The following is a 57671-nucleotide window of genomic DNA, read 5'->3' as shown; positions in this document are numbered from 1 at the left end:
CGTTCAAATATCCTAAAGCAGGAGAGAAAAACTCAGTAGTTTCATTACATATATATGATGCTGCCGGAAATAGCACTAAAAAAGTAGCATTAGATAATTATAATGACTTTTATATTGCAAGGTTGCAATGGACAAATGATAACAACGTATTATCGGCTCAGGTTTTAAACCGCCACCAGGATAATCTTGATTTGTTGTTTGTTGACGGAACTACAGCTACTGCAAAAGTGGTGCTGAATGAAAAAGACAAAGCGTATGTAGATGTTACAGATAATTTGACTTTCTTAAAAGATAATAGCTTCATCTGGACAAGCGAAAAAGACGGTTTTAATCATATCTATTTGTATGATAAAACGGGAAAACTTAAAAATCAGGTTACAAAAGGAAACTGGGAAGTAGTATCTTACTATGGTTTCGACGAAAAAAACAAAACTATTTTCTACCAATCTACAGAAAATGGTTCTATTAACAGAGATATCTACAGAATTGGTTTAGACGGAAAAAGTAAAGTACGTTTAACTTCTAAAGTCGGAACAAGTGTAGCCACTTTTAGTCCTAACTTCCAATTTTTTATCAATACTTTCTCAAGTGCATCTCAACCTACGACTTATACTTTAAATGAGTCTAAAACAGGAAAAGAGATTCAGGTTATCGAAAACAATGAGGCGCTTGCGGCTAAATTGAAAAGCTATAATTTACCAACAAAAGAATTTTTTGTTTTAAAAACGGCTAAAGGAAACGAATTGAATGCCTGGATTTTGAAACCAAAAGATTTTGATCCTTCAAAAAAATATCCTGTTTTCATGTACCAGTATTCTGGTCCGGGATCTCAGCAGGTAAATAACGATTGGAATAATTCTGATGATTATTGGTTTGCCTCTCTGACACAGCAAGGTTATATCGTAGCTTGTATTGACGGAAGAGGAACTGGTTTTAAAGGTGCTGATTTCAAAAAAGTTACTCAAAAAGAATTAGGGAAATACGAAGTTCAGGATCAGATTGATGCTGCAAAAGTAATTGGAGCTTATCCTTATGTTGATGCTTCAAGAATTGGAATTTTCGGATGGAGTTATGGTGGATTTATGGCTTCGAACTGTATTTTTCAGGGCAATGACGTGTTTAAAATGGCGATTGCAGTTGCTCCGGTAACCAACTGGCGTTTTTATGATTCTGTTTACACAGAAAGATACATGCAGACTCCACAGGAAAATGCTAGCGGATACGATCAGAACTCTCCAATAAACCACGTTAGTAAATTAAAAGGTAAGTTTTTATTGATTCACGGATCAGGTGATGACAACGTTCATGTGCAGAACTCTATGCAGATGATGGAAGCATTGATTCAAGCTAATAAACAATTTGATTCTCAGATATATCCGGATAAAAACCACGGTATTTATGGCGGTGCAACGAGAATTCAGCTTTATAATAAAATGACTAACTTTATCAAAGAAAATTTATAATCTAAAACTTTAAACCTTAATCAAATAATAAATAATATGGGAGAAACTCAAGTAAAAACTGCGCATCCAAAAGGACTTTGGGTATTGTTTGGAACGGAGATGTGGGAGCGATTCAACTTTTATGGAATGCGGGCTTTATTAACTTTATTTCTTGTGAATTCATTATTGATGAAGGAAGAAGAAGCATCTTTGATTTATGGAGGTTTCCTTGGACTTTGTTATTTAACGCCAATGTTGGGAGGTTTTGTAGCCGATCGTTTTTTAGGTAACAGAAACTGTATTTTATTAGGCGGATTGTTAATGGCAATTGGACAAATGTTATTGTTTACCAGTGGTAGTGTTTTCGAATCTAATTTAGATTTGGCAAAAATTATCATGTATTCTGCATTAGGAGTTATTGTTTTTGGTAACGGATTTTTCAAACCAAACATTTCAAGTATGGTGGGAAGTTTGTATCCTAAACAGGAAAAAACAAAATTAGATAGTGCTTTTACTATTTTCTATATGGGGATCAACATCGGAGCTTTTTTAGGTCAGTCTATTTGTCCTTTATTAGGAGATGTAAAAGATGCTGGCGGAATTAGAGATATCCATGCTTTTAGATGGGGATTCATGGCGGCTTCTGTAGCAATGTTATTAGGTACATTACTTTTTTACTTTTTGAAAAATAAATATGTGGTTTCTCCTGAAGGAAAACCATTAGGAGGTTTGCCTTCTAAAAATGATGCTTCTGATTTTGAAGAAGGAGAAGCGCAAAAAGCTAATTTTTCTAACAAAGCTTTGGCTATTGCCGGAATTGCATTTGTAGCTTTAGGATTCTTTTTTCATTATGGAGTAGGTCAGAACTTAATCTATACATTAATCTACTCAAGTGGTTTATCATTGGCCGGATTAATTATCTCTGATACTTCTTTAACTAAAATCGAAAGAGACAGAATTATTGTAATTTATATCGTTTCGTTCTTTATTATTTTCTTTTGGGCGGCTTTTGAACAAGCAGGTTCATCATTAACTTTTATTGCAGATAACCAAACTGATAGAAATTTCTTTGGATGGCAAATGCCTCCTTCGATGGTTCAGATTTTCAACGGACTATTCGTGGTGATTTTAGCAGTACCTTTCAGTATACTTTGGGATACTTTAAGAGCTAAAGACAGAGAGCCAATCTCTCCGGTAAAATTAGCCGTAGGTTTAGTGGTAATTTCTATTAGTTTCTTCATGATTGCTACTCAGGTTTCTTATATCGGAACTTCAGGGTTGTTATTAGTAAAATGGCTTATCTTATTGTATTTCTTAAATACATGTGCTGAGTTATGTTTATCTCCAATTGGTTTATCATTGGTAGGTAAATTATCTCCAAAACGTTTTTCTTCTTTATTATACGGTGTATTCTTCTTGTCAAATGCTTCAGGTTATGCTTTAGGAGGAACTTTAGGTTCTATCTTGCCTGCAACAGGAGATAAATTTGCAAAAGCAAAAGAATTAGGAATCGATCTTCAGGCAGTTTTAGACAATAAAATCACGCCAACTCCAGAGCAGATAGCTTTATTAGATCAGCATCAGATTAGTGCTCACAATCACTTTTTTGCAGGATTCGAAATCCACAATTTATATGAATTTTTTATGGTATTTGTTGTTTTAACCGGTATCGCGGCAATTATATTATTTGCTTTGACTCCATTCTTGAAAAAGATGATGCACGGTGTTCGATAAATAATACTAATAATATATCAAAATTACCTACAGGTTTAGGCTTGTAGGTAATTTTAATTTTAAAGAGATTACAGTTATGTGGAAAAAACACCCAAAAGCACTTCCTTATTTATTTTTATCTGAAATGTGGGAGCGTTTTGGTTATTATTTAATGATCGGGATTTTTACTTTATATCTAAAAGATGTAAAGGATGGTTTTGCAATGACAGAGAAAGAAGCTTCTGATTTATACGGAACTTTTATCGCCTTAGTTTTTTTAACCCCTTTTATTGGAGGTCTTGTTGCTGACAGGTATTTAGGCTACAAAAAATCTATTGTTTTTGGTGGAATTTTAATGGGTATTGGTTACTTCTTAATGGGAGTGCACAATATAACAGTGCTTTACATTGCCATGACATTGGTGATTATAGGTAATGGTTTCTTTAAGCCTAATATTTCTACATTATTAGGAAGTTTTTATTCTGAAGAAAAATATAAAGATAAAAAAGATGAAGGCTACAATATTTTCTATATGGGAATCAATGTAGGGGCTTTTATTTGTAATTTCTTTGGTGCTGCATTGCAGATTCTTTTAGGATGGCATTGGGCTTTTATGGCTGCCGGTGTTGGAATGTTTGTAGGTGTTATTGTGTTTTTATTAGGCACAAAACATTATGTAGGATATGACCAGAAAAAAGGAGTTCAGGAAGGCGATATGCCATTTTATAAAATTATCCTGTTTATTCTGTTACCTTCTTTTGTTTTTGGAGCTATTGGCTGGTTGATAAAAGGCGTTGCATCAGATACTAATTTAGACAGTTATATCTTTGGCTCAGATAGTACAGATGCTTTTATTTTTGCCTGTATTCCTATAGTTTTCTTTTACGGATCACTTTATTTTAAAGCTAAAAAAGAAGATAAAAGATCAATTGGAGCTCTTTTAGCTATTTTTGGGGTCGTAATTTTATTTTGGGGCGTATTTAAGCTTAATGGTTCGGCGCTTAATACCTGGGCAGATCGCTATACAGATAGAGAAGTAACCGGAACTGCTGGTCAGTTTGTTGGTAAAATAAAATTAGCCAAAGAAGTAGAGTATAAAAAATCAACTACTGAGGTTTACGATCATCAGTTTCGTTTGCAAAAAACAAACGGAGTTGTGGAGACAGAAGTAAACTACCCTTTATATTTTAGGAATGTTGCTCCTGAAAAATTACCTTCAGAAGGAGCCAAAGTACATCTTTGGGCTACCAATTTAAGTCAGTCTATTAATCCTGCCTGGGTAATTATACTGACACCTTTAATTGTTGCATTTTTCTCTTTTTTACGATCCAGAAAGAAAGAACCTTCGACACCTACAAAAATTGCTTTTGGTTTATTAATTTCGGCGCTGTCTGTTTTGGTTATGGTAGCTGCGGTACAAATTGGTAATGATGGAGCAGAGAAAGTCAGTGCGTGGTGGCTGGTGGCAAATTACGGAATCATAACAATTGGGGAATTGTTTTTAAGCCCGATGGGATTATCGGTAGTATCTAAATTAAGTCCCGTTAATATTACTTCCTTAATGATGGGAGGCTGGTTTTTATCCACGTCTATAGGAAATAAGCTGAGCGGAGTTTTGGCAAGTATGTGGGATACGTACGACAATAAAGCTAACTTTTTTTGGGTTAATTTTGCATTGTTAATGTTTGCAACTGTACTGATGTTTGTTTTGGTAAAGCAGCTCAACAAGGTGATGAAAGAACGAGGAATCAATTAAATTATTTATAAATAAATGGAGCAGAAGATCACTTTAGAGGAAATTCAAAATTTTAAAGGCAATTACCCAAAGCAATTATGGTATTTGTTTTTTGTTGAAATGTGGGAGCGTTTTTGTTTTTACGGAATGCGTGGTGTTTTGGTTATTTTTATGGTAGATCAGCTTTTTTTGAAAGAAGATCATGCCAGCGAGCAATATGGAGCTATTCAGGCTTTTGTATACGCCTTTACTTTTATTGGAGGTATTTTTGCAGATAAGGTTTTAGGATTCAAGAAATCATTGTTTTTTGGAGGAATCGTTATGATTCTGGGTAATCTTTTGATTGCCGTCGCGCCTCATGATTTCTTTTATTACGGAATTGCTTTTTCGATTATTGGAACCGGTTTTTTTAAGCCCAATGTTTCTTCAATGGTAGGGGAATTGTATCATGAAAGCGATGGACGTAGGGATGCCGGTTACGGAATGTTCTATGCCGGAATAAATGTCGGAGGACTTTTTGGAGGCGCTTTGTGTGTTTATTTAGGGAAATTTTATTCGTGGCAATTGTGTTTTTTGTCAGCCGCAATTGTGATGTTTTTAGGTTTAATTACCTTTTTGTTCACTAAAAAACATTTAGGACCAATTGGGGATTCTCCATTATTGCACTTAGATGCCAATAAAAGAAGAATTCGTGAAATAGCGGTATATGCTTTGTCTATTTTGAGTTTGCCTTTTATTTTTATAATGGTTAAGAATACTAAATATACAGATTATTTCATGTATACGATTGGTACAGTTGCCGTTTTGTATTTCGTTTATGAATTGTTTAAGTTAGGAGACGCTAAATTGCAAAAGAAGCTTTTTGCAGCTTTTCTGTTTGTGTTTTTCTATTTCTTGTTTAATTCTATTTACGAACAAAGTGGAGGATCATTATCGCTTTTTGCAAAGGATAATCTAAATGACAAATTATTGTTTTTTACAATAGATCCCAACGTTGTTAATAATAGCTCGAATACTTTTTTTGTAGTGGTTTTAAGTCCGCTTATTGGTTTGTTATGGATATGGTTAGGAAAGCGAAAAATTGAACCAAATACCTTGATTAAATTCGGAATTGGATTTTTGTTCCTTGCAGCTTCTTTCTATATCTTCTATCTAACTAAATTCTTTGCAGACTCTAAAGGAATCACTTCATTGAACGTATTTACTTTTGCTTATTTAATAACTACTATTGGTGAGCTTTGTTTAGGGCCAATCGGAATGTCTATTATTACAAAATTGTCTCCAAAAAGACTGTTTGGGATGATGATGGGATTATGGTTCCTGGCAAGTGCTTTTGGGCAATTGGCTGCAGGTAAGCTGGGAGCAGAAATTTCCAGATCAAATACCGGTGATACTTTAGTTTCTAAGCTGCAATCTTATACAGAGGGATACTATCAACTGGCCATTTATTCGCTTGTTGCAGGATTGATTTTATTGGCAATTTCGCCAATTATCAGGAAATTAATGCAAGAAGTAAAGTAGACGTGTATACGGATTCTTTTTTTGTTTAAATTTGTGAAAAATTAAAAAGACCATGAAAAAAATATTTTTAATAACCTTGTTTTTAGTTGGGGGATTTGCAATGCAGGCGCAAGAACTAAAATGGTATACTGATGTAAGAGAGGCGATTACGGTAAGTAATAAAGAACAAAAACCAATGTTGATGTTTTTTACCGGAAGTGATTGGTGTGGTTGGTGTATTCGTTTACAAAATGAAGTTTTAAAAACACCTGAATTTACGAAATGGGCTAAAGATAATGTCATTTTAGTGGAGTTGGATTATCCTAGAAGAACGCCTCAGACTCCTGAAATCAAAAATCAGAATAATGAGTTGCAGCAAGCTTTCGGGATCCAGGGATTTCCTACCATTTATTTTACTAGTGCTGAAGCAAAAGATGGTAAAGTAAATTTTAAAGGGCTGGGACAAACCGGATATGTTGCCGGAGGCCCATCTGCCTGGCTAACAGTTGCTGAAGGAATTGTGCATCCGAAAAAATCTTAAAAAAGAAGATATACTCTAATAGATATAGAAACTCCTTACGTTTGCGTAAGGAGTTTTTTTTGTTTAGTAAGAAAAGTTATTCATTTGTTTTTGTGTTTTTGATACTTTGATATTTTATTGTGTTTAAAAAAACATATAATGTATTTTTTGTATTAATAAAAATTGGAAAATTAAAATAATATGTTAATTTCGTCATGCTATACTAACCAAAACCAATTAGATTATGACTAAAAAATTACTTATCCTACTATTTTTTTTAGGTTCATTTTTTCTGCAAGCACAAAATTTAGTTTGGAGAACAAACATGACTGATGCGATTGCCATAAGTAATGAACTAAGAAGACCAATGCTGATTTTATTCACTGCCTCAGGTGTACCGGAAAATCTTCAGAACGAAATTTTTAAAACCCCGGATTTTGCAGTCTGGTCACGTGACAATGTCGTTCTTGTAAAACTTGATCTTTCAGACTCTACTATTGAGCAAAGCGATAAAGAGCAGAATATCAAATTAAAAAATGCATTTGGTGTACAGGAATTGCCGGAAGTATGTTTCGCAAGCGCCTCAATCCGAAAAAATAAAACAACCTTTAGTGCTTTAGGAAAAATTGCCTATAAACCGGGTGGTGCAAAAGCATGGATAGCAGAATCAAATGCTATTTTACATCCTAGTGAATAAATTAAATTTAAATTAAGTTTCTTAGTTTAATTTGTAGATTCCCTTTTCGTTTTTTAAACGAAAAGGGATATTTTTTTTATAAACTATTTGTACTGCTAATCAATAGTTTATTTAATTAAGCCTCCATTTTTTGTTAAACCATCAAAAAAATAATGATTTATTGGTGATTGCTTATTTTTGATACTTTTAAAGTAATTAAATTCCGTGTTGGTGTGTTTTCTATATCATTTATGTTAAATTAGTAAAATAAATGTAATTTAAACTTGAGTTTGATATGAGACAAAAACTACTTATTTTTTTATGTATTATGGGTTGCTCTTTTTTGCATTCACAAAATTTAGTTTGGAAAACAAACATGGTTGATGCTCTTAAAATGTGTGATGAACAAAGAAAGCCGCTTTTGATTTTCTTTACATCATCAGGAATTTCGCAGAGTATTCAGAATGAAGTTTTTGCAACACGTGACTTTTTAGATTGGTCAGCTAAAAATATTATTTTATTAAAGCTTGATTTGTCTGATGCTTCTTTATCTGCCGAAGAAAGAGAACAAAATGTTAAGCTAAAAGAAGCATTAGGTATAGAGGAATTACCTAAAGTTTGCCTGGCTACTGCCTCTATTAGACGAAATAAGCCTATGATTAACAAGCTTGGTTTACTTGATTATAAGGTTGGCGGAGCAAAAAGATGGATCTCAGATGCTAAGACGATATTAAATGGAGATTAAATGAGATTAATTTTATTCTAAGTTTAATTTATAAAATCCATTTTCGTTTGTGGCATGAAAAGGGATATTGTTTTTGAGGCAAGTAGTTTTCCAAATTTTCTGAATGGCATAAGAATTTGATGCATCGGCAATTATGATTCACGGATGTAATTCTCGTAATATGCGATTCATGTTTATTTTAGGAGACTGCGTAAGGATCAAAATATCGGGCTGGTTTTTGGTTGGATAAATTCCGGAAGTATTGATTCCAAAAAAAAGTAGTGAATCGTTTATTTCTTTTGATAAGAAAAAACGAGATCTTAAACACAATTATGCCAACAATAAATGCCGAAATAATGATATCTAATGATGGTTGGCAATAATAACAAAACAAAATACCAAAAAGAAACCAAATTGTAATTTTGGTTAACGGTAAATCTAATACTTTCACGGTTTAAAAGTATTAAATATTTTGTAAGAAAAAGATATATTTTGTTTAATTGAAGTTACTCAAGAACTCTGTTGATTTGTACAAATGAATTTTGATAATAAGCCTCTTTGGTAGAAGAAATTATAACGCCTTTTGATGTTGAAGAGTGAACAAATTTAATTTCATTTGAATTCACTTCAGTAATAAGGCCAACATGATTAATTTGTTTGCTTCTATTGGTTTTAAAAAAGATTAAATCGCCTTTTTGAGCGTCGCTGACTTTAATTATTTTTCCAATTTTTGCCTGTTCATAAGAAGGTCTTGGCAATTTAATATTCTCAGACTCAAAAGTAGTGTATACCAATCCTGAACAGTCGAAGCCGCTTTTGGTAGTGCCTCCGGCTTTGTATTTTACACCAATATTATCTGTCGCTTTTTTGATTAAATTATTAACTACATACCTGTTTTCTGTCTTCGATTCCTTTTTACTCACAGCAGTTGATGTCGATTTACAAGAAGTAAACAAGACTGCTAGAAGAAGTATGAGAAGTATTTTTTTCAAAACAAAAATCTTTGATTATTTTAAATCAGCTACAATAAGTTTTGCTGTTTTTTTACTTGCACCAATTCCGCCCAATTTTTGCTCCAGAATATCATAATTCTGAAGTAATTTTTTGCGATAAGTCGGTTCTAATAATTTTTGTAATTCTTCTTTAATACGTTTTGTATTGCATTTACTCTGAATCAATTCGGTTACAACTTCCTGGTCCATAATTAAATTAACCAGCGAAATGTATTTTAAAGTAATAATGCGTTTCGCAATTTGATAAGATATTGCGCTTCCTTTATAGCAAACTACTTCCGGAACTTTAAAAAGAGCTGTTTCCAGAGTTGCTGTTCCTGAAGTTACTAATGCCGCAGTTGATGAGCGAAGTAAATCATAGGTTCTGTTCGAAACAAATGCAATGTTTTTGTTTTTTATAAACTGCTGATAAAATTCATAATCCTGACTTGGAGCACCGGCAATTACAAATTCATAATCCTGAAAATCATCCACCACGCTTAGCATAACACTCAGCATTTTGGTGATTTCCTGTTTACGGCTTCCGGGCAAAACGGCAATAATAGGTTTTTCGCCTAATTGATGTTGTTCTCTAAAAGTTGCCTCATCAAACGCAGGTTGATTCTGGATAGCATCAATTAAAGGATGCCCTACAAAATCTACAGGAAAATGATGTTTGTCTTCGTAAAAGCTTTTTTCGAAAGGTAAAATCACAAACATCTTATCGACATCTTCTTTGATCGCTTTGATACGGTTTTCTTTCCAGGCCCAAATTTGAGGAGAAATATAATAATGAGTTTTATAATTTAATGCTTTTGCCCATTTTGCAATTCGCATATTAAACCCTGGATAATCAATGAAAATTAAAACATCAGGCTGGAATTCTAAGATGTCTTTTTTGCAAATTTTAATATTGTTTAAAATCGTTTTTAGATTAAAAATCACTTCAACAAAACCCATAAAAGCCAATTCACGATAGTGTTTTACTAAAGTTCCGCCTGCTTTTTGCATTAAGTCGCCTCCCCAAAATCTAATGTCGGCCTGAGGATCTTCCTCGTACAAAGCTTTCATTAAATTTGAACCGTGTAGATCTCCGGAGGCTTCACCTGCGATTATATAGTATTTCATAGGAATGGTATTGAAAGTGTGTTTCGATTTTTAAACACAACATTTTTTTGCAAAGCAAAGATAAGATTTAAATAAATAAAGTAGAAATAGCCAAAACAATAACGGCCAGAACAACGCCTCTTGCTTTAAGTTCTTCATTTCTTTTTAATAGAATCCAAAAAACGGCAAGATCTAAAACCGTACCTATAGTAATTACTTTTCCCAGATAACCTTCTTTTTTTATGGTTTGAAGTCCTGTTGCAAAATCAAATTTGGTAAAGAAAGTAATAAATAAATAACTTCCCAACAATGCCGTAAAGATTCCGACTATAAAACCAATAAATAAGTCTTTTTTATTCATTTAAATTCCAGGTATTAAGTTGTTGCATAGAATGGTGAGCCGTTAAATCAAACTGAACAGGAACTACAGATATGTAACCGTTTTCTAAAGCCCATTCATCTGTATCTTCTCCCTGATCTTCATTGGTAAATTTTCCGGTAAGCCAGTAATAATCTTTTCCAAAAGGAGTTTGTCGTTTGTCAAATTTCTGTGCATAATACGCTTTTGCCTGACGACAAATTTTTATTCCCTTAATCTCGTTCTCTTTTAATTTTGGAAAATTAACGTTTAAAACAACACCCGGAGGCAATTTATTTTTGAGCGTCTCTAAAGTTATTTTTTTAACGAATGATTTTATTTGTTCAAAATCAGCATTCCAGTCAAAATCTAATAAGGAGAATCCAATGGACTGAATTCCTTCTATACCAGCCTCTACAGCGGCGCTCATGGTACCGGAATAAATTACATTTATAGAAGAGTTTGAACCGTGATTAATTCCCGAAACGCATAAATCAGGTTTTCTTTTTAAAATTTCGTTTACTGCCAGTTTTACGCAGTCAACTGGAGTTCCCGAGCAGCTATATTCTGTTATAGGATCTTCTTCTTTCGAAATTTTGTCGAGAAATAAAGTGTTGTTTATTGTAATGGCATGGCCCATTGCGCTTTGAGGTTTATCTGGTGCTACTACAATAACTTCTCCAATGGTTTCCATAACGCTGATTAAAGCCCTGATTCCCGGCGCAAGAATTCCGTCATCATTGGTGACTAATATTAAAGGTTTTTCATTTTCCATGCTGTGGTTTTTATCTCGATTTATCAAAATTAAAGCTTGTAAAAGCAAATGTAGTAACTGATTTTGGTAGAATACTAACAAATGAGCAAAAATTATAAACTTAATTCAAGAAGACTTTTAAGGTTCAAACATTTTTATATCTTTAACAAAAAATTATAGCGAACTTGGCATGTTGGCACAATTTTTACCGTTAACTTAGATTAAAAAATTTGATGAATGCTATTATTAAGTTTATGAAAAGAAATTATAAAATACTTATAGCCGTATTATGCTTGTCTTTAACCTTATTTGCTTTTAAAATTAATGCAGATAAGTCAGTAGATCCGGACCCGAACAGAGATAAAACACTTTTAGAATTACTGGCATTTGTTATCGAAAAAGGACATTATAGTCCGGCGGAAATAAACGATGAATTTTCTAAAGGAATTTTTAAAGATTATGTTGATGCATTAGATCCTTCAAAAAGATTCTTTTTGCAATCTGATATTGATGAATTCAAACAATATGAGCTGCAATTAGATGATCAGTTTTTGAATAAGGATTTAACGTTTTTCAATCTTACTTACACAAGATTGATGAAACGTATGGAGGAAAGCAAAAAACGTTATAAGACTATTTTAGCTCAGCCTTTCAACTACGAGGTTGATGAGACTTTCAATGCCGATTATGATAAGTTGCCTTATGCAAAAAATGCAACTGAAATCAATGAAAGATGGAGAAAACAAATCAAATTATCGACGCTTTCTTCGCTGGTAACAAAGCAGAAGTTAGAAGAGGATAAAAAGAAAGCAGATGCTAACTATAAAGTAAAATCTTTTGAAACTTTAGAAAAAGAAACACGTGATAGTTCTTTAAAATCATTAGACGATAATTTTAGTTTAATTAAAGATTTAAATAAAGAAGATTGGTTTTCTGTATATGTAAACTCAATCATGACACGTTTTGATCCGCACACAAGTTATTTTGCACCTGAAGAAAAAGATCGTTTTGATGTAAATATCAGTGGAAAACTTGAAGGTATTGGAGCAAGATTAACTAAGAAAAATGATTTTACTCAAATTGATGAGTTAATTTCTGGTGGACCAGCCTGGAAAGGAAAACAACTGGAAGCAGGAGATTTAATTTTGAAAGTAGCACAAGGAAACGAAGAGCCTGTAGATGTTGTAGGGATGCGTTTAGATGATGTTGTGAAAAAAATTAAAGGACACAAAGGAACTGAAGTAAAACTTACGGTTAAAAAAGTAGACGGAACGATTAAAGTGATTTCGATTGTTAGAGATATCGTTGAAATTGAAGAAACGTATGCTAAATCCAGTATTGTAGAAAGAAACGGTTTGAAATACGGAGTAATTTATTTGCCGAAATTTTATATCGATTTTGAAAACAAAGATGGTCGTGATGCCGGAAAAGATATCGCTCTTGAAGTAGAAAGACTAAAAAAAGAAGATATCAACGGTATTGTACTTGACGTTCGTGATGATGGTGGTGGATCTTTATCTACAGTAGTGGACATTGCTGGTTTATTTATTGAAGAAGGACCAATTGTTCAGGTGAAATCTGCAGGAAAAAAGAAAGAAGTTCTATACGATAAAGATAAAAAAATCGAGTGGGACGGACCATTAGTAATTATGGTAAACAGCTTCTCGGCCTCGGCATCAGAGATTTTGGCTGCTGCAATTCAGGATTACAAACGTGGTGTTATCATTGGTAGTAAACAAACTTATGGTAAAGGAACAGTTCAAAACGTTTTAGATTTAAATCAGTTTGTTCGTAATGCGAATTATGGTGATTTAGGAGCTTTGAAAATTACAGGACAAAAGTTCTACAGAATCAACGGAGGTTCGACTCAGTTAGAAGGTGTTCATAGTGATGTGGTTATGCCGGATCGTTATGCTTACCTTAAAATGGGAGAACGTGATATCGACAATGCTATGCCATGGGATAAAATAGATCCTGCAGATTATAGCACCTGGAAATCAAACGAGAACTTTACTAAAGCAATTGCAAATAGTAAAGATAGAATCGCCCAAAATGCACAATTCAAATTGATTGAAGATAATGCAAAATGGATTGATGTTAAAAATAAAGAAAACACCTATAGCTTAAATATTAATAGTTTTAAAGCGACTCAGGAACAAGTTGAAAATGAAGGTAAAAAATACAAACCAATTTCTGATTACAAAAATAATCTGGTTTTTAAATCTTTGCCTTACGAAGAACTTGAAATGAAAAGTGACGCAACCTTAAAAGAGAAAAGAGATGCGTGGCATCAGGCATTATCTAAAGATGTTTATGTTGAAGAAGCATTGAATGTTTTGGATGATTTACAATCTAAAGGTAGTGTTGTAAAAGGATCTGTTTCTCCTAAAATGAAAAAGGATAAATTAGTAAAATCTTAATTCTTTAAAGAATTAATTTGTTAGAAAACGCTTCAGAAAATGTAATTTTTTGGAGCGTTTTTTTTTGTACGCTTTTAGGTTGTATTTTTGTAAGAAGTGGCTTTTTGGTGAAGTTGAATTTTAGGAGAAAAATAAATAGTTAAGAATGAAAAATTATATTGTTTTAGGTTTAATTGGCTTTGTGTTATTGTCTTGTAAAAAAGAAATCAGCAACGATAATGAATTATCGCAGGAAGCACAAACATCTTTTGTCTCTAATCAAAGCAGTACAGATTCGTTATATACTTATACCTATTTGCCCACTTCGACAACCAGACAAATTGTAAAACATCAATATTATACACTCTCTTATAATGAAAAATTTGAGCAGGCAGAATGGGTGGCTTATGAATTGAAGAAAGAATATTTGAAAAACGAAAATTATAAACGGCCCTATTTTATTGAAGATCCAAGTGTAACGACGGGTTCTGCAGATTGGAGAAATTATAAAAAATCAGGTTATGATAAAGGACATCTTTGTCCTGCCGGAGATATGGGATTTGATCAAAAGGCGTATAATGATACCTTTTATACCTCGAATATTTCCCCTCAGGATCATGATTTTAATAGCGGAATCTGGAACCGGTTAGAGCAAAAAACGCGTTATTGGGCTGATAAATACAATTATATATATGTTGTAACAGGCGGAATTTTGAAAGATTCAGATAAAAAAATAGGAACAGAAAAAGTAGCTGTTCCTAAATATTTTTATAAAATTATTTTGGCAAAAAAAGGTAAAGAACATAAAGCAATTGCTTTTCTGGTTCCGAATCAGGATAGTGATAAGTCATTGTATGATTTTGTGGTTCCTATTGAAACTTTAGAAAAAATGACCGGAATTGATTTCTTTCCTAATTTAAAAAACTTAAAGAGCAGTAAGGATTTTTAGTTGCTAAAAAAAATAGATTTGTAAATGCCAATCAAGTGGTGAAAGTCTACAATTTGTGCCGTTAGGCACTAAATCTCGATAGAAATTAAGTTCGTAATATGCTGACGTGCCGCAGGTACGCACCAAAAGGATAACTATTGCGTACTTTACGGCACGCTAAATTATTCTTATTCTGTTTTCTACTAATATTTAGTACCTAATGGCACATCTCAACACTTAATTGGTATTTATAATTTATTTTGCTTTTTTCCCGGATTAAACAATATAAAACTCATAATCGCTAAAATCCAGACACCAATTCCTCCGTAAAGTAGTATCATTTCGAAACCATGAGCCAGTGCGGCATGTAAAATGGATTGAGATGAATCTAATGCTGCTAATTGAGGGAAATCCTGATTAAGGGATGAAAAGTTTCCTGCTGCAATTTTTTCTGAAAGAGATTGTAATGTTTTTGTATGGATAGATTCTGCAAAGGCATTATTTAAATAGAAGAAAATTCCTTTCACCAGAATAAATCCCATTAAAGCAATATTGATAGACAAAGTAATTAATCGGGCACTCATGTCTATTCCGGAAGCCATCCCCGAACGATTAGAAGGAACAGAACCGGTAGTTGTATTTGTAACTGGTGTATTGGTTAAACCCAGGCCAATTCCTGCCAGTAAAGAACCCGGAAGCATGGTAAGCCAGCTGGCATGTTCTGCAATACTGCCATATCTCATTACGATAAAACCTAATCCTATTACAAACAAACCTAGCGGAATGACAATCCCTGCGCGATATCGAACCGAAAGATATTCGGCAAAAGGCGGAATGATTAAAGTAGGAAGGGTATAAGCAAGTAAAGAAAGACCAACTGTTAGAACATCATATCCTAAACAACTTTGAAAATAAATAGGAAGATAAATTATGAAAGGCCAAAAACTGAAATTCATACCAATAGATCCCAAAATGGCACCTGAAAAATTACGGATTTTGAATACCGTAAAATCAAACATGGGATAAGGATTTGTTTTTTCGACCCATAAAAACAACACAAAACTTATTATGGTAATCGCTAAGATACCCAAAGCTAAAGTGCTCGTAAAACCAAGATCAGGGCCTTGTGTAATATAGTACGTTAATCCAAACACAGCGGCTGATAATGTGATCATTCCCCAGATATCTATTTTTTTAGCATCAGGGTCTTTAGACTCGTCTACATAACCATAAACCAGAATTACGGCAAGAACAGCAATTGGTACATGTACTAAAAATACCCATTGCCAGGATAATATTGCAATGATCGAACCGCCTATTATAGGGCCAAAACCCAATCCTACACCAAGAATAATTCCCCAGATACTAAAAGCCCTGCTGCGCTCTTTTCCTTCCTGAAACTGATGTGATAAAGTAGCCACCTGGCAAATTAGCATCGCACCACCGCTTACTCCCTGAAAGAAACGGCTTATTACCAATAGCGTTACATTATCTGCTAAACCGCAGACTAATGATGAAATACCAAATAAAATTAAAGTAATAATCAGAATACGTTTTCGGCCATATCGGTCGGCCAGGGTTCCGGCAGCCATTAAAACAGTGGTACATCCTATGGTGTAAATATTCATGATCCATTGCATGTCTTTAAGATTAGCGTTCAATACCTTTTCTAGTGTTGGAAGGATGACCGGAACGCTTGAAATTTCAAGAGAGAACATTAAGGTTGCCAGACAAATAGCGACTAATGCGATGTTGTTTTTGCTGGAGGAAATTTTTTGCTTCATTTTTATATTTTATTTTTAGCAAAATTAAACTGAGTATTGTTCTTTTTTCGGTATAATTAAATGATAAAAAAGTACTTTTGTGTTATGAGAAAAGAAAATATGCATCAGTCGGTAGAGGTACTTTATAAAAAAGTAGATGAGTGCCCAATTGTAAATTCGCAATTCAGTTTTTTTCAGATGGTTTATGTTATTTCAGGAAATGGATTTCTTAAGATCAATGGCAATTGTATTTCTTATCAAACAGGAAATTTAATGTTACTGACGCCAAATGACTACCATAATTTTGATATTGTAAATACGACAGAATTTTTGTTGGTTAAGATTAATAGTGAGTATGTAAAAGAATATAAATCAAAAAGTATCGATCATATAGGATGTTTGCTGCATTATGCAACACATTTATCGGGTTGTATTTTAAAACGAAAAGCAGATGAATTCCTGGTAAAGTCAATTTCAGATTCCTTGATTCATGCTATAGATAATAAGGATATTTATGATGAAGATTTAATCACACATTATGTAAATGCCCTTATTGTAATTGCTGCCAGAAACATTGCAAAAATAAAACCAACAGGGGTAAAAGAAAGTGCCGATAAAAGAATTCTGGAAATTATCAATTACATTCAGGCTCATATTTTTTGTCCTCAAAAATTAAAAGCTTCTGCAGTAGCAAAGGAATTTGATATATCTGATACTTATCTGAGCAGTTATTTTAAAAATCATTCTGGAGAAACAGTTCAGTCTTTTATTTCAAATTATAAAATAAGACTAATAGAACATCGATTGCGTTTTAGTGATATGAGAATAAATGAAATTGTAGAAGAATTTGGATTTTCGGACGAAAGTCATCTCAATAAATTCTTTAAGAAACATCGAAACGTTAGTCTAACGGGATATAGAAAAGTCAATGTTTTTCAGAATTGATTAAAGCTTTTAGCCACAGATTAAAGGATTATAAAGATTTTTTTTTCACGCAGATCTTGCAGATTAAGCAGATTTTTTTTCACACAGAAGAATTGCCAACGGTTTTAACTGTTGAGACACAATATAGATAACCCGATTATGGGGAAATTGAATCACATAAAAAAGCCGAAGATTTCTCTTCGGCTTGGTATTTTATTTGTTTTAAACTTAGAAAGTGGTCAAAGCTTTTAATTCTGCAATAGTCTGAGTTGGGTTTTCGGCTTTAAAAACAAAGCTTCCGGCAACCAAAACATCAGCTCCGGCTTCTACTAATTGTTTTGCATTTTTACTGGTTACACCACCGTCAATTTCAATAATTGTCGAAGCATTTTTACGAGTAATTAAATCTTTTAGTTTTTTTACTTTAGCATAAGTATTTTCAATAAATGATTGTCCTCCAAAACCAGGATTCACACTCATGATACAAACCAAGTCAATATCATTTATAACATCTTCTAATAAGTCGATATTAGTATGAGGATTGATAGCAACTCCCGCTTTCATGCCTTCGGCTTTAATGGCCTGAAGTGTTCTGTGTAAATGTGTACAGGCTTCATAATGTACGCTCAGGATATTGGCGCCTAAATCTGCGAAAGTCTTGATGTAGCGATCCGGATCAACAATCATCAAATGTACATCGATCGTTTTTTTAGCATGTCTTGAAATTGCTTCTAAAACCGGCATCCCAAAAGAAATATTCGGAACAAAAACGCCATCCATAATATCAATATGAAACCAATCAGCCTCACTGTTATTGATCATTTCGATATCACGTTGTAAATTGGCAAAATCAGCTGCAAGAACAGAAGGAGCAATAAGTGTATTCTTCATTTTGTGTAGTTGTGTGTAGTGTTATTTTTTGCAAAGATAGATTTTTTATGATTTACATCGAAATTTAACCACAAAGTCCGCAAAGTTTTATGCTGAAGGTTTGATAAATTTACAAAGTTTGCAAAGTTTAATCAACACAATGCTTTGCGAACTTTGTGTTTTTACAAGATCCAAAAGGTAAAAACCTTTGCGGACTTTGCGGTTAAAAAAAAACTATCCAACATAAAATAAAAAACTCCGGTAATCAGCCGGAGTTTCAATCATCAATCAAAAAACGAACAGTCAATCAAACTGTTGTTTGCTATATTACCAATATACGTACTTTCACAATAAATTCCAAATCCCAATAGTTGGAATTTGGAATTTCTATATTGGTTTTTGGGTGATTACCCAAGATAAGTTTTAAGAATTTTACTTCTTGAAGTATGTTTTAATCTACGAATTGCTTTTTCTTTAATCTGGCGAACACGCTCACGAGTTAAGTCGAAAGTTTCTCCAATTTCTTCTAAAGTCATTGGGTGTTGATCGCCAAGACCAAAATACAAACGAACAACATCTGCCTCTCTTGGAGTTAATGTTTCTAATGAACGCTCGATTTCAGTACGCAATGATTCGTGAATTAACTCTCTGTCAGGGTTTGGAGACTCGCCAGAACGTAAAACGTCATAAAGGTTAGAATCTTCACCTTCAACAAGAGGTGCATCCATAGATAAGTGACGACCAGAGTTTTTCATAGACTCTTTTACGTCATTTACAGTCATGTCAAGTTCTTTTGCAATTTCTTCAGCAGAAGGCGGACGCTCGTTAGATTGCTCTAATAACGCATACATTTTGTTGATTTTATTGATAGAACCAATTTTGTTTAATGGTAAACGAACAATACGCGATTGTTCTGCCAAAGCCTGAAGGATCGATTGACGAATCCACCATACAGCATAAGAGATGAATTTGAAACCACGAGTTTCATCAAAACGTTGAGCCGCTTTAATTAAACCTAAGTTTCCTTCATTAATTAAATCCGGAAGAGTTAATCCTTGATTTTGATATTGTTTAGCAACCGATACAACGAAACGTAGGTTGGCTTTTGTTAATTTTTCTAAAGCTCTTTGATCACCAGCCTTTATTCTTTGTGCTAATTCTACCTCTTCATCAGCGGTAATTAGGTCAACTTTTCCAATTTCTTGTAGGTATTTGTCTAACGATGCAGTTTCACGATTGGTTACCTGCTTGGTGATTTTAAGTTGTCTCATGTTTTTTGTCTCCTCAATTTTTAAGTGTACAAGTAGTTATACGTAAAGAGATACAAAAAGGTTACAAAAAAATAATTTTTTATTTAAAAGAAAAAAACACTCAGGCTTAAAAGCTTAAGCGTGAAGTGTTTTTTGTTGAAAAAGGGGGGCAAACTTTTTTTACTCAGATAAGTCATCATAGACATCTAACATATCGTCGAATATTTTTTTTAATGATTTTATATATAAGGGAAACCCAAAGAAAAGCAATATGTATTCTTTTCGAAGTACAGTAACATCATCAAGGATTTCGTATAAGCTCGGAATTATTAATGTTAAAGAAACAGCAATACCAACCCAAGGATTATTTTTTATTTTTTTTAGAACAGATAAAATTTTCATGTCTGGTTGTTTGGTTAGTGCGATTCTCATTTACGGTTATATTGTTTGGGGTTTCTGCGGGTAAAAGTAATTTTGAATTTTTTGTTTGGGGTTAAAAATGTCATGAAAGCTATTTTTTGTGTCATGAAATTTTAAAAAAACCGGATGAATTGGGATATTTCTTTCAAACCAAAAAAAATCCCCTTCATTCGAAGAGGATTTTTGGTACTATTATTTTTAGGTTGATTTTGTTAAGACAAAATATTCATCTTTTTGATAAAGTCTTTATACGTATCGCTTAGGTTTATTTTATGATCACCTTTTAGGATAATGAGATTATCTGCCAGAATAATTTCTTCAATTTTATCGGTATTCACGATTGTGTTGCGATGCGTTTTTACAAATTTATTTTTGTCAAGCAAATTACTGATTTTAGTCAAAGAGATCTGGATGACAAATTTTTCTTTTTCGGTAATAATATTGCAATAGCGTTCTTCGACTTCGATATAAAGAATTTCGTTTATGGCTACTTTTTTCAGTGAGTTTTTTTTCTTGATAAACAAGTAATCATTGCTCACTACAGTATCTTGTTCTTCGCTCATAAAAACATTGGTTTGAGCGTAGAATTTCTCTACGGCCATTTCTATGGCATATAGAATTTCAAGTTCATTAAAAGGTTTCATTAAAAAGCTAAAAGGCTTGGTAAGTTTTGCTCTTTCAAAAATCTGACGATCCTGCGAACTGGTCAAAAATACAAATGGTTTTGAAGCGTTTGGAATTATATTAATAGATTCCGCAAAGGTAATTCCGTCTGGTTTTCCGTCTAGAAAAACGTCAATGATAACAATATCGGTCGTATTCTCGTAAAAAAGTTTTAATGCGTCTGTAAAGTTGGTGGCAACGCCTGTAATGGTATAATTGTTCTCTACCAGAACCTTAACAAGAGCGTCACTTTGTTCAGGAGTGTCTTCTATGATTAAAACATTAATATTATCCATTTGTTCTTGTTTTTGGAAAACTTAATATCATTTTAGTTCCCTTATTAATCTCACTTTCTGTAGCTAAAGTACCGCTATTTTTCCTGGTCATTTGTTTACACAGTTGTAACCCTAAACCGGTTCCTATAATTTCAGAGTTGCTTTTTTTAGCTAAAAGTTCTCCTTCTTGTAGTAATTCTTTAATAGTGTTTTCGCTCATTCCCATTCCGTTATCTTCGATTATCAGATCGCAAAAATCAGGATTGGTTTCCTGGGTGTAAAAACTTATTTTGCCATTTTCATTAGAAAATTTAATCGCATTGTCTAATAAGTTTCGAAGTACGATTTTTAAAGAATCAAGATCTACAAAAATAAAAATATTTTTCGAAACCGAATTTTCAAAAGTAATGGCTTTGTCGAGAAGCAAAGGTTTGTAGTTGTATTCGATTTGCTGTACAATAGAATATAAGTGAATAGATTCTTTGTGAAAATACAACTGTTTGGTTTGCAGCATCGCCCAATGCAGCAAATTATCTAATAAGCTATAAGCGCCATTGGCAATAGTACTATTTTGGATAATAAGATTATGAAGCTCGTCGTAATTTTTAGTTTCGAGTGTGGCAGATAATTTAGCATTGCTTGTTTTTAAAGCATTTACAGACGATCTTAAATCATGACTTACAATAGAAAATAACTGATCTTTTGTAGCATTGAGTTCGTCGAGTTTGTTTTTTTGCAGTAAAATAGTTTTTGCATTTTTTACTTTTTGACCGTACAAATAAACTCCTCCGGTTAAAATTAATAATAATCCTATTGAAGCAAAAAACAGACTGTTACGTTGTGTATCTTTTAACTTGTTTTCAACCTCTAATACTTTAATCTGTTTTTGTTTTTGTGCAACGGCAAACTTTTTCTCAAAGTCAGCGACTGCCCATATTTTATTCTGGTTGTTTAAGGAATCTTTCCAATCTTCTGCTTCTTTTCTGTAATCTAGAGCTTTTTTGTAATTATTTCTATTTTCTTCTACGACAGCCATGTTGAATGCTGAGTTCTCTTTTAATTTGAAATCTTTTATATTTTTAGATAATTTATAGGCTTTCTGGAAGTAATATATACCTTGTTGATCTTTATATTGTTCGTAATAAAAGTTTGCAATATTTATATAGGATCGAACTAAACTTTTTGTGGCTTTTTTAGTGTTTAAAAGAGTCTCTTTTTTTAAATAAGATTCCGCATTGTCAAATTTATTCAGATGCATATAGCAAATCCCAATATTTGTATATAAACTGGCTATTTCATTTTCATCATTGTGATTCAGTATTCCATTTTCGGATTTCAAAAAATAAACAATTGCTTTTTCAAATTTTTTTTCAAAATGAAATAAATGTCCAACATTGTAATCTACTAGATAATAGTATTGGAAAGATTTGTCTATTAAGCCAAATTCAATGAGTGCTTGTTTGTAAAGTCCTTTCTTCTTTAATGAATAACCTCTAAAATAATGGCAATATTCTTTTGTCTCTAAATCAGAATCGAAATTCAATTGTTTCATTGAATATACCAATGTAGAGTCCCATTCTTCTTTAAAAAAAAAAGATTGTGCTTTTTTAAAATTAATTTCTTTTTTTAATGAACTTGCTTTTTTTTGAATAGCAATATCAAAATAATTCAAATTTTCCTGTGATAAAGCAATTGAAGTTAAGAAAAGAAAGGGTAAAAGAAAGTTGTGTTTTTTTTGAATCATTAATTGACATTTTATAAAATCACAAAAAAAAATGGATTGTATGAATGTTATATGGATTAATCGTCATTAAATATTTGCCACAAAAAAATAGAGTTCTAAAAAACGTGGCAAATATATAATAAGTTTAAATTTATCTATGGATGAATTAATCTGCCGAACTTGTCTTTGTACCTCTAGATAGTTTTGGATCATCTCCTAAGCCGCCGCCTACAGTAGGAACGGTATATTGTAAGTAAGAGATAACTTCTGTGATATCCCCAACAGTGTCAGAGGTGTAATCTGTTTCTACATAATAAACATCATAAGTGTCCGGAGAAACTTTGTCCCATATATAGTCAAAGTAGATTGTGAAAGTACCATCTTTTTCTATTGCTGTATCCACTGTTGGTTTTTCTGATTCTACAGCATTGATGTATAGAGTAGCACAGATCTTTAAGGTTTTTACTCCTTTATTATCATAAAAGTTTGCCGAAGCCAGAGGAGGAATGGGGAAAGTTAGATTTTGGGGATCTTTAAATTTAAAATCTTCACAGTTGATTTTTTTGTTTTGAACAACTTTTAATGTCATAATAGGGTTTTTAGGGTTAATATGTTTATTTTTGGTGGGTTAAAGTTATTTTTTTTCTTCGAATAAAGGATAAAATTAATGTGTTTTTTTAGTTTAATTCCCGTTAAAAAAATAAATAAAGATTTGTGTTGAATTTAAGGAAAGTAAAAAACACCAAATTCGATTAAACAATTTGGGTTTCTATGTGAATCTCTAATTAAATCTATTTTTAAAAAAACAGATCAACTTGAGAGTTTATTTTTTCGATATAATAATCAATCTTTCTAATGGCTCTGTTAAAGAATAAATTTTGTTCTTTAATACCTGATTGTCCTAATGGCTTTGAATTGCTAATTTGCTGCTTAAAAAACTGATGTACGTTTTTACAACTGTCGCCATTATCAGTAATAAAATAACCAAGTAACGTATAAGGAACAAACATAGTCAGTTTCTCGTTAGTTTCAATGAGCATATTGTTGTTGAGTAAAATCAACTCGTTATAATAAATAGCAAAATTGGTATTGGGCTTGTTGCATTTTTCCTGTATTAAATTGATGATCCTTTTTAGGTCTTTGCAAAGTGCATTAGCGCTTTTTAAATCGAGTAAACCAGCTTCATGAAAATACAGAATCTGCTGTAGGCTACTGTTTATAGTGGTATCGTTCCAGATTTCGTTTACAAAAGTGTTTTCGTATGCTTTTTTTAGCTTTTGCATGAACTCGGTAAACGATTCTTCGATAACAAAATTCTCAAAAGAGACTTTTTTCTGATTTGTATTTAAAAGATTCAGCCAGACAAAAGCTTTGAATTTAGATAGAATAGTTCCGTCCATAAAATAAAATAGCGGAATATCTTTTGCAGAATAATACAATATGGTTTCTGGATTCTTTGTTAGTATTTCAACTTGTTCTGCCGAAGACTTAAAATACTGAAGCATATCTTTTAAAGTCTCTATTTCGATGGTTTTCTCGACAATGACCTTCTCTTTATTAGAAAATAAATTGTCTAAAGAGATATTAAAATGATGGGCAAGCTTAATTGCTTCATCTATAGAAAATTTACTCTTTTGAGATATTCTGCGGTGTGAAGCATCATAACTAATTTCTAATATAGCCCCTATCTCATCTATTAAAGAAACCGACGGAGAAACTTTAAGTCTAATTGCTTTTAATAAGGATTCCTGATACTTCATGATTTTGCGATAATCACAAATATAGCAAATAGTTTTATTGATTTATGCAAAACCGTATGTGATAATTGCAATACGTTTGCCTTGTAATTTTAAAGACAATAATATGAAAATAATAAATCAGATTATGAGTGTCAAATGTTTTGGCAGTTTTTACAGAGCGCAACTTATAGGTATTTTATTGTTTAATGGCTTTTGCTTTGGGCAGCATAATGTGCCAAAAGAGACAGATACTTTGGTAAAAAATCTTCCTGCAAGTTCTTCAATAATATTTGGAGATAATGATGTTGATTTGCATTATTTTAGATGGAAATCGAATAATTTAAGGAACGATAGTATAAAGATTTTTAGTTTATCTCCAATATCTAAAAGAGTCAATAAGGTAAATGGCTTTGCACTGGGAGTGGGGTATTATGAAAACAAAAATATTAAGCTTCAAACCATTAATGGATTAAATGTTGAAGCCAGTCCTCTTTCAGTGGCTTTATTCACAATTTCAATTAATGTTCCTTTTGAATCTTTGGTTGTTGGGATTAATGACAATGTTATTAGTAATGTAGCTTTTTTTGATGATTGCACAGCTACTTATATTAGGATAAATGGCTTGAATATCAGTTCAGGCGGATTTATGGGTGGTGCAGAATTAGGAGGGATGAATATTTCGATAATTTCAGGAATGAATAAAATGAATGGATTCTCTGTTGGAGGAATATTAAGTACTAAGAGTTTTTCTGGTGTAAGTATTTCAGGTCTGGCGAATATATCTGATTCTGGTAATGGAATTCAAATTGGAACATCGAATGTTTCCAGGCGACATAACGGAATTCAAATTGGATTGTTTAACAATTCTAAAGAATTAAGAGGAATGCAATTTGGTCTTTGGAATACAAATGGAAAACGCAAACTTCCTTTTTTTAACTGGCAATTCAAAAAATAAAAAATAAACAAATGAAAAATATACCAATTTTGCTTATTGCTTTCAGGCTTTTATTAGGGCCTGTTTTAATAACTCTAACTTATAATTATGGTAGTGAAATTAGAAAAGAATTGATTGTTTTGATCTTTCTTGGATTATTGTCTGATATTTTTGACGGAATTATGGCGCGAAGATTAGTAACTTCATCAGAAAAACTTAGAAGGATGGACAGTCAGACCGATTTGGTTTTTTGGCTTTGTGTTGCGTGGTGTTCCTGGTTGTTGAATCCTGAAATAATAATAAATAATGCCTGGTCAATTACTTTGATTTTTGTAATGGAAGCTTTAACGTATGTTTTTAGTTTCTGGAAATTTGGGAAAGAAACTTGTACGCACGCGTTGTTGTCTAAATTATGGGGAATAACGCTATTGCTTGCTTTTGTTGGAATGATTGGTTTTGGTTATTCCGGAATTACTTTTTCGCTGGCTATTATTTTTGGAATTATCGGTCATATTGATGTGTTGCTTATTATTCTGATTCTCCCAAAATGGACTTTTGATGTGCCAAGTTGTTATCATGCTTATTTAATTCGAAATAAAATTCCATTCAAGAAGAATAAGCTTTTTAATTGATTTAATGTTTAGGTATTTTAAACGAAAAACCCCAATTCAACTAAATGAATTGGGGTTTTCTATGAATAAACCTTTAGTAAACTAAGATCTGATTACTCTTTTTTCTCCTCACGTGGAGGTCTTGGTAAAAGTGCTTTTCTTGACACTTTTTCTTTTCTTGTTTTAGGATCAAGTCCTAAATATTTCACCTGGAATACATCTCCCATGTTTACTACATCAGTAACATTTTCAGTACGTTCCCAAGCTAGTTCAGATACGTGAAGCAATACTTCGTTTCCTGGTGCAGCAGTATATTCTACTACAGCTCCAAAATCAAGCATTTTAATTACTTTTACTTCGTAAGCTTCTCCCATTTGAGGTTTGAAAGTAATTGATTGGATTTTTGCCAATACCGCTTCAATTCCTGCAGGATCTGTACCTAAGATCTCAATAACACCTTGCTCATCAACTTCGTTGATCACAATAGTTGTTCCTGTGGCTTTTTGTAATTCCTGAATTACTTTTCCACCAGGTCCAATTAATGCTCCAATAAAGTTTCCAGGAATAGTTCTGGTGATGATTTTTGGAGAATGTGCTTTAACATCAGCTCTAGGAGCAGCGATAGTTTCAGTTAATTTTCCTAAAATGTGTAAACGTCCTTCACGTGCTTGGCCTAAAGCCTGCTCCATAATGTCGTAACGTAAACCATCGATCTTAATATCCATTTGACAAGCTGTAATACCGTCAGCAGTTCCTGTTACTTTAAAGTCCATATCTCCTAAGTGATCTTCATCTCCTAAAATGTCAGACAATACGGCAAATTTCTCACCGTCAGTAATTAATCCCATAGCAATACCAGAAACTGGTTTTACCATTTGAACTCCAGCATCCATCAAGGCCATTGTTCCTGCGCAAACCGTTGCCATAGAAGAAGAACCATTAGATTCCAATACTTCAGATACAATACGGATAGTGTAAGGACAATCAGCAGGGATCATGTTTTTCAAAGCTCTTTGAGCTAAGTTACCGTGACCAACTTCTCTTCTTGAAGTTCCTCTTAGAGGTTTTGCTTCACCAGTAGAGAAAGGAGGGAAGTTATAGTGTAAGTAGAATTTCTCTTCACCTTGTTCAGATGGAGAATCAATTTGATTCGCTTCTCTTGAAGTTCCCAGGGTTACTGTAGCTAATGCCTGAGTTTCTCCACGGGTAAATAAAGATGAACCGTGAACTCTTGGTAAATAATCAGTTTCACACCAGATTGGTCTGATGTCTGTAGTTTTTCTACCATCTAAACGAATACCTAATTCTAATACTACATTACGAACAGCTTCTTTGTTTGTTTTGTAGAAATATTTAGAAACTAAATCTCCGTCAGCAGCTAATTCTTCTTCAGTAAATAAAGCTTTTACTTCTTCTTTTACTTCAGCAAATGCAGCAGTTCTTTCGTGTTTAGCCGAACCAACTTTTGCAATAGCATAAATTTTATCGTAAGCTGCAGCTTTTACTTTTTTGTAAATTTCTTCGTTTTCTTTCTCACCTTCGTAAGTACGAGTTTCTTTTTTACCAAAAGCAGCTTGTAAACGTAATTGAGCCTGAATTTGAACTTTTATAGCTTCGTGAGCAAATTTGATAGCTTCTACCATTTCTGCTTCTGAGATTTCTTTCATTTCTCCTTCAACCATAGCCACTGAGTCCATAGAAGCTCCAATCATCATGTCGATGTCAGATTTTGCTAAGTCTTCTCTGCTTGGGTTAATTACAAATTTACCGTCGATACGTGCAACACGTACTTCAGAAATTAAGTTGTAAAAAGGAATATCTGAAACAGCTAATGCAGCAGATGCAGCTAAACCAGCTAAAGCATCAGGCATAACTTCTTCGTCATGAGACATTAATTGAATCATAACTTGTGTTTCAGCATGGTAATCGTCTGGGAAAAGCGGACGTAAAACACGGTCTACTAATCTCATTGTTAATACTTCGCTATCGCTTGGGCGAGCTTCTCTCTTGAAGAAACCACCTGGAAAACGACCAGCTGCTGCAAATTTTTCGCGGTAATCTACCGTTAATGGTAAAAAGTCTACCGCTGGGTTAGCGCTACGTGCAGATACTGCTGTTGCAAGTATCATCGTGTCGCCCATTCTTACTACTACCGAACCGTCAGCTTGTTTTGCTAAACGACCCGTCTCGATTGTGATGCTTCTGCCATCACCTAAATCGATCTTTTCTACAAATAATTGTGGAATCATAATTTTTCCTTATTGGTTATACAATGGGTTTTAGTTGTGTTGTAGTTGTTGTGTGTAGTTGTTGTTTATTCTAAAACCCAATGAAAAACCAAACTTTTTTTCTTATAAAATGCTTGTAATTAAATACAATCTGTAAAAACAAAAAGAGGCACTCTCGCACCTCTTTTCTATATTGATTATTTTCTGATATTCAATACTTTGATAATCTCACGATATCTGTTGATCTCTTTCTTTTTCAAGTAATCAAGCAACGATCTTCTTTTACCTACTAGTAATACTAATGAACGCTCAGTGTTGTAATCATGACGATTTTTTTTCAAGTGCTCAGTTAAGTGACTAATTCTGTAAGTAAACAATGCGATTTGAGCTTCTGCTTTTCCAGTGTTTGTTGCTTCACCGTGTTGTGCAAAAATCTCTTCTTTTTTCTCTTTAGTTAAATACATTCCAATATTATTTAATGATTTTTATGTATGTCGTACATCTTTTGTAAGACGGTGCAAAATTAGAACTTTTTTTTGGAAAAACGAATTTTATTGATTGTTTTTTACAATTCTAATAGGTATTGAATAGCTCCCCTGTGCAGGTATGCCTCTTATTAGTCTCGGATTCCATTTTCCAGCATTTATTATTGTAGCTATTGCTCTTTCGTTTAAAACGGTACTAAGTCCTTTTAAAACTCTTAGTTCAATAAGGTTTCCTTCTTTATTGATAATAAAATAAATATACATACTGCCGCATATTTTGTTTTCAGGAAGATCCATATTTTGGGAGATGCTTCTATAAAAAGATTGCATGCCGGATTTTGGTTCGGCTTCCTGAAATATAATTTTATAATGATGACCAATGTTTAAAGAGTCAATACTTACGCCGGATATTAGTTTTCCGTTTTCATAATTCTCTGTAAATGTACATTGAGTCTCTATGCCTTTTCCTTTCCAGATTCCATAAGGAAGGCCATTTTTTATTTTCCCGCTTTGTTCAAATTCTTCGTTTAGCTCTTTAAGTTCGCCATTACCATTTATTACCGTTTGCTCTTTTTCTGGATTCCAAAAGCTATTTACTTTAAAAAGTACTTCACCTTTTTTTTCAAAATATTCAAGTTCAGATTTTGGATTTCCATCTTCATACCAGTTAAACTCTTTTCCTGTTTTTTTTGTTTTTGAATAACTGACTGCTAATTCTTTATTACCATTTTCGTAATAATACACAAAAGGACCTTCTTCTTTAAGAATGTCCTTGTCAGATGATGTGCCAATCATCTGTAATTTCTTTGATTTGTAGTAATCCTTAACGGTATAAGTTTTTTTATTACCGGAATAATATTCTTTTATTACTCTTATATATTTATAGTTTTCATCTGTTGTTTCTATAGAGTTAGAATCCAGATAAATAACTTTGTCTAAAGTAGCGTCAGTTTGAGAATGTAATTTTGCTGAAATGATACAGAAAAAGAAAACGCGTAAAATTAGTTTCATAAAATGGTTAAAAGTAAAGTTACGCGAATGTATTATTTTTAGTACAATTTGGCAACTTCTTGATTTACGAATTCTAGAAAACGTTCGTCAGCTTCGGTAAAAGGATCTATAACGTGACTGTCGATGTCGATTTGACCAATATTCTGACCGTTTACAAACAAAGGAACTACGATTTCAGATTTTACTGTAAAACTACAAGCTATATAATTGTCTTGTGCGGCAACATCCGGCACTACAAAATTGGCGTTGCTTTCCGCTACTTGTCCGCATATTCCTTTTCCAAACGGGATCACGGTATGATCAGTTTCTGCCCCTACATACGGACCTAAATGTAAAGTTTTGGCTTCGTGATTGGCGAAATAAAAACCAACCCAATTATAGTATTCTATATTTGCATTTAATAGTTGGCATATAGCCAATAATTTTTCGTCTCTAACTAATTTTGTATCAGCTACAATAGCGCTTATTTTTGGTTCTAATTCCTGAAATGTCATAATCTTAAAATTTTATACAAAAGTATTTAAAGCTAATCTCAAAAATACATAAATTTGAAAAAAAAATTCTGTTGAAAAAATACCTCATTCAATTTAAGCCTTTCCTTATATTTATAAGCACTTTTTTTGCTGCTTATATTGTACTTACATTAGTCTATAAATTGTATCTCGATACTTTTGATGTAAATGATGTTGACGGAATAACCAATATAGTGGGTAAAAATGTCGCGCAATTAATGAATGTGTTTCATTGCGATATTAAAATTTATAAAAGTATTACCGATTCCTGGTTAGAGGTTTGGTACAATAAACATTATAGTGTGCGAATTGTTGAGGGATGTAATGCTGTGAGTGTTATAATCCTGTTTATTTCTTTTGTGCTTGCTTTTTCAGGAAAACTAAAAACAACGCTGTCTTATATTTTGTTCGGTATATTGTTCATTTATATTCTAAATGTTGTTCGAATCGCTCTTTTGATTGTGTTGTTGTTTTACTTTCCTCAGTACAATCATTTTTTACACGGTACTTTTTTTCCGCTCATTATTTATGGTTCTGTTTTTATCTTATGGATCATATGGGTAAATAAATTCTCTAAATATGCTAAGTAAACTGCTTCAACATAAAGGGAAGATTATAACGGCAATCTTTATTATAGTATGTTTTGGTGTTATAAGAGCTTTTGAGAGTAAATTGTTTTATGATCCTTTTTTGACTTATTTCGAATCTGATTTTAAAGATGCGCCTTTTCCCTCAATAGATTCTCTTAGACTTTTTGGCGGATTATTATTTCGTTATCTGCTTAATACTCTTTTGTCCTTACTTCTTATTTATACCTTATTTAAGGAGATTGAAATACTGAAGTTTAGCGCCATTTTGTATGCATTTTTTTTGATATTGCTTTTAGGGATGTTTTTTGTAATAATTAACTATTTTCGAGATTGGAACTGGCTTCTTTTTTATGTGAGAAGATTTATTATTCAGCCCATTTTTGTATTGTTATTTATACCCGCATTTTATTATCAGCAGCAAAATCTTAAAAAATAACATTTCATTAGATCTTTTTTTAACTCTTTTTTGGTAGTTTTGCATAATGAATTTAAAAAAGTGCACAGGATTATTTTTAGCGTTCCTATTGTTGGTTTCCAACATTGGGTTTGCTTTTGATGTGCATTATTGTGGTGGCGAAATTGCTTCTGTTTCATTAAACACTTCTGTTACTGCATCTCCTGAAAAGAAATGTTGTGGTGCATCTGAAAAAAAATCTTCTTGTTGTAAAGACAAAGTGGTTCATTTTGAGAAAAAATCTGATAATGCTACTATTAAGTTTTTCTTTTTTCAATTTGCTTTTCCAGCCGTAGTTCAGGAATTTAAACCCGTTGCTTTTCTGTCAATTCCAAATTTCAAAAGCAATCAAATCATTTCGTATTATTCTGATGCGAATGCACCCCCTTTATTTAAGCTGTATAGCCAATATATTTTTTATTCCTGATTTTAATGTTTAGAATCAAGCCTTTTATGGTTTGTACTATGCTGTTTTTTATTTAGAAAAGTTTCTACAAAACAGCCTTTTTCTAATTACATTAAAATCTTTTTTATGAAAAAAAATATCATGCTTTTGGGTATGATTTTACTTTCTGCTACTGCTTTTTCGCAAGAAGATCTGGACGAAGTAAAAATCACCAAAAAGCAAAAAGGAATTAAAAAATCTTATACCCTTACTGCTAATACAAGTGTTATTACAAGCAAAGAATTGCTAAAAGCTGCCTGCTGTAATCTGGCCGAAAGTTTTGAGACAAATCCATCTATCGATGTTAATTTCTCTGATGCCTTAACAGGAACGAAGCAAATAAAAATGCTGGGCTTAACGAGTCCGTATTTAATGATTACCGAGGAAAATATTCCTTCGGTACGTGGCGCTTCTCAGGCTTACGGATTGTCGTTTACACCCGGAACATGGATCGAGAGTGTACAAATTACCAAAGGTGCAGGAAGTGTTATCAATGGTTATGAAAGTATTTCGGGCCAAATAAATACAGAACTTCTAAAACCGTTAAATGACATTCCGTTCTTTTTGAATGTTTATGGTTCTACAGATGCGCGTTTTGAGGTGAATACTCATTTTAATAAAAAGTTATCTGATAAATGGGCGACAAGTTTATTTGTACACGGAAATGCGCGTGTGGCAAAAAATGACATGAACGATGATGGTTTTCTGGATAATCCTCTGGGGAAACAGATCAATGTTTTAAACCGTTATCAATATTATAATCCTGATAGTGGTTTGGTTAGTTTTATTAATTTCAGGTACATGAATGATAAAAAACAAACCGGAGAAGTTGATTTCGATAAAGACAGAGATCGTGGAACTACAAACTATTGGGGATCAGAAATCAATACTGAACGTTTTGATGTTTCTACCAAGATTGGATATGTTTTTAAAGATATGCCTTATCAGAGTATTGGTTTTCAGAATGCTTTTAACAGTCACAATCAAAACTCTTATTTTGGTTTGAATTTGTATGATATTAAGCAGAATAGTTTTTATTCGAATTTAATTTTCAATTCGATTATAAACAATACGATGCATAAGTTCTCGACCGGTTTAAATTTTACTTATGATCAGTATCAGGAATTTGTGAATGTAAATGACTACAGCAGAATTGATAATTCGGTAGGGGCGTTCTTTGAGTATACTTATGATAATGCAGATAATTTTAGCCTTATTTTAGGAGGAAGGGTAGACAATCATAATCGTTTAGGATTTTTTGTAACGCCTCGTTTGCATATGAGATATAATCCGTGGAAAGATGGTGTAATTCGTTTTTCTGCAGGAAGAGGAAAACGTTCAGCGAATATTTTTGCTGAGAATCAACAGCTTTTTGCTAGTTCAAGAACGTTTTCGATTTTAGATACAAACGGAAAAATTTATGGTTTAAATCCTGAAATTGCCTGGAATTACGGAGTGAGTTTTTCTCAGAAATTCAAACTTTTTAATAAAAATGCCGAAGCCGGATTTGATTTCTATCGTACCGATTTTCAAAACCAGGCAGTTGTAGACTTAATGCAAAGTCCGCAGGAAGTTTCTTTTTATAATTTAAAAGGAAGTTCTTTTGCAAATAGCTTTCAATTTGAGTTTAATTATGAGTTAATTCATAATTTGAATCTTAGAACGGCATATAAATATTATGATATTCAAACCGATTATTTAACAGGTACTTTTCAGCGTCCGTTGCAGGCAAAACACCGTTTTTTAGGAAATCTGGAATATGAAACAAACTTAAATGATGGTAAACAGTGGAAGTTTGATTATACTTTTAACTGGTCAGGAAAACAGCAATTGCCTTACACAGCATCGAATCCTGTAGAAGATCAGTTTCCTGATTTTTCACCTTCGTATGCTGTGATGAATGTTCAGGTAACAAGAATTATTTCTCCAGTTTTAGAAGTATATGTTGGAGGAGAAAACATAGGGAACTATAAACAACAAAAAGCAATTTTAGGAGCCGAAAATCCATTTGGTCCTAACTTTGATGCTTCTATAGCGTATGCTCCAATTTTTGGACAAATGTATTACGCAGGATTACGATTTAAAATAAAATAAAAGTTCAGTTTCAAAATCAATTTTAATAACAATAAATAATAAACAATATGAAAAATATAATTTTAATTGCAATGATCACTTTTTTAGGATTTTCAGCTCAGGCTCAAACTAAAAAGAACAAGAATTTAAAATATACTACAGAGGTAAACGGTAATTGTGAGCAATGCAAAAAAAGAATCGAAAAAGCAGCTTTTGCTGTTCCCGGTGTTAAGTCAGCAACCTGGGATATTAGTTCACATCAGCTTGCCGTAATTTTAAATGAAGAAAAGTCATCTCCTGAAGATTTGAATAAAGCTATTGCTAAAGTAGGGCATGATACTAAGGATGTTAAAGCAACAGATACTGATTATGAAAATTTACATTCTTGCTGCAAGTATGTAAGAGAATAATTATCTAACGAGCCCAAGTGTAAACTTGGGCTTTTAAATAGTTAATTTATCTTTAAAATATAGCAATTTATTGGTGTTGAAGCAAATTATTGTTAATTTCACGAACTTATAAATATAACCAAACGCATTTATGAATAATTTTGATTGGAGTCAATTAATTAACCCTGAATTTTATATTACATTAAGCATCGGAGGTGTTCAAATTGGTTTATTTATTGTTTTGTTTATAGTTTTTGCTGAAACAGGACTTTTTGCAGGTTTCTTCCTTCCGGGGGATAGTTTACTTTTCTTGGCGGGCATCTATAGCCGCGACTTAATGCTAAATGTAGTTGATATTCCGGCTGACTTTATAAATGTATTTGTGCTTTCAACTCTTGTTGCTATAATGGGGGTTTTAGGAAATATGACAGGATATTGGTTTGGAGCCAAAAGTGGATACTATTTGTTTAAAAAAGAAGATTCATTCTGGTTTAAGAAAAAATACCTTTTACAATCTAAAGATTTCTTCGAAAAGTATGGAGGGAAAGCTATTATATACGCGCGTTTTCTTCCAATTTTCAGAACATTTGCACCAATCATTGCGGGTATTGTTTCTATGGATAAAAAGAAATTCATGTTTTATAATATCCTGAGCTCTTTCTTATGGTCGTTTATCCTGATTTTTGCAGGACATTATTTATACGGAGTGTTCTTAAAACAAGGAATTGATCTAAAACATCATATTGAATATATCATTATCATCATCGTTATAATTTCTACTTTCCCGGTTTTAGTAAAGCTTTTAAAGAAAAGACCAAGCGAAAAGATATAATTGAAAATTAAAAATATAAAAAAGTCCGAAGTTTAAACTTCGGACTTTTTTATGCCTGAATATTATTTTTAGATACTGATAATATGGAAACGTTGCAGGTGTAACATTGTCTGGTTACGATACGTAACTCAACGTAACCTCAAGGTTGAAACCTTGGGCTATAGGTTGTATTTGAGATTATTCTTTAATTGAAGTTATCATGCCTTTTCAGTAACGAATTTATAGAAGCTGATACCAAACACGGCTTAACTAAAAAAACTTAAGGTTTCTGTTACTACTCCAGCGATTAAAAGGTTTGGATTTGGAATTTGGAATTTTTTATATTTGGAATTTGTCTCAAAAGACTACCATTCATTTACCTTATTTGCATCCATTTTTAAGAAGATAAACAGTAAAATAGTGAATCCCCAAAGTCCTGAACCTCCATAAGAAAAGAAAGGAAGCGGAACTCCAATGGTTGGAAAAATCCCGATAACCATTGCGATGTTTACAAAAAAGTGAGTAAACAAAATTCCGGCCACACAATAGCCATAAACTCTGCTGAATTTTGTTTTTTGTCTTTCGGCCAAATAAATTACTCTTAATAGTAAGCCCACAAAAAGTGCAATAACCACCACAGATCCTGCAAAACCCCATTCTTCACCAACAGTTGTAAAGATGTAATCGGTATGTTGCTCAGGCACGAATCCTCCTTTGGTTTGAGTTCCTTCTAAGAAGCCTTTTCCAATCCAGCCTCCGGATCCAATAGCAATTTCTGATTGGTTAGTATTGTATCCAATACCTTTCATATCGACAGTTTTACCTAATAAAATATTAAAACGGTCACGGTGATGCTGCTTAAAAATATGGTCGAAAACATAGTCTACAGATAAAACAAAAGCCGAAATAACAGCTAGTAAAATACCGCTTAAAAGAATGTTTCTATCGACAGCCCTGCCTTTAAAATGTATGATAATTAATACTCCCAATGCAATTAAAATAACTGCGTAAGGTTCTAAAACAAGGGTTAAAACGAATAGTAAGATAGTGATAAAACCAGTCCAAACATACCAGGAAGGTAATCCTTCTCTGTACAAAACCACAATAAAAATACTGTAGATTAAAGCACTTCCTGGATCGGGTTGAGGTAAGATCAATAATACTGGTAGAAAAACAATAGCCAAAGCCTGAACCTGTCTGTTTACTTCTTTCAGGTTAATCTGTGTATCACTTAAATATTTTGCTAATGCCAATGCTGTAGCAGCTTTTGCAAACTCAGAAGGCTGTATTGTAAAGCTTCCTATTGCATACCAACATCTTTGGCCCGCAATGGTTTTTCCAAAAAGAAACAAACCGGCTAAGGATAATAATGAAACCCCAAAAATGATACTCGCGTATTTTTCATAAAACTTTCCGTCAACAAAAAGTACGATGAAAATCAAAGGAATGGTACAGCCAATAAAAATTAACTGTTTTTGATAGGTTCCGTCGGTAGATAATAATGAAGAGGAATAAATGTTTAGCCATCCCAATATTACCAACGCAGTGTAAATAAAAACACTTATCCAGTCAATGTTATTTTTTATACTTTGGTTTTTCATTTGAAATAATTGTATTAATTTTCTTGGGTGGTATCTAAAAGGACTTTTTTAACTTCTACTTTTGGCAGCTTTGCTATTTTTGCACTCATAACGGAGTCTTTCGGAGTAGATTCAATAGCGCTCGCTGCAGTCGGTCCTCCTAATTTTGCATATTCACTTACAAGACTTTTGTTTAATACCCGAATTTCTAAATCAGTCCTTGTGATTTTTTTTCTTAAATATTTTTCGATCATTAAACTAGCAATTGGTCCTGCAACTGTAGCACCAAAACCTCCATTTTCAATCATAATTGCAATAGCAATTTTAGGGTTGTCTTTTGGAGCAAAAGCAACAAATATAGAGTGGTCTTTAAGCTGAGTTCTTTTTCCGTTAATTTTAGCAAAGTTTTCTGCTGTACCTGTTTTTCCGCAAATATCAATTCCATTTACTCTAAGTGATGCAGCTGTACCTTTGTTGTAAACATCAAATAAACCACTTATGACCGGTGGGAAATATTTTTGATCAATTGTAGTTACGTGTTTTGTTGTAAACTTAGCATCGATTTTTTTGCCTTCAATTTTCTTAATGATATGAGGCGTATAATAATACCCTTGATTTGCAACAGTTGCCATCATATTAGCAAGCTGAATAGGAGTCATTAAAACCTCACCCTGGCCAATAGCGTTGGATACAATCGTTGAGCTTCTCCAGCCTCCATTAGGATAGATTTTTTTGTATGTCTTAGAAGTTGGAATATTTCCTCTTTTACCTGTTGGTAAATCATAGCCCATAAATTGACCTAATCCAAAACTTTTTACGTGATCACTCCAAACATCTACTGCCTTGCCCGGGTCTTTGTATTTATTAATAGTTAACATATACGCCTGGCCAAAGTATGTGTTGCAGGAAAGGTAAATCCCATTATGCAATTGATGAGGTCCAAAGCCGTGGCATTTCATAAAACGACCACCACCATAACTAAAACCGTGGTGACACATAAAAGTAGTTTGCTCATTAACAACACCTTCTTGTAATGCAACCAAACCCGTCAGAATTTTAAAAGGTGAGCCCGGAGGATATTCTGCCAAAAGTCCTCTATCGTATAAAGGTTTTGCAATAGAATCATGATATAAAAGCGTGTAGTTTTTAGATCTTTGCCTTCCCACCAAAATACCAGGATCATAAGAAGGAGCGGTAACTAATGCCAGAATTTCACCTGTTTTAGGTTCAAGGGCAACAATTCCACCTCTTTTATTGATCATTAATTCTTCACCATATTTTTGAAGTTCAGCATCAATAGTTAAATTAATGTCTTCTCCGGCAACAGCGATAGTGTCGTATTTGCCTTCTTTATAAGAACCAATTTCTCTGTTGTATTTGTCTTTCTGGATGTATTTTACACCTTTTATTCCACGTAAAACTTCTTCGTAGCTTTCTTCAACACCTTGTCTTCCAATTAAGTCACCACTATTGTAATAAGGGTTTTTAGCAATTAATTTTTCATTTACCTGTAGAATAGAACCAAAAATATTGGCGCCATAATCTACTTCATAATCACGAAGAGAACGTTTCTGGAAATAAAAGCCTTCATATTTTCTGATTTTTTCCTGAAAAGCGGCAAATTCAGATTTGTTTAATTGCGGTAGAAATACAGACGGTAATCTTGGGCTGTATACTTTGGCTTTTGCAATTCTCTTTTCATAATCTTCTCTGGTAATATTAAGCAATGTGCAAAATTCGTCAATATTAAGGTTTTCCTTAATCTCTCTCGGGATTACCATGATGTCATAAGAAGCTTGATTCGCAACTAGTAGCTTTCCGTTTCGGTCATAAATATAGCCTCTTTCAGGATAGTCATACTGCTTCTTGATTGCATTATTATCAGATTTTAACTTAAAAGAATCGTCTATAATTTGCAAATAAAATACCCTCATCACAAGCAGAGATGCTGCGATAATAATTAAAGAGGGCAGCAGAATTTTTCTCATCGTTTATTAGGCTTAATAAGGTAAATTATGATAATTGAGGTGATTATTGTAAAGATTGAGCTAAATAATGTTCGTAGTAAAATATCCCAGATAAATTTAAACTGAAACGCTTCCAGTATGAATAATACGATATGGTGTAATAAAACAGATACAAAAATAAATGAAAATCGTTCAGGAGTTAATGAATCGTTTAACTTGATAGTCTGATATTCATAACTTAATCCAAACGAAAATTTAAATATATAAGGTCTGTAATAGGCGAGGATAACGCAGGCTGTTGCATGAATTCCTCCTGAATTACAAAACATATCCATAGTAAGACCCAGTAAAAAACTAGAAAATATTAATCCCGCTCTATTACTGTTTACCGGATACAAAATAATGTATAGGATGTATGGGAAGGGACTTATGTACCCTAATAAGTTCATATTATTAAAAATAACAATCTGAATTGCTAGTAAAATAATAAATCGAAAAATATTGCCTAACACAGCGCTATTCATTCTTTCTCTTGTTTTCTAAATTAATAAGTTCTTCTCTGTCCTTACTCTTGATAATATATACATGACCTAAATTTGTCATATCGTTAAATAATTTAACATTTATGACATAGTAACTTGTGTTTTCTTTTATTGAAATTTTGTCAACCGTACCAATATTAATTCCTTCTGGAAAAATTACAGATTGGCCACCGGTAACAATGGTATCGCCTTTTCTAATAGAAGCTAGTCTAGGAACATCTTCAAGCTGAACAAATCCTGTGCTCTTTCCATTCCACGTTAACGAACCAAAATGATTTGACTTTTTTAGTTTTGCATTAATATGAGATTTCATATTCAAAATACTCACTACTGTAGAGTATCTTGGCGAGGTATTATCAATTACACCAATAATTCCTAAACTGTTAATTACCCCCATATCCTGTTTGATTCCGTCATTTGATCCGGAATTTAAAGTAATGTAGTTTTCGTGCGTATTGTATGAGTTGTGAATTACTTTTGAAACTATAATATCCGCAGGTTTTACTCCTTTTACGCTATCAGCTAAAGGAATTTTTGTAGTGTCTTCCTTATTGAATAAAAGACTTTTTAATCTTGCGTTTTCAAGTACAAGTTCGTCGTTTTCGGTTCTTAAATTCAAATATTCATTTACATGATTGATTTTTTCATAAACACCTCCGCTTAAAAAATTAGCTGAGCTGATTACTTTACTTCTATGAAAAGAATGCGATTGAATTGTGAGTGCCAACGAAATACCTAAAAGCAGCAAAAACAGCAATCGATTACTGTTTCTTATAATGAAATTAAAAATTTGCTGCATTTCTTGTTTGGTTATTTTGTTTCAGGATATGCTATTAAGTTTCCAATTTTATAAGAGTCAAATAAATTAAATTTGACTCTTATAAAATTATATTGATTATTTTGAATCTTATTTAATTAAGATACTTTTAAATTTTGCAATATTTTTAAGTGCCATTCCGGTTCCACGAACTACAGCTCTTAACGGATCCTCAGCAATATAAACAGGTAAATCTGTTTTTTGCGAAATACGTTTGTCAAGACCTCTAAGCATAGATCCACCACCAGCTAAATAAATACCAGTATTGTAGATATCTGCAGCTAATTCAGGTGGAGTTTGAGATAATGTTTCCATTACCGCATCTTCAATACGCTGAATCGATTTATCTAATGCTTTAGCAATTTCACGGTAAGAAACATCAACTTGTTTTGGTTTACCGGTAAGTAAATCTCTACCCTGAACTGACATGTCCTCAGGAGGACCATCTAAATCTTCGATAGCGGCTCCAATCTGAATTTTTATTTTTTCAGCAGTACTTTCTCCCACAAAAAGGTTGTGTTGAGTACGCATATAATAAACGATATCATTGGTGAAAACGTCACCTGCAATTTTTACAGATTTGTCGCATACAATACCACCTAATGCAATAACTGCAATTTCTGTAGTACCACCTCCAATATCAACAATCATGTTTCCTTTTGGCTGCATAATGTCGATACCAATACCAATTGCTGCTGCCATTGGCTCATGAATCAAATAAACTTCTTTTCCGTTTACTCTCTCACAAGATTCCTTCACAGCTCTCATCTCCACTTCGGTAATTCCTGAAGGAATACATACTACCATTCTTAAAGCTGGAGTAAACATTCTTTTTTTCAATGCAGGAATGCTTTTGATGAACATGTTGATCATCTTTTCCGAAGCATCAAAGTCGGCAATTACACCGTCCTTCAAAGGCCTTATGGTTTTGATATTTTCATGCGTTTTACCTTGCATCATATTGGCTTCTTTACCAACAGCAATGATTTTGCCTGATATTCTGTCACGTGCAACGATTGACGGACTATCAATAACAACTTTATCATTATGTATGATTAAAGTGTTTGCGGTACCAAGGTCTATCGCAATATCCTCGGTCATGAAATCAAAAAATCCCATAAGTTTTTTAGGGGTTTAAAATGTTATAAATTATTTTGAACAAAGTTAAACAAATTAATGTTTAAAATGACGTGTTCCTGTAAATACCATTGCAAGATTATTTTCGTTGCAATAATTTATGCTTAATTCGTCTTTTATTGAACCTCCAGGCTGAATAACGGCCGTTATTCCTGCTTTTTTAGCTAATTCTACACAATCCGGAAAAGGGAAAAATGCATCACTTGCCATAGAAGCGCCGGTTAAATCAAATCCAAAAGCTTTAGCTTTATCTACAGCTTGTACCAAAGCATCAACTCTTGATGTTTGGCCAGTACCTGAAGAAATTAATGTTCCGTTTTTTGCAAAAACAATCGTATTTGATTTTGTGTTTTTGCAAATTTTTGAAGCAAATATCAAGTCTTCTATTTCCTGAGCGGTTGGCTCTGTAATAGTAACGGTCTTTAAATGCTCTTTAGTATCTGTAATATTATTTCTGTCCTGAATTAACAAACCGTTAAGACATGTTCTCACTTGTCTTGAAGGCAATTCAACTTCATTCTGAACTAATATAATTCTGTTTTTCTTTTCTTGTAAAACGGCAATTGCATCGTCATCATAACTAGGGGCAATTACTACTTCACAGAATAATTTGTTGATTTCCTGTGCTGTAGTTAAATCAATTTTAGTGTTTGCAATCAAGACTCCGCCAAAAGCAGAAGTTGGGTCGCAAGCCAAAGCTGCTAAATAAGCCTCGCTAATTGTTTTTCTTGAAGCTAAACCACAAGCATTATTATGTTTTAAAATAGCAAACGTTGGTCCGTCAGTTTTAAACTCATTAATTAAGTTTACTGCCGCATCAACATCTAATAAGTTATTGTAAGATAATTCTTTTCCGTGAACTTTTTTGAACATCGCATCAAAATCTCCAAAAAAGAAGCCTTTTTGATGTGGGTTTTCTCCATATCTTAAAACCTGACCATCTGCAATGCTTTCTTTATAGATAGTTTCGTCAGTATTAAAATAATTAAAAATTGCACCATCATAATGAGATGAAACGTGAAACGCTTTTGTAGCAAACAATCTTCTGTTCTCAAGAGTTGTTGCTCCGTTTTGCTCTGTAATTAAATCAAGAAGCAAACTATATTCGTTAACCGAAGCTACAATTACAGTATCCTTGAAGTTTTTTGCACCGGCACGAATCAATGAAATTCCGCCAATATCAATTTTTTCAATAATGTCCTGCTCGCTTGCGCCAGAAGCAACTGTTTTTTCAAACGGGTACAAATCAACAATAACTAAATCAATCTGAGGAATATCAAATTCCTTCATTTGTTGAACGTCACTTTCGTTATCCTGACGGTTTAAGATTCCACCAAAGATTTTCGGGTGCAAAGTTTTTACTCTTCCACCAAGAATTTCAGGGAATGAAGTAATGTCTTCAACCGGAACTACAGGAATTCCAAGGTTTTTTATAAAATCTTCAGTTCCTCCAGTCGAATAAAGTGTTACGTTTTGTTCGTGTAATTTTCTAACGATTGGCTCTAGTCCATCTTTCGAAAAAACAGAAATTAATGCTGATTGTATTGTTTTAGTTGTGCTCATTGTGTAGTTATGATTTTCAGACTGCAAAAGTAGTTTTTTTAAATATTATTTTAAAGAAAATTAGTGTAACATTATGCTAAAAAAATCTACTGATGAGTAAGTTAACTTTTATTAGGATTTTGTTTTTAATTTATTGAATTTTACTTTTATGAAAAATACACGTATATGCTGGTTTATCTAAGGTTATTAAAAGAAAGTTTCCGCTTTGCCATAAACGCTTTGCGAAATAATAAACTGCGTACCTTATTGTCGCTGTTGGGTGTTACGATTGGTATTTTTTCGATTATTGCTGTATTGGCAGCGGTAGATTCTTTAGATCGAAAGATTTCAAAAGATTTGAGCAGCTTAGATAAAAATACGATTTATTTAATGAAATACTGTTTTGGACCTTCTGAAATTCCGCAATGGAAAAGAGAACAGTTTCCCAATGTAAAATATGACGAATATATAAGTTTAAAAAATTCGCTTAATAATACAGATCAGGTCGCTTACCAGCTTTTTGTAAATCACGAAACTTTAAAATACGATTCAAAAACGGTTAGTGATGTTAATATAGTTCCTTCGTCTAGCGAAATGGTAGATATCGAAGGATTGAGTTTTGATAAAGGAAGATTTTACAACGAATCCGAATCGAATTCTGGAAGTGCTGTTATTGTTCTTGGATATGATATTGCCGAAGGGCTTTTTGGAACAAGTGATCCTGTTGGGAAAAATATTCGTTTGTACGGACAGCGTTTTACCGTAATTGGTGTGATTAAGAAACAAGGTGCAGGTTTTTTTGGTGATAGTAATGATACATCGGTTTATTTGCCAACAAACTTTTTACGCAGAATGTACGGCGACAATGATGCAATGACGCCGGTTATTGTTTTAAAACCTGTAAAGGGTGTAGACATGGATGCTTATAAAGCCGAAGTTGCCCAAAAACTAAGAGCAATTCGTGGAATGAAAGCAGGGGAGTCTGACAATTTCTTTATTAATGTACTTTCCGGTTTTACTGATTTTGTGGATGGAATTTTAGGAAGCTTACGGTTTGGAGGAATATTTATTAGTTTCTTTTCTTTCCTGGTTGGAGGTTTTGGCGTGGCCAATATTATGTTTGTTTCTGTAAAAGAACGAACAAACCTAATAGGGATTCAAAAATCTTTAGGAGCAAAAAACCGATTTATATTGTTTCAGTTTTTGTTTGAAGCAGTTATACTTTGTTTGATAGGCGGAATGATTGGTTTATTGATTGTTTGGCTGATGTCGATGCTTTTGACTAATTTGTTAGATTTTGAATTTGTTCTAAGTTTCTGGAATATAATTATCGGTGCAGGATTGTCAATTTTAGTTGGTGTGATATCCGGGATTTTACCGGCAATTTCAGCAGCAAAATTAGATCCGGTTGAGGCGATTAGAACTGGAATGTAGGTTTTGAGAAAAGGTTCAAAGGCTCAGAGTTACAAAGGGACAAAGGTTTTTGGATTTGTATAATTTACAGATGAACAATTTATGTTGTAGAGATGGAATTATTCCGTTGAATGTGAAATTGCTTATGATTGGATAGCCTCCAGCTTTAGTAAAGAATTTATGCTTCGTAAAGTTGTGAAGATTAAAAAAAAACAAAGAAACATTCTTTGGATTTTTTTTAGTTCTTATTTGGAAATTTAATTTTAGTTCGATCCCATTTAATAGAATCAGAATAATAGTAGTCGTTATTGGTTTTGTATTTTAGAACAGTATCTTCTTCCTGGGTTGTTCTTCTTATCGCATAAGCTTGTAGTTGGTTTTTGTTTGTAAACTTGAAAAAGGATGTGTTTTTTATAGTGTCATTTTGAGACGCAATAATTAATATTCGCCTGTTTTTCTCTTTACTTAGAATATTTTCTGATAAAAAATCATCTAAACTAGTTTGAGGAATTTTAACAATGTCTTTGGGTTGAAGATCAAGGAAATGAGGAAGAGTGTCTTTTTCACTGCCATAACTACAAAATTCGAGGAAGTATCTTTTTTGATAAAAATATAAATTTCCTTTTTTGTCAATTATTAATTGGTTCTCGGCATAGAAGCCTTTCCTTGGAGGGGGAGCAAATCTATCAGTATGTTTTTTTATGGAATCGTAATATTTTTCAAGTTTCACATCTTCATATGAGATGATGTAAGTTTTGTTTTTCTCAATAATCTTTTCTTCTTTCTTACCACAATTCAAAAGAAAAAAGCAAATCATAAAACCAATAAATACGTTCTTCATAAACTAAGATTTAAAATAAAGATATAAAAAAATCCCATCAGCCGAAGCGAATGGGATTTTATATGTTAAGAAGTTCGAAAACTATCTAATTGTATTATTCTGAATCAAATCGATATATAAGTTGATCTTATCTTTCAATTCTTTTCTTGGCGTGATAAAGTCTAAGAAACCGTGCTCTAATAAGAACTCAGCAGTCTGGAAACCTTCTGGTAAATCTTTACCAGTTGTGTCACGAACAACACGAGGACCGGCAAAACCAATTAAAGCCCCAGGCTCAGAGATATTAATGTCTCCTAACATTGCATATGATGCAGTTGTTCCTCCTGTAGTTGGGTCTGTACAAAGCGAAATGTATGGTAATTTAGCTTCGGCTAACTGAGCTAATTTTACTGATGTTTTAGCTAATTGCATTAACGAATAAGCAGCTTCCATCATACGGGCTCCACCTGATTTAGAAATCATTACAAAAGGTAATTTGTTTTTGATCGCGTGATCAATACCTCTGGCAATTTTTTCTCCAACAACCGCTCCCATAGATCCACCAATAAAGGCAAAATCCATACAGCAGATAACAAGTTCTTTTCCTTTAGATTTTCCCACTCCGGTACGCACAGCGTCTTTTAAGTGAGTTTTCTCCATTACATCTTTCAATCTTTCTGCATATTTTTTTGTATCCACAAAATGCAAAGGATCTTTTGATGTCATGTTTTTATCCAATTCAACAAATTCATTATTGTCGAATAAAATTTCAAAATAGGTTGCGCTTCCAATTCTAACATGAAAATCATCTTCAGGACTAACAAATAAGTTTCTGGCTAATTCGTCAGCATCAATAATTTTTCCAGTAGGAGATTTGTACCACAATCCTTTAGGAACGTCCATTTTGTCTTCGGTCGCAGTCGTAATCCCTTTTTCTTGTCTTTTAAACCAAGCCATTTTTTTAATTTTAGAATGTAGATTTTAAAGTTTAGATTTTTCAATCTGATTCAAAATTTAGATTTCAGGCTTTTTTAGAAGTCTGAAATCTAAAATCAGAAGTCTAAAATTTAAAGTGTATTTACGTTATTCAAGTCAGCAAAAGCTTGCTCAAGTCTTGTATTGAATGTCACTTCGCTTTCACGTACCCATTTTCTTGGGTCATAGTATTTTTTGTTAGGAACATCAGCACCTTCTGGGTTACCAATTTGAGTTTTTAAATAGTCAATGTTTTTAACCATATAATCACGAATTCCTTCAGTATATGCAAATTGTAAATCTGTATCAATATTCATTTTGATAACTCCGTATCCAATAGCTTCTCTGATTTCTTCAAGTGTAGAACCTGAACCTCCGTGGAAAACGAAATCTACCGGGTTAGCACCAGTGTTGAATTTGTTTTGAACGAAATCCTGAGAATTTTTTAAGATTTTTGGAGTTAATTTTACGTTACCTGGTTTGTAAACACCGTGAACGTTTCCAAAAGCAGCTGCAATTGTAAATTTAGGGCTCACTTTAGATAATTCTTCGTAAGCGTAAGCTACTTCTTCTGGTTGAGTATATAATTTTGAGCTATCAACATCAGAATTGTCAACACCATCTTCTTCACCACCTGTAATACCAAGTTCGATTTCTAATGTCATTCCCATTTTGCTCATTCTGGCCAAATACTCTTTACAGATCTCAATGTTTTCTTCGATTGGCTCTTCAGACAAGTCGATCATATGAGAACTGAATAATGGTTTTCCTGTTTCTGCGAAATGTTTTTCAGAAGCATCTAATAAACCATCAATCCAAGGTAATAATTTTTTTGCACAGTGGTCAGTATGTAAAATTACGGTAGCACCGTAAGCCTCTGCCAAAGTATGAATGTGTTTTGCTCCGGCGATACCTCCAGCGATTGCTGATTTCTCGTTAGCGTTAGATAATCCTTTTCCAGCGTTAAATTGTGCTCCTCCGTTTGAAAATTGAATGATAACTGGCGCATTTAGTTTCGCTGCAGTCTCAAGAACTCCATTGATTGTGCTAGACCCAGTAACATTTACTGCTGGTAAAGCAAAACCTTTTTCTTTTGCATAATTAAAAATTTCCTGTACTTGATCTCCTGTAGCTACTCCGGGTTTAATATTGTGTGCCATTGTAATTTTTTTTAGTTGTTTTTAGTTTTTAGGTTGCAAAAATAAGAATTAATTAGCATTAGAAAGGATAATTTATCCCAAAATTTAAAACCGAATGGCCAAAATTGTATTCTTTGAACCAACGGTCTCCCTTCTCATGCGCCGGATTATAAGTCTTAAAGCCTAAATCTAAACGAATAACAAAAAAGCTTAAATCGTAACGTAAACCAAATCCTGATCCTAAAGCAATTTCAGCTAAATCGTTTACGTTGTTAAATTTTGCTTTATCGTCTATGACATTATCGAGCACATTCCAGATATTTCCGGCGTCTGCGAAGATCGCTCCCTTGACATCACCAAAAACTTTAAAACGGAATTCTGCACTCAGTGCAATCTTCATATTGGCCTCATTAAAATCGTTCGCAGCATTCGTGCTTCCCGGACCCAAAGAGTAAGGCTGCCATGCGCGGTTATCGTTTGAACCTCCTGAATAATAACTTCGTGAAAACGGAATATAATCTGAATTACCAAACGGAATGGCTATCCCAAAAAAGCTTCTCACGGCCAATACTTTTTCTTTTCCAAAATCCCAGTGTTTGATATAATCAAATTCGGTTTTTATATATTCTGAATATTCTAAGTTGAATATTTCATAGTTGCCTCTTGAGTTTTCAGGAAGCTTTGCAATGCTTGAAATAGCAGATAATAAAGTACCGGCAGATTCTATTTTTGTTTTAAACTGATAAAAAGTATTATCAGCAAGATCTTTTTTAGTGGTTTTGGTAAACGTGTAGCTAGTTGCTAAAATAAAGTCATTTTCAGTCAGGCGAATTCTTCTTTCTTCGATGCTTTGTACGTCTTTATATCCTGTATCTCCTGGTCTTAATACCGTTTGGTCAGTTAATACTTCCTTTGTAAAGTTATTTGCTCCCTCTGGGATAATTAGGTTTCCGTCATTGTCAATGTTGCCAGGTACCGTGTTATATGTACTCGCAATGTTGTTTAGTTCGTTATAAGAAGAAGTGTAAACCCTGAAATAATTACTTGGATTTAAATTACGTACAAATTGCGCATTAAGCAATTCAAGCTTGGCTGTGTTGTATCGTTTTGGAGACCAATTGTAAGCAATACCACCTGTGAAATTTTCTTTATCCAAACCAATATTGCGCTGTTTGGAGAAACCTGCAGCAATACTTGTAGAAGGAATCATTCTTTTTGGGATAATTTTTTCGGTACCAAAAGGCAATAAAATCCTTGGGAAATTCAGTTTTAAATCCAAACCATATTCTGATACGTTAAAGAAATTATCATTAGGATTGGCCATGTCTTTTGACGAACCTACATTTAAACGTGCCGAAATTTCCAGCGTTTCGGCTCTGTTAAATACGTTTCGAATCGTTTCAGAAACACTGGCTCCAATACCAAAATCCTGAATATTAGAATGCGTTACGTCAAGAGAAGCTCCAAAACTATATTTCTTTCTGGGCGTTAGATAAACATTTGCAATTAAAGATTGTGCCGTTGAATCTCGTTTATCAACTTCGTATTGAATCGAAGGGTAATTAAAGATTTTCAGGTTGTTTAAATATCTTGAAGAAAGCGTCGTTCTCGTATCAGAGAAAATACCCCCTTTGTTGATAAAAACGGCATCAGTAATGGCGCGCGGTTTGTATTTTAATTTTTTATGACTGTATAAATTAAAGTTGTTGTACGTTACACTATCGGTTATTTTTGTTTTTGCATTTGCAGGAGAATAGTCCGTGTAAATGTTAACATCGCTTATTTTATATAGTTTAAAAGGCTCTGTTCTGCTGGAGTCTCTTTCCTGAATATTGTTGTTGTTGATGATTAATGTTACATCGGCTTTGTTCTTTTTACCAATAGTATCAATGTCAAAAGTGACATAAGTAGGTTGAAAGAAATAAGCGCCGTGGTTTCTAAAGTAAGTTGTAAGACGATTTTTCTCATCTTCAAAATCAGCAGTTTTATATTGTTTTCCTGATTTTAAAAAGGAAGGCTCATTGTTGGTTCTGTATAATGAATCCAGGGCCGGAGTTTTGATATTGGTGCTAATAGTGTCCAGGGTATAAGCCGGACCGGTTGTAATAAGGTAATTTATTTTAGCTTTTTTTCTGGCTACGCTATCAATACTATAATCTGTTGCTACATTAAAATAACCATTGTTGAAGTAGTAGAACTTTAAACGTAAAAGAGATTTTTTTGTCTTTGCAGTATCAATAACAACAGGGGGTTCACCTGTGCTTTTCAGAAATTCATGGATACCTTTGTACAGAAAAGATTGCCCAAGTCGGTCTACTTGTTTTGCAGATAATATTTTAGCCTGACGTTCGTATAAACCAGGATGATTTTTAAATTTTGCCTGATAAGTAGAATCCGGATTTAAGTTGGCTAAGTTGTATAAATTTAAACGTAAACGATATCCTAACAAAGTACCATTTGGTTTTTGGTACATTTGGTTAGACGCTATTTCGTCGTTCGTTGCCTTTCCATTTACAAGAATAGTATTTTTTACAAGAAGGTTTTTTCCATCGGGAACTCTTTTTACAGCATTACAACCGCAAATAAATATTGCTATTAGAATAAATGCTGTTATTTTTGTGGAATTCTTTTTCAAGTGTTCTTAAATATTTAATTCAAAAGTACATTATTTTATGGTTAGTAAAAACCAAATAAAACTTATATCAGGTTTACATCAAAAAAAGCAACGTTTTGCAAATCAATTATTCTTTGCCGAGGGAGTAAAAGTAATTCAAGAATTGTTGTTATCCAATTTTGAATTAGAGCATTTATACACGACTCTAAATGATTTTGAAGAAGTTCATTCTTCAAAACGTACGCTTATTTATGAGCAGGATCTTAAAAAAATTAGCGCCTTATCAACTCCAAATTCATGTTTGGCGGTTTTTAAAATTCCATCCGAAAATAAAATAACCAACTCAGGTTTGATTTTAGCTCTTGACGATATTCGCGATCCTGGAAATCTGGGGACGATTTTACGTCTTTGTGACTGGTTTGGCATCAAACAAATTATTTGTTCTAAAGAAACTGTCGATATTTATAATCCAAAAGTAGTTCAGGCAACTATGGGGTCTATTGCCAGAGTAAATGTGAATTATGTTGATTTGAAAACTTTTATTGCTGAGGCTAATGTTCCTGTTTTTGGAACTTTTATGGACGGCGAAAACATTTATCAATCTAATTTACCTCAAAGCGGAATCATTATCATGGGTAATGAGGCCAATGGAATATCATCAGAGATTGAAAAAATAGTTACAAGCCGACTCACAATTCCAAGATTTGGAGAGCTGCAAAAAACCGAAAGTTTAAACGTAGCTACCGCAACAGCAATTATTCTTAGTGAGTTTAAACGAAATAGTTAGGGATTTGTTTTAATGAAAAGTAAAATTAATTAAAATAGCCCTTGATTTCATAGAATCAATATTATCTGTCCATGGACTCGGTCCTTTTGCAGGATTGTCGCGAATTAATTCATCAGTAATACCAAACATACCTCTGATAGAAGGAGAGAAGATAAAGTATTCAGAGAAAAAGTCAATTCCAAAACCTACCTCGTAAGCCGCAGTCCATTGTTTGGTTCTGAATTTGCCTTCAAAATTATCATCTTTTGATTTTGCGTTGCTGGATAAGTTTAATGTTGTAGACATTCCTCCAACTAAATAGGGGCGAATATTTCCGGTACGCAAAGAAGAGAATTTTAATAATAAAGGAAAGTGAATATAAGTACTGTTTACTTCTCGTAAATAATCTTTTTCTAAAGGTAAATTTGGATAATACAAATCACGTTTACTATAATACAAACCTGGCTCAAAACGTAAATTGATGTATTCCTGTAGTCTTAAGTCGGCTACAACACCCACATTAAATCCGGTAGTCTTTTTTACCTGAATATCCGGACCGGGAGTTTTGTAGTCAAATTTAAAATCGAAACTATTAAAACCTAAATAATACCCAAAATAGAGGCGTTGTTTTTGCCAGTTTTCAAGATTTATAATAGGATCCTTGCTAAACATGCTTTTAGCAAATTGAGAATATCCGTTTGTCGTTAAGACTAATAAAAGTAAGACTACAGTTTTTTTCATACTATTTTTTAGATGCAGAATAAATGGTGGCAACCCCAAAAGTTTGAGGCATAGCTACAACATCTATAAACCCAATTTTTCTCAAAATATTGTTTAAAGCTTCTCCATAAGGAAAAACAGCAGCAGATTCAGACAAATAACCATAAGCCGAATTGTCTTTAGAAAACAATTTACCAATGATAGGTAGTATGTTTTTGCTGTAAAATTTATAACCTTGTTTATAAGGTGTTTTATCAGGAACAGAAGTTTCCAGAATTACAAAAACACCATTAGGTTTTAGAACTCTTAAAATTTCTGCAAATCCTTTTTCTAAATTTTCGAAATTTCGAACCCCAAAACCAACAGTTATGGCATCGAAATAATTGTCTTCAAAAGGAATTTTTTCAGAATCTCCCAAAACCATATCAATTAAATTTGATAATCCTTTTTCTGCGATTTTCTTTTTTCCAACTTCCAGCATACCTGCAGAAATATCCAGACCAATTATTTTTTCGGCATTTGTTTGTGTCATTAGAATGGCCAGGTCGCCAGTTCCCGTTGCGATATCAAGAATAACTTTCGGTTTTTTATCCGAAACTATTTTTAATACTTTTTTTCGCCATTTAATATCGATTCCAAATGAAATTACGCGATTCAAATTGTCGTAGTTCCCTGAGATGTTATCAAACATTTGGGCAACTTGCTCTTTTTTACCTAAAGAAGAGTCTTTATATGGGGTTATTTTTTCAGACATTTTTTTTATTTACGCAAATATAATACAATCTGACTTAACTGTAATTGAGTTTTTGAATTTGTAAATTAATTGTTTTAGCCGTAGGCTTTTAATTGCTGTTTGATGTCGGGGTTTTGGCTATCACCAAAAGTGGGTATTTTGAAAAAATCACCAAAAGTGGGTATTGTGGGACATAGATTTTATGGCCAACTTTGCTACAGTTAAAAAGATAAAATTTTAATGATTGATTGAATTAATGACTTGAATCAAATGAATATTTTTTTGCACTGGTAGCTTCATTTGTTCTTGTAAGTAGTTTTGAAAGTATTGTTCTTGGGGCCAATACTCTTTAAAGTGCGAAATACGTTCTTAGGGTTAAATTTGTTTTTGGAAATTTTAATTTTCTTGCCTTTAATATCTTAGTGGTATTTGTTATTAAAGGCTCTTTGAGATTCGTTCTCATTTAACATTAAATGTTATTCAGTTATTCAAATGTTTCTAAGATTTGTGATTTTTTTACCAAAACTATTACTCGAATGAGTCAGATTTAAAAATCAATCGTTTTTTAAAAAAACATCCTTCACAAGAGGATGTTTTTTTGTTTTTATTACTTTCTAATGTATGTTTCGTACGTATAATCAAAAAGATGTTTGTCATCTTTAAAATTTTCTTCAGATTCTACCAGTTGCCATTCGCTTTTGCTGATTTTCGGAAAAAAAGCATCTGCTTCAAAAGTATGATGAACTTTGGTGATCTCAATAATATCGGTATAAGGCAAGGCAAGATTATAAATTTCGCCTCCGCCAATGATATACGAATCTTCGTTTTCAGGACAAGCAGCAATTGCTTTTTCGATACTATCGACTACGATGCAGCCTTCAGGATGATAATCTTTTTGACGTGTTATTACAATATGAACTCTGTTTGGAAGTGGTTTCGGAAAACTTTCAAAAGTTTTTCTTCCCATAATAATATGATGATTCGTTGTAAGTGATTTGAATCTTTTAAAATCATTTGGCAAATGCCAAACTAATTCATTGTTTTTTCCAAGTTCGTTATTTTCGGCAACAGCCGCTATCATTATAATCATAGCAATCTAGTAACTAAATTTTATTTTCGGTATCCTCAATTATTCTGGATTCTAATTGACTAATTCTTTTTTGCTGCAAGCCAACAAGTCTGTCAATTTGTTCTCTTTCCCATTTTTTATTCATGAACCTGTCTGTGATATACACCTTGATAAAGTGCAAAATAAAGATAAAGAACCATATCGTAATTCCCCAGACACACCAGTTTTGATCTGTATTAGCGCCAAAACCGAAAAATCTACTGGCAATAAATAAAAATAAACTTCCTAGCAGAAAAAGTACAAAATGAAAGTATAGAATCTTCTTTTGTCTAAGTCTTCTTCGGGCATATTCGTATTGTTCGTGCACTTCCTTTTCCATAAGATATAAATGAGGTTATAAAGTTAAAATTTATTTTGTAACCACCCTATTTAGATGCTGGAATATTTCTTTTAAAATGGGCTGAGAGTTTGAATTCCAAAATTTTATACAGATTTAATTATTAAATAGATAAAAAAATATTCGGTTTTTGATATTATGATAAATCGGTTGTGAAGGTATCGAAAAATCATCTGAATTTATGTAATTTAGTCTATGAATCTAAAAACTAAACAGTTATGTCTTTAAAGAAACAATTTATTAAAACGAAGCCGGTAGTTAAAGTTACATTTTCTATTGATGCTAAAGATGCAAGTTCGGCAGCAGTTGTTGGCGATTTTAACAACTGGAATGTTGAGGAAGGAACTTTGAGTAAGTTAAAAAATGGGACTTTTAAAGCTACCTATGACTTAGTCAAAGATGCAATTTACGAGTTTAAGTACGTAATTGATGGAAGTTATGTGAATGATCCTGAAGCAGATTCTTATAAATGGAATGATTTTGCAGGAAGTGAAAATAGTGTTTTAGTAGTATAAAGCATAAGACCTTTAGAGAGACAGAAAAAGTATCACAGAGAACGCTAAGTTTAGTCTTAGCTTTTATGAAAAAGGAAAAGTTCGCAAAGCTTTGTATTGATTTAGCTTAGCGAACTTTTCTTTTTGGAAATATTTCTTAGAATAAAAATCTTTGCGTTCTTAGCGGTAAAAAAAACTATTAGGTTTTAAAACGGATAGTTTATACAGCAACACTTCCTTTTATGCCCGCATGGGGCTCATAATCTACAAGTGTAAAATCATTGTAATCAAAGTCGAAAATGTTTTTGATTTCAGGATTTAAAATCATTTTTGGTAATGGTTTTGGCTCACGCGTCAATTGCAATTCTAATTGCTCGAAGTGATTATTGTAAATGTGTGCATCTCCAAAAGTATGGATAAATTCTCCGTATTCTAAATCGCAAACCTGAGCAATCATCATCGTTAATAATGCGTAAGAAGCAATATTAAAAGGTACTCCTAAAAATATATCAGCACTTCGCTGGTACAATTGGCAGGATAATTTTCCTTTTGTTTCTCCTTTTTCAATATCTGGACTTGTTACATAAAACTGAAAAAAGGCATGACAAGGAGGCAAAGCAGCTTTGTTATTGGCCACATTTTCTTCAAATGATTTTTTTGTATCCGGTAAAACCGATGGGTTCCATGCTGAAACCAACATTCTTCGGCTGTTTGGGTTTGTTTTTAATTCTGTAATCAATTCAGAGATCTGATCAATTTCTTCGCTATTCCAATTGCGCCATTGGTGTCCGTAAACAGGACCTAAATCGCCATTAGAATCTGCCCAGGCATCCCAGATTTTTACTCCGTTTTCCTGAAGATATTTTATATTGGTGTCACCTTTTAAAAACCAAAGCAGTTCATAAATAATAGATTTTAAGTGTAATTTTTTGGTTGTAACCATTGGGAAACCTTCACTTAAATCAAAACGCATCTGGTAACCAAAAACACTTTTTGTTCCAGTTCCTGTTCTGTCTCCTTTTTGGTTGCCGTTTTCTAAAACGTGTTTTACCAGGTCTAAATATTGTTTCATGATTGCTTTAAGCTTTAGGCTTTAAGCTTTAGGCTTTCCCCTAATGCTCTAAGCTTGTTTTTTATGTTTTGGCTTTAAGCTTATAGCCTAAAGCTTACGGCTTACAGCCCTAAAATTATCTTTTTGAGATTTCGTCTCTAATTTTTGCTGCTTTTTCATAATCTTCCTGAGAAACAGCCTGATCTAAAAGCTCATTTAGTTCCTGCAAACTATGTTTTGCGTAAACATCTCCGGATTGATTGCTTTCTTCTTCATGACCAAAAGTTTCCGGATTAGAAAGTACATCATCAATTTCCTGAGAACCCTGATCAGTTTCTGCAGTATTTGATTTTAAATAGATACCAGCCTTGTCCAAAATGTTTTTATAAGTAAAAATCGGAGCATTGAAACGCAGGGCCAATGCAATTGCATCAGAAGTTCTGGCGTCGATAATTTCTTCGATTTTATCTCTTTCACAAATTAAACTTGAATAAAAAACGCCATCGACAAGTTTATGAATGATGACTTGTTTTACAACGATGTCAAATCTTTCAGCGAAGTTTTTGAATAAATCGTGAGTTAACGGACGAGGAGGTTTTATTTCTTTTTCTAAGGCAATAGCGATCGATTGGGCTTCGAAAGCGCCAATAACTATTGGTAATTTTCGTTCGCCATCAACTTCATTCAAAATTAAGGCATAAGCGCCATTTTGAGTTTGACTGTATGAAATTCCTTTTATGGATAATTTTACTAGACTCATATATGTGGGTAAAAAAGGGCAATTATTGCCTCATTTTAAGACTTTTTTTGATTGAAAAATAAAGGTGCAATTTTAATCAAAAAATATGGAACAAAAAAGCCACCTAAAACAAAGATACGATTATCTTGTTTTTAGGCAGCTATATTTTTATAGAGAATTTTTAAATTAAGAATGTTGTGCTTTAAAAGCTTTTAATTTCTCAATTAATTCCGGAACAATTGTAAAGGCATCTCCAACTATACCGTAATCGGCAACTTTAAAGAAAGGAGCCTCAGGATCGTTATTGATAACCAATTTTACTTTTGATGAGTTGATACCCGCAATATGCTGGATTGCACCAGAGATTCCTATTGCAATATATAAGTTAGTTGCAACTGGTTTTCCTGTTTGTCCAACGTGTTCGCTGTGAGGTCTCCATCCTAAATCAGAAACAGGTTTAGAACATGCTGTTGCAGCGCCTAAAACAGCTGCTAAATCTTCAACTAATCCCCAGTTTTCCGGACCTTTTAGTCCACGTCCGCCAGAAACTACGATGTCAGCATCAGCAATAGATACTTTTCCGCTTACTTTTTCTACAGATTCTACTTTTACTCCAAAGTCGTTGTCTCCAATCGATGGGTTAAAATCTTCTTCAGTCGCAGATCCTGCGCTTTCGAAAATTCCGTAAGAGTTTTTAGCTAAGCCAAGAACTTTTACATCTGTGTTGATTTCTGTAATATTGAAAGCTTTGTTTGAGAAAGCATTTCTTTTTACTTGAAAAGGAGAAGTGCTAACCGGTAATCCAACAACATTTGAAGCGAAACCGGCATTTAAAGCCACAGCAACTAATGATGAAAGATAAATACTGTCTGTAGTCGAAGAAAGTAAAACTACTTTTGTTCCTTCTTTTTCAGCAGCCTGTTTGATAACATCGGCGTAAGCTTTAGCTGTAAAACCTGCTAATTTATCGTTGTTTACTTTTAATACTTTATCAACTCCGTATTTAGCTAATTCGCTAACGTCACTCGTGTTTACAGTTAAAGCTGTAACAGTTGTTCCCAGTGATTCTGCTACTTTTTTAGCGTAAGAAGCTAATTCAAAAGCTACTTTTTTAAATTTTCCTTCTGCAGATTCTGCATATATTAATATTGACATAATAATTTTAGATTTTAGATTTTAGATTTCAGATTTTAAAAATTGAAATCTAAAATGATTATTGATTTTAGATTTGAAGTGAATCAAATGTTGAGTTTTAGATTTTGCGTTGCTATCAGCAATCTAAAATCTAAATTCTACAATCTTAAATCACCTTAGCCTCGTTGTGTAATAAATTGATTAACTCATCTAAATTATCAGGAGAAACTAATTTTACTGCTGATTTAGGAGCTGGTTTTTCAAATTTTACCGCTTTTGTATTTACAGGAGCGTCAACCGGCTCAAGAATAGTAAGAGCTTTTGTTCTTGCAGTCATAATTCCTCTCATGTTCGGGATACGAAGATCTTTTTCTTCAACAAGACCTTTTTGTCCACCAATGATTAGAGGTAAAGAAGTGCTTACGGTTTCTTTTCCACCGTCGATTTCACGAACTGCTTTTACATTGTTGCCATCAACAGTGATAGCTGTACAAGAGTTTAAAAAGTTAGAGCCAAGAATTCCTGCAATCATTCCAGGAACCATTCCTCCATTATAATCAAGAGATTCTTTTCCTGCAATTACAAGATCGTAACCTCCGTTTTTGATTACTTCAGCCAATTGTTTTGCAACAAAAAAGCCATCAGTAGGGTTAGCATTTACACGAATAGCTTCATTTGCACCAATTGCTAAAGCTTTACGTAAAGTTGGCTCAGTATCTGGTCCTCCAACATTTACTACCGTTACAGTAGCACCTTGTTGTTCCTGAAACCAAATGGCACGTGTCAAACCAAACTCGTCATTAGGATTAATTACATATTGAACACCATTGGTATCGAATTCTGAGTCACCATTGGAGAAGTTGATTTTTGAAGTAGTATCAGGCACGTGGCTGATGCAAACTAATATTTTCATAAGTATATATTTTATATTTATAATATGCTTCTACAAATTTAGAAATTAAAATCGGAATAAAATACTATGCACGCATAATATTATTTAAAAA

Annotated in this window: 55 protein-coding genes (1 of these 55 cut by a window edge); 21 read left to right on the top strand and 34 right to left on the bottom strand. The window is 33.1% G+C overall.

Annotated elements, in window-relative coordinates; genetic code table 11:
• The 7 genes from GIY83_RS17775 to GIY83_RS17745 all read left to right on the top strand — a co-directional run.
• Nucleotides 1-1463: the 3' portion of a S9 family peptidase gene (locus GIY83_RS17775; protein WP_208682697.1), read on the top strand. 709 nt of this gene lie to the left of the window's left edge; 1463 of the gene's 2172 nt are visible here — the last part of the coding sequence; its start codon lies off the left edge, out of view; the stop codon is at nucleotides 1461-1463.
• Nucleotides 1464-1499: 36 nt separating this feature from the next.
• Nucleotides 1500-3176 carry a peptide MFS transporter gene (locus tag GIY83_RS17770; protein ID WP_208682696.1) on the top strand — a complete coding sequence of 559 codons (1677 nt, stop codon included), beginning with the start codon at nucleotides 1500-1502 and terminating at the stop codon, nucleotides 3174-3176.
• Nucleotides 3177-3252: 76 nt separating this feature from the next.
• Entirely contained in the window at nucleotides 3253-4911 is a 1659-nt protein-coding gene (locus GIY83_RS17765; protein ID WP_208682695.1) for a peptide MFS transporter, read from the top strand.
• Nucleotides 4912-4926: 15 nt separating this feature from the next.
• Nucleotides 4927-6411 carry a peptide MFS transporter gene (locus GIY83_RS17760; RefSeq protein ID WP_194615876.1) on the top strand — a complete coding sequence of 495 codons (1485 nt, stop codon included), beginning with the start codon at nucleotides 4927-4929 and terminating at the stop codon, nucleotides 6409-6411.
• A 52-nt stretch (nucleotides 6412-6463) separates the two neighbouring features.
• Nucleotides 6464-6931, top strand: coding sequence for a thioredoxin fold domain-containing protein (locus GIY83_RS17755; protein WP_208682694.1), 468 nt, complete (start codon nucleotides 6464-6466; stop codon nucleotides 6929-6931).
• Nucleotides 6932-7154: 223 nt separating this feature from the next.
• Nucleotides 7155-7607 (top strand): thioredoxin family protein, encoded by a 453-nt coding sequence (locus tag GIY83_RS17750; protein ID WP_173970838.1) that lies wholly within the window; start codon nucleotides 7155-7157, stop codon nucleotides 7605-7607.
• A gap of 274 nt (nucleotides 7608-7881) precedes the next feature.
• Nucleotides 7882-8331: a thioredoxin family protein gene (locus tag GIY83_RS17745; RefSeq protein ID WP_194615878.1), complete on the top strand. Its 450-nt coding sequence runs from the start codon at nucleotides 7882-7884 to the stop codon at nucleotides 8329-8331.
• A gap of 485 nt (nucleotides 8332-8816) precedes the next feature.
• Here GIY83_RS17745 and GIY83_RS17740 read toward each other — a convergent pair whose 3' ends face one another.
• The 4 genes from GIY83_RS17740 to surE all read right to left on the bottom strand — a co-directional run bounded on the left by GIY83_RS17740 (nucleotide 8817) and on the right by surE (nucleotide 11542).
• Nucleotides 8817-9302 carry a C40 family peptidase gene (locus GIY83_RS17740; RefSeq protein ID WP_208682693.1) on the bottom strand — a complete coding sequence of 162 codons (486 nt, stop codon included), beginning with the start codon at nucleotides 9300-9302 and terminating at the stop codon, nucleotides 8817-8819.
• Between the two features lie 15 nt (nucleotides 9303-9317).
• Nucleotides 9318-10430 carry a lipid-A-disaccharide synthase gene (lpxB, locus tag GIY83_RS17735; RefSeq protein ID WP_208682692.1) on the bottom strand — a complete coding sequence of 371 codons (1113 nt, stop codon included), beginning with the start codon at nucleotides 10428-10430 and terminating at the stop codon, nucleotides 9318-9320.
• Between the two features lie 67 nt (nucleotides 10431-10497).
• Entirely contained in the window at nucleotides 10498-10770 is a 273-nt protein-coding gene (locus GIY83_RS17730; protein WP_194615881.1) for a hypothetical protein, read from the bottom strand.
• The gene (surE, locus tag GIY83_RS17725; RefSeq protein WP_194615882.1) at nucleotides 10763-11542 is read right to left on the bottom strand and encodes a 5'/3'-nucleotidase SurE; all 780 of its coding nucleotides are present in this window, start codon (nucleotides 11540-11542) and stop codon (nucleotides 10763-10765) included. The genes GIY83_RS17730 and surE overlap by 8 nt, the downstream gene beginning before the upstream one ends.
• A gap of 212 nt (nucleotides 11543-11754) precedes the next feature.
• Here surE and GIY83_RS17720 point away from each other — a divergent pair, with 212 nt between their 5' ends.
• Together GIY83_RS17720 and GIY83_RS17715 are read left to right on the top strand one after the other, a co-directional pair.
• Nucleotides 11755-13941 (top strand): carboxy terminal-processing peptidase, encoded by a 2187-nt coding sequence (locus tag GIY83_RS17720; protein ID WP_208682690.1) that lies wholly within the window; start codon nucleotides 11755-11757, stop codon nucleotides 13939-13941.
• A gap of 145 nt (nucleotides 13942-14086) precedes the next feature.
• On the top strand, nucleotides 14087-14869 hold the full coding sequence (locus GIY83_RS17715; RefSeq protein ID WP_208682688.1) for a DNA/RNA non-specific endonuclease: 783 nt from the start codon (nucleotides 14087-14089) through the stop codon (nucleotides 14867-14869).
• A 227-nt stretch (nucleotides 14870-15096) separates the two neighbouring features.
• On the opposite strand, the gene GIY83_RS17710 is transcribed toward GIY83_RS17715, so the two are convergent.
• The gene (locus tag GIY83_RS17710; RefSeq protein ID WP_208682686.1) at nucleotides 15097-16632 is read right to left on the bottom strand and encodes an MFS transporter; all 1536 of its coding nucleotides are present in this window, start codon (nucleotides 16630-16632) and stop codon (nucleotides 15097-15099) included.
• An 84-nt stretch (nucleotides 16633-16716) separates the two neighbouring features.
• On the opposite strand from GIY83_RS17710, the gene GIY83_RS17705 reads away from it, so the two are divergent.
• Nucleotides 16717-17556 (top strand): AraC family transcriptional regulator, encoded by an 840-nt coding sequence (locus GIY83_RS17705; RefSeq protein WP_208682684.1) that lies wholly within the window; start codon nucleotides 16717-16719, stop codon nucleotides 17554-17556.
• A 207-nt stretch (nucleotides 17557-17763) separates the two neighbouring features.
• Here the strand turns inward: GIY83_RS17705 and rpe are convergent, their stop codons facing one another.
• The 7 genes from rpe to GIY83_RS17670 all read right to left on the bottom strand — a co-directional run bounded on the left by rpe (nucleotide 17764) and on the right by GIY83_RS17670 (nucleotide 24496).
• Nucleotides 17764-18426 (bottom strand): ribulose-phosphate 3-epimerase, encoded by a 663-nt coding sequence (gene rpe, locus GIY83_RS17700; RefSeq protein WP_208682682.1) that lies wholly within the window; start codon nucleotides 18424-18426, stop codon nucleotides 17764-17766.
• 386 nt (nucleotides 18427-18812) lie between these two features.
• A complete protein-coding gene (locus tag GIY83_RS17695; RefSeq protein WP_007804760.1) occupies nucleotides 18813-19676 on the bottom strand; it encodes an RNA polymerase sigma factor RpoD/SigA in 864 nt (287 codons plus the stop codon).
• A 159-nt stretch (nucleotides 19677-19835) separates the two neighbouring features.
• On the bottom strand, nucleotides 19836-20057 hold the full coding sequence (locus GIY83_RS17690; protein WP_229029126.1) for a hypothetical protein: 222 nt from the start codon (nucleotides 20055-20057) through the stop codon (nucleotides 19836-19838).
• Between the two features lie 230 nt (nucleotides 20058-20287).
• Nucleotides 20288-21034, bottom strand: a complete 747-nt coding sequence (locus tag GIY83_RS17685) for a LytTR family DNA-binding domain-containing protein (protein WP_208682677.1) — start codon at nucleotides 21032-21034, stop codon at nucleotides 20288-20290.
• Entirely contained in the window at nucleotides 21027-22757 is a 1731-nt protein-coding gene (locus tag GIY83_RS17680; protein ID WP_208682675.1) for an ATP-binding protein, read from the bottom strand. The genes GIY83_RS17685 and GIY83_RS17680 overlap by 8 nt, the downstream gene beginning before the upstream one ends.
• Nucleotides 22758-22902: 145 nt before the next feature.
• Nucleotides 22903-23325 (bottom strand): hypothetical protein, encoded by a 423-nt coding sequence (locus tag GIY83_RS17675; RefSeq protein WP_173970853.1) that lies wholly within the window; start codon nucleotides 23323-23325, stop codon nucleotides 22903-22905.
• Between the two features lie 208 nt (nucleotides 23326-23533).
• Nucleotides 23534-24496 carry a hypothetical protein gene (locus GIY83_RS17670; protein ID WP_208682673.1) on the bottom strand — a complete coding sequence of 321 codons (963 nt, stop codon included), beginning with the start codon at nucleotides 24494-24496 and terminating at the stop codon, nucleotides 23534-23536.
• A gap of 103 nt (nucleotides 24497-24599) precedes the next feature.
• Between GIY83_RS17670 and GIY83_RS17665 the strand changes: the two genes are divergently transcribed.
• Both GIY83_RS17665 and GIY83_RS17660 read left to right on the top strand, forming a co-directional pair.
• A complete protein-coding gene (locus GIY83_RS17665) occupies nucleotides 24600-25430 on the top strand; it encodes an LA_2272 family surface repeat-containing protein (protein WP_208682671.1) in 831 nt (276 codons plus the stop codon).
• Nucleotides 25431-25441: 11 nt separating this feature from the next.
• Nucleotides 25442-26041, top strand: a complete 600-nt coding sequence (locus tag GIY83_RS17660) for a CDP-alcohol phosphatidyltransferase family protein (protein ID WP_208682669.1) — start codon at nucleotides 25442-25444, stop codon at nucleotides 26039-26041.
• Between the two features lie 92 nt (nucleotides 26042-26133).
• Here GIY83_RS17660 and GIY83_RS17655 read toward each other — a convergent pair whose 3' ends face one another.
• From GIY83_RS17655 to GIY83_RS17640, 4 genes are all read right to left on the bottom strand, one after another.
• Nucleotides 26134-28269 (bottom strand): polyribonucleotide nucleotidyltransferase, encoded by a 2136-nt coding sequence (locus GIY83_RS17655; RefSeq protein ID WP_208682667.1) that lies wholly within the window; start codon nucleotides 28267-28269, stop codon nucleotides 26134-26136.
• Nucleotides 28270-28445: 176 nt separating this feature from the next.
• On the bottom strand, nucleotides 28446-28712 hold the full coding sequence (gene rpsO / locus GIY83_RS17650) for a 30S ribosomal protein S15 (protein ID WP_041516556.1): 267 nt from the start codon (nucleotides 28710-28712) through the stop codon (nucleotides 28446-28448).
• 87 nt (nucleotides 28713-28799) lie between these two features.
• Nucleotides 28800-29744: an energy transducer TonB gene (locus GIY83_RS17645; RefSeq protein WP_194615897.1), complete on the bottom strand. Its 945-nt coding sequence runs from the start codon at nucleotides 29742-29744 to the stop codon at nucleotides 28800-28802.
• A 38-nt stretch (nucleotides 29745-29782) separates the two neighbouring features.
• Nucleotides 29783-30238 carry a GAF domain-containing protein gene (locus GIY83_RS17640; protein WP_208682665.1) on the bottom strand — a complete coding sequence of 152 codons (456 nt, stop codon included), beginning with the start codon at nucleotides 30236-30238 and terminating at the stop codon, nucleotides 29783-29785.
• A gap of 71 nt (nucleotides 30239-30309) precedes the next feature.
• Between GIY83_RS17640 and xrtF the strand changes: the two genes are divergently transcribed.
• From xrtF to GIY83_RS17610, 6 genes are all read left to right on the top strand, one after another.
• Nucleotides 30310-30846: an exosortase family protein XrtF gene (xrtF, locus tag GIY83_RS17635; RefSeq protein WP_194615899.1), complete on the top strand. Its 537-nt coding sequence runs from the start codon at nucleotides 30310-30312 to the stop codon at nucleotides 30844-30846.
• Nucleotides 30836-31282, top strand: a complete 447-nt coding sequence (locus tag GIY83_RS17630; RefSeq protein WP_194615900.1) for an exosortase F system-associated protein — start codon at nucleotides 30836-30838, stop codon at nucleotides 31280-31282. Before xrtF ends, GIY83_RS17630 begins: the two co-directional genes overlap by 11 nt.
• Nucleotides 31283-31328: 46 nt before the next feature.
• Complete coding sequence (locus tag GIY83_RS17625; protein WP_208682664.1) at nucleotides 31329-31727, top strand: hypothetical protein; 399 nt, start codon at nucleotides 31329-31331, stop codon at nucleotides 31725-31727.
• Nucleotides 31728-31832: 105 nt separating this feature from the next.
• The gene (locus GIY83_RS17620) at nucleotides 31833-33839 is read left to right on the top strand and encodes a TonB-dependent siderophore receptor (RefSeq protein WP_208682663.1); all 2007 of its coding nucleotides are present in this window, start codon (nucleotides 31833-31835) and stop codon (nucleotides 33837-33839) included.
• Nucleotides 33840-33886: 47 nt separating this feature from the next.
• Nucleotides 33887-34228, top strand: coding sequence for a heavy-metal-associated domain-containing protein (locus tag GIY83_RS17615; RefSeq protein WP_194615903.1), 342 nt, complete (start codon nucleotides 33887-33889; stop codon nucleotides 34226-34228).
• 130 nt (nucleotides 34229-34358) lie between these two features.
• Entirely contained in the window at nucleotides 34359-35039 is a 681-nt protein-coding gene (locus GIY83_RS17610; protein WP_194615904.1) for a DedA family protein, read from the top strand.
• Between the two features lie 344 nt (nucleotides 35040-35383).
• Here the strand turns inward: GIY83_RS17610 and rodA are convergent, their stop codons facing one another.
• From rodA to purH, 6 genes are all read right to left on the bottom strand, one after another.
• Nucleotides 35384-36619, bottom strand: a complete 1236-nt coding sequence (gene rodA / locus GIY83_RS17605; protein ID WP_194615905.1) for a rod shape-determining protein RodA — start codon at nucleotides 36617-36619, stop codon at nucleotides 35384-35386.
• 14 nt (nucleotides 36620-36633) lie between these two features.
• Entirely contained in the window at nucleotides 36634-38586 is a 1953-nt protein-coding gene (mrdA, locus tag GIY83_RS17600; RefSeq protein WP_194615906.1) for a penicillin-binding protein 2, read from the bottom strand.
• Nucleotides 38583-39089: a rod shape-determining protein MreD gene (locus GIY83_RS24965; RefSeq protein WP_228520401.1), complete on the bottom strand. Its 507-nt coding sequence runs from the start codon at nucleotides 39087-39089 to the stop codon at nucleotides 38583-38585. Before GIY83_RS24965 ends, mrdA begins: the two co-directional genes overlap by 4 nt.
• Nucleotides 39082-39906: a rod shape-determining protein MreC gene (gene mreC, locus GIY83_RS17595; protein ID WP_194615907.1), complete on the bottom strand. Its 825-nt coding sequence runs from the start codon at nucleotides 39904-39906 to the stop codon at nucleotides 39082-39084. The genes GIY83_RS24965 and mreC overlap by 8 nt, the downstream gene beginning before the upstream one ends.
• 108 nt (nucleotides 39907-40014) lie before the next feature.
• Nucleotides 40015-41043, bottom strand: a complete 1029-nt coding sequence (locus tag GIY83_RS17590; RefSeq protein WP_007804822.1) for a rod shape-determining protein — start codon at nucleotides 41041-41043, stop codon at nucleotides 40015-40017.
• A gap of 54 nt (nucleotides 41044-41097) precedes the next feature.
• Nucleotides 41098-42624: a bifunctional phosphoribosylaminoimidazolecarboxamide formyltransferase/IMP cyclohydrolase gene (purH, locus tag GIY83_RS17585; RefSeq protein WP_194615908.1), complete on the bottom strand. Its 1527-nt coding sequence runs from the start codon at nucleotides 42622-42624 to the stop codon at nucleotides 41098-41100.
• Nucleotides 42625-42789: 165 nt separating this feature from the next.
• On the opposite strand from purH, the gene GIY83_RS17580 reads away from it, so the two are divergent.
• Nucleotides 42790-44037 (top strand): ABC transporter permease, encoded by a 1248-nt coding sequence (locus GIY83_RS17580; protein WP_208682662.1) that lies wholly within the window; start codon nucleotides 42790-42792, stop codon nucleotides 44035-44037.
• 217 nt (nucleotides 44038-44254) lie between these two features.
• On the opposite strand, the gene GIY83_RS17575 is transcribed toward GIY83_RS17580, so the two are convergent.
• The 4 genes from GIY83_RS17575 to GIY83_RS17560 all read right to left on the bottom strand — a co-directional run bounded on the left by GIY83_RS17575 (nucleotide 44255) and on the right by GIY83_RS17560 (nucleotide 49585).
• Entirely contained in the window at nucleotides 44255-44857 is a 603-nt protein-coding gene (locus tag GIY83_RS17575) for a hypothetical protein (protein WP_208682661.1), read from the bottom strand.
• A gap of 81 nt (nucleotides 44858-44938) precedes the next feature.
• Nucleotides 44939-45793 carry an acetyl-CoA carboxylase, carboxyltransferase subunit beta gene (gene accD, locus GIY83_RS17570; protein ID WP_056190173.1) on the bottom strand — a complete coding sequence of 285 codons (855 nt, stop codon included), beginning with the start codon at nucleotides 45791-45793 and terminating at the stop codon, nucleotides 44939-44941.
• A gap of 110 nt (nucleotides 45794-45903) precedes the next feature.
• The gene (gene fbaA, locus GIY83_RS17565; RefSeq protein WP_029271808.1) at nucleotides 45904-46971 is read right to left on the bottom strand and encodes a class II fructose-bisphosphate aldolase; all 1068 of its coding nucleotides are present in this window, start codon (nucleotides 46969-46971) and stop codon (nucleotides 45904-45906) included.
• Between the two features lie 58 nt (nucleotides 46972-47029).
• Complete coding sequence (locus GIY83_RS17560; RefSeq protein WP_208682660.1) at nucleotides 47030-49585, bottom strand: BamA/TamA family outer membrane protein; 2556 nt, start codon at nucleotides 49583-49585, stop codon at nucleotides 47030-47032.
• Nucleotides 49586-49622: 37 nt separating this feature from the next.
• On the opposite strand from GIY83_RS17560, the gene GIY83_RS17555 reads away from it, so the two are divergent.
• A complete protein-coding gene (locus tag GIY83_RS17555) occupies nucleotides 49623-50351 on the top strand; it encodes an RNA methyltransferase (RefSeq protein ID WP_208682658.1) in 729 nt (242 codons plus the stop codon).
• Nucleotides 50352-50360: 9 nt separating this feature from the next.
• On the opposite strand, the gene GIY83_RS17550 is transcribed toward GIY83_RS17555, so the two are convergent.
• The 4 genes from GIY83_RS17550 to GIY83_RS17535 form a co-directional block, all read right to left on the bottom strand.
• Nucleotides 50361-51071 carry a porin family protein gene (locus GIY83_RS17550; RefSeq protein ID WP_194615913.1) on the bottom strand — a complete coding sequence of 237 codons (711 nt, stop codon included), beginning with the start codon at nucleotides 51069-51071 and terminating at the stop codon, nucleotides 50361-50363.
• Between the two features lies 1 nt (nucleotide 51072).
• On the bottom strand, nucleotides 51073-51804 hold the full coding sequence (gene ubiE, locus GIY83_RS17545) for a bifunctional demethylmenaquinone methyltransferase/2-methoxy-6-polyprenyl-1,4-benzoquinol methylase UbiE (RefSeq protein ID WP_208682656.1): 732 nt from the start codon (nucleotides 51802-51804) through the stop codon (nucleotides 51073-51075).
• 586 nt (nucleotides 51805-52390) lie between these two features.
• Entirely contained in the window at nucleotides 52391-52873 is a 483-nt protein-coding gene (locus tag GIY83_RS17540) for a dihydrofolate reductase (protein WP_194615915.1), read from the bottom strand.
• A 13-nt stretch (nucleotides 52874-52886) separates the two neighbouring features.
• The gene (locus GIY83_RS17535; protein WP_208682655.1) at nucleotides 52887-53231 is read right to left on the bottom strand and encodes a 2TM domain-containing protein; all 345 of its coding nucleotides are present in this window, start codon (nucleotides 53229-53231) and stop codon (nucleotides 52887-52889) included.
• Nucleotides 53232-53467: 236 nt separating this feature from the next.
• On the opposite strand from GIY83_RS17535, the gene GIY83_RS17530 reads away from it, so the two are divergent.
• Nucleotides 53468-53764, top strand: a complete 297-nt coding sequence (locus GIY83_RS17530; protein ID WP_173970880.1) for an isoamylase early set domain-containing protein — start codon at nucleotides 53468-53470, stop codon at nucleotides 53762-53764.
• A gap of 199 nt (nucleotides 53765-53963) precedes the next feature.
• Here the strand turns inward: GIY83_RS17530 and GIY83_RS17525 are convergent, their stop codons facing one another.
• The 4 genes from GIY83_RS17525 to GIY83_RS17510 all read right to left on the bottom strand — a co-directional run bounded on the left by GIY83_RS17525 (nucleotide 53964) and on the right by GIY83_RS17510 (nucleotide 57580).
• Nucleotides 53964-54815, bottom strand: coding sequence for a thymidylate synthase (locus tag GIY83_RS17525; protein WP_194615917.1), 852 nt, complete (start codon nucleotides 54813-54815; stop codon nucleotides 53964-53966).
• A gap of 115 nt (nucleotides 54816-54930) precedes the next feature.
• Nucleotides 54931-55554, bottom strand: coding sequence for a bifunctional nuclease family protein (locus GIY83_RS17520; protein WP_042566126.1), 624 nt, complete (start codon nucleotides 55552-55554; stop codon nucleotides 54931-54933).
• Between the two features lie 165 nt (nucleotides 55555-55719).
• A complete protein-coding gene (locus GIY83_RS17515; protein WP_208682654.1) occupies nucleotides 55720-56688 on the bottom strand; it encodes an electron transfer flavoprotein subunit alpha/FixB family protein in 969 nt (322 codons plus the stop codon).
• Nucleotides 56689-56833: 145 nt separating this feature from the next.
• Entirely contained in the window at nucleotides 56834-57580 is a 747-nt protein-coding gene (locus tag GIY83_RS17510; RefSeq protein ID WP_194615919.1) for an electron transfer flavoprotein subunit beta/FixA family protein, read from the bottom strand.
• Nucleotides 57581-57671 lie beyond the last annotated feature (91 nt).

This window comes from Flavobacterium sp. SLB02 (assembly GCF_009664855.1).
Lineage (GTDB): Bacteria > Bacteroidota > Bacteroidia > Flavobacteriales > Flavobacteriaceae > Flavobacterium.
Note: the sequence above shows the minus strand (reverse complement) of the source record. Positions and strands in the feature narration are given on the sequence as shown.

Bases quoted from the DNA above. Each gene is read 5' to 3' on its own strand.
- GIY83_RS17620 (WP_208682663.1), top strand. From the start codon at position 31,833: ATGAAAAAAAATATCATGCTTTTGGGTATGATTTTACTTTCTGCTACT.
- GIY83_RS17655 (WP_208682667.1), bottom strand. From the start codon at position 28,269: ATGATTCCACAATTATTTGTAGAAAAGATCGATTTAGGTGATGGCAGA.
- GIY83_RS17610 (WP_194615904.1), top strand. From the start codon at position 34,359: ATGAATAATTTTGATTGGAGTCAATTAATTAACCCTGAATTTTATATT.
- GIY83_RS17755 (WP_208682694.1), top strand. From the start codon at position 6,464: ATGAAAAAAATATTTTTAATAACCTTGTTTTTAGTTGGGGGATTTGCA.
- GIY83_RS17615 (WP_194615903.1), top strand. From the start codon at position 33,887: ATGAAAAATATAATTTTAATTGCAATGATCACTTTTTTAGGATTTTCA.
- GIY83_RS17540 (WP_194615915.1), bottom strand. From the start codon at position 52,873: ATGATTATAATGATAGCGGCTGTTGCCGAAAATAACGAACTTGGAAAA.
- GIY83_RS17530 (WP_173970880.1), top strand. From the start codon at position 53,468: ATGTCTTTAAAGAAACAATTTATTAAAACGAAGCCGGTAGTTAAAGTT.
- GIY83_RS17665 (WP_208682671.1), top strand. From the start codon at position 24,600: ATGAAAATAATAAATCAGATTATGAGTGTCAAATGTTTTGGCAGTTTT.
- GIY83_RS17520 (WP_042566126.1), bottom strand. From the start codon at position 55,554: ATGAGTCTAGTAAAATTATCCATAAAAGGAATTTCATACAGTCAAACT.
- GIY83_RS17760 (WP_194615876.1), top strand. From the start codon at position 4,927: ATGGAGCAGAAGATCACTTTAGAGGAAATTCAAAATTTTAAAGGCAAT.
- GIY83_RS17770 (WP_208682696.1), top strand. From the start codon at position 1,500: ATGGGAGAAACTCAAGTAAAAACTGCGCATCCAAAAGGACTTTGGGTA.
- mrdA (WP_194615906.1), bottom strand. From the start codon at position 38,586: ATGAGAAAAATTCTGCTGCCCTCTTTAATTATTATCGCAGCATCTCTG.
- GIY83_RS17575 (WP_208682661.1), bottom strand. From the start codon at position 44,857: ATGAAGAACGTATTTATTGGTTTTATGATTTGCTTTTTTCTTTTGAAT.
- GIY83_RS17720 (WP_208682690.1), top strand. From the start codon at position 11,755: ATGAATGCTATTATTAAGTTTATGAAAAGAAATTATAAAATACTTATA.
- GIY83_RS24965 (WP_228520401.1), bottom strand. From the start codon at position 39,089: ATGAATAGCGCTGTGTTAGGCAATATTTTTCGATTTATTATTTTACTA.
- GIY83_RS17555 (WP_208682658.1), top strand. From the start codon at position 49,623: ATGGTTAGTAAAAACCAAATAAAACTTATATCAGGTTTACATCAAAAA.
- GIY83_RS17580 (WP_208682662.1), top strand. From the start codon at position 42,790: ATGCTGGTTTATCTAAGGTTATTAAAAGAAAGTTTCCGCTTTGCCATA.
- accD (WP_056190173.1), bottom strand. From the start codon at position 45,793: ATGGCTTGGTTTAAAAGACAAGAAAAAGGGATTACGACTGCGACCGAA.
- GIY83_RS17660 (WP_208682669.1), top strand. From the start codon at position 25,442: ATGAAAAATATACCAATTTTGCTTATTGCTTTCAGGCTTTTATTAGGG.
- rpsO (WP_041516556.1), bottom strand. From the start codon at position 28,712: ATGTATTTAACTAAAGAGAAAAAAGAAGAGATTTTTGCACAACACGGT.
- GIY83_RS17510 (WP_194615919.1), bottom strand. From the start codon at position 57,580: ATGAAAATATTAGTTTGCATCAGCCACGTGCCTGATACTACTTCAAAA.
- rpe (WP_208682682.1), bottom strand. From the start codon at position 18,426: ATGAAGAATACACTTATTGCTCCTTCTGTTCTTGCAGCTGATTTTGCC.
- GIY83_RS17550 (WP_194615913.1), bottom strand. From the start codon at position 51,071: ATGAAAAAAACTGTAGTCTTACTTTTATTAGTCTTAACGACAAACGGA.
- GIY83_RS17695 (WP_007804760.1), bottom strand. From the start codon at position 19,676: ATGAGACAACTTAAAATCACCAAGCAGGTAACCAATCGTGAAACTGCA.
- GIY83_RS17680 (WP_208682675.1), bottom strand. From the start codon at position 22,757: ATGATTCAAAAAAAACACAACTTTCTTTTACCCTTTCTTTTCTTAACT.
- ubiE (WP_208682656.1), bottom strand. From the start codon at position 51,804: ATGTCTGAAAAAATAACCCCATATAAAGACTCTTCTTTAGGTAAAAAA.
- rodA (WP_194615905.1), bottom strand. From the start codon at position 36,619: ATGAAAAACCAAAGTATAAAAAATAACATTGACTGGATAAGTGTTTTT.
- GIY83_RS17690 (WP_229029126.1), bottom strand. From the start codon at position 20,057: ATGAAAATTTTATCTGTTCTAAAAAAAATAAAAAATAATCCTTGGGTT.
- GIY83_RS17730 (WP_194615881.1), bottom strand. From the start codon at position 10,770: ATGAATAAAAAAGACTTATTTATTGGTTTTATAGTCGGAATCTTTACG.
- GIY83_RS17765 (WP_208682695.1), top strand. From the start codon at position 3,253: ATGTGGAAAAAACACCCAAAAGCACTTCCTTATTTATTTTTATCTGAA.
- GIY83_RS17710 (WP_208682686.1), bottom strand. From the start codon at position 16,632: ATGAAGCAAAAAATTTCCTCCAGCAAAAACAACATCGCATTAGTCGCT.
- GIY83_RS17645 (WP_194615897.1), bottom strand. From the start codon at position 29,744: ATGAAACTAATTTTACGCGTTTTCTTTTTCTGTATCATTTCAGCAAAA.
- GIY83_RS17715 (WP_208682688.1), top strand. From the start codon at position 14,087: ATGAAAAATTATATTGTTTTAGGTTTAATTGGCTTTGTGTTATTGTCT.
- fbaA (WP_029271808.1), bottom strand. From the start codon at position 46,971: ATGGCACACAATATTAAACCCGGAGTAGCTACAGGAGATCAAGTACAG.
- GIY83_RS17625 (WP_208682664.1), top strand. From the start codon at position 31,329: ATGAATTTAAAAAAGTGCACAGGATTATTTTTAGCGTTCCTATTGTTG.
- GIY83_RS17670 (WP_208682673.1), bottom strand. From the start codon at position 24,496: ATGAAGTATCAGGAATCCTTATTAAAAGCAATTAGACTTAAAGTTTCT.
- GIY83_RS17630 (WP_194615900.1), top strand. From the start codon at position 30,836: ATGCTAAGTAAACTGCTTCAACATAAAGGGAAGATTATAACGGCAATC.
- GIY83_RS17590 (WP_007804822.1), bottom strand. From the start codon at position 41,043: ATGGGATTTTTTGATTTCATGACCGAGGATATTGCGATAGACCTTGGT.
- GIY83_RS17750 (WP_173970838.1), top strand. From the start codon at position 7,155: ATGACTAAAAAATTACTTATCCTACTATTTTTTTTAGGTTCATTTTTT.
- GIY83_RS17535 (WP_208682655.1), bottom strand. From the start codon at position 53,231: ATGGAAAAGGAAGTGCACGAACAATACGAATATGCCCGAAGAAGACTT.
- GIY83_RS17705 (WP_208682684.1), top strand. From the start codon at position 16,717: ATGAGAAAAGAAAATATGCATCAGTCGGTAGAGGTACTTTATAAAAAA.
- GIY83_RS17640 (WP_208682665.1), bottom strand. From the start codon at position 30,238: ATGACATTTCAGGAATTAGAACCAAAAATAAGCGCTATTGTAGCTGAT.
- mreC (WP_194615907.1), bottom strand. From the start codon at position 39,906: ATGCAGCAAATTTTTAATTTCATTATAAGAAACAGTAATCGATTGCTG.
- purH (WP_194615908.1), bottom strand. From the start codon at position 42,624: ATGAGCACAACTAAAACAATACAATCAGCATTAATTTCTGTTTTTTCG.
- GIY83_RS17515 (WP_208682654.1), bottom strand. From the start codon at position 56,688: ATGTCAATATTAATATATGCAGAATCTGCAGAAGGAAAATTTAAAAAA.
- surE (WP_194615882.1), bottom strand. From the start codon at position 11,542: ATGGAAAATGAAAAACCTTTAATATTAGTCACCAATGATGACGGAATT.
- GIY83_RS17745 (WP_194615878.1), top strand. From the start codon at position 7,882: ATGAGACAAAAACTACTTATTTTTTTATGTATTATGGGTTGCTCTTTT.
- lpxB (WP_208682692.1), bottom strand. From the start codon at position 10,430: ATGAAATACTATATAATCGCAGGTGAAGCCTCCGGAGATCTACACGGT.
- GIY83_RS17675 (WP_173970853.1), bottom strand. From the start codon at position 23,325: ATGACATTAAAAGTTGTTCAAAACAAAAAAATCAACTGTGAAGATTTT.
- GIY83_RS17685 (WP_208682677.1), bottom strand. From the start codon at position 21,034: ATGGATAATATTAATGTTTTAATCATAGAAGACACTCCTGAACAAAGT.
- GIY83_RS17525 (WP_194615917.1), bottom strand. From the start codon at position 54,815: ATGAAACAATATTTAGACCTGGTAAAACACGTTTTAGAAAACGGCAAC.